The following is a 54,666-nucleotide window of genomic DNA, read 5'->3' as shown; positions in this document are numbered from 1 at the left end:
TGACGATGGATGACCCGGTCCACTCGCTGATCGACCCATGACAACGTCGACGCAAACGAAAAGGCCAGTCTCCCGACTGGCCTTTTTCATTCACCGCCTACTCAGGAGTTGTTGCTCGGGAAGGCGAATTGCGCGGCTTCGTGGCTGGCGCGTTGTGGCCAGCGCTGGGTGATGGATTTGCGCCGGGTGTAGAAGCGCACGCCGTCCGGGCCATAGGCGTGGAGGTCGCCGAACAGCGAGCGCTTCCAGCCGCCGAAGCTGTGGTAGGCCACCGGGACCGGCAGCGGTACGTTGACGCCAACCATGCCGACTTCGATCTCGTCGCAGAACAGCCGCGCCGCTTCGCCGTCGCGGGTGAAGATGCAGGTGCCGTTACCGTATTCGTGGTCGTTGATCAGTTGCATGGCGTCTTCCAGGCTGTCGACGCGGACGATGCACAGCACCGGGCCGAAGATCTCTTCCTTGTAGATGCGCATCTGCGGGGTCACGCGGTCGAACAGCGTACCGCCGACGAAATAGCCGTCCTCGTTGCCGGCGACGCGGTAGCCGCGGCCGTCCACCACCAGCTCGGCGCCGGCGGCGACGCCGTCGTCGATGTAGCCGACCACCTTGTCACGCGCGGCGGCGGTAACCAGCGGGCCCATGTCCAGGCCGCAGTTGGTGCCGGCACCGATCTTCAGGCCCTTGATCTGCGGGACGATCTTCTCGACCAGCGCATCGGCGATCTGGTCGCCGACGCAGACGGCGACGGAGATCGCCATGCAGCGTTCGCCGCAGGAGCCGTAGGCGGCGCCCATCAGCGCGCTGACGGCGTTGTCGAGGTCGGCGTCGGGCATCAGCACCGCATGGTTCTTCGCGCCGCCGAGGGCCTGTACGCGTTTGCCGCGCTTGGCGCCTTCGCTGTAGATGTACTCGGCGATCGGCGTGGAGCCGACGAAGCTGATGGCCTTTACCTCCGGCGCTTCGATCAGCGCGTCCACCGCTTCCTTGTCGCCGTGCACGACGTTGAGCACGCCCTTGGGCAGGCCGGCGCGCTGCAGCAGCTCGGCGATCAGCAGGGTGGAGCTGGGATCGCGCTCGGAAGGCTTGAGAATGAAGCAGTTGCCGCAGGCGATGGCCAGCGGGTACATCCACAGCGGGACCATCGCCGGGAAGTTGAACGGGGTGATGCCGGCGACCACGCCGAGCGGCTGGAAGTCGCTCCAGGCGTCGATGTTCGGGCCGGCGTTGCGGCTGTACTCGCCCTTGAGGATTTCCGGGGCGGCGCTGGCGTATTCGACGTTCTCGATGCCGCGCTTGAGTTCGCCGGCGGCGTCCTCGAGGGTCTTGCCGTGCTCCTGGCTGATCAGCTCGGCGATCTTCGCCTCGTTCTGCTCCAGCAGTTGCTTGAAGCGGAACATCACCTGGGCGCGCTTGGCCGCCGGGGTGTTGCGCCAGGCCGGAAAGGCGGCCTTGGCGGCGTCGATGGCCTGCTGCACGGTGGCGCGGCTGGCGAGCGGCACCTTGTGGATGGCTTCGCCGGTGGACGGGTTGAAGACGTTGGCGGTGCGGCCGGTGTCGGTGACGAACTCACCGTTGATCAGGTGCTGGATGTGGCTCATGTCCGGTTCTCTTGTTAAGGCGTGTAAGGCGCGGGGCTCGTGCCGCCGCGTCGCTCCGCAAGGGCGTTCACGCGTTTGCGAGGAGTTGGATTGCGGGGCGATCTGGTCGCCCCGCCCTGGGAATCAGGCGACGCTGTTCAGCGCGTCACCGACGGCGCTCATCAAGCGGTCGAGGTCTTCCGGCTTGGCGTTGAAGGTCGGCCCGAACTGCAGGGTGTCGCCGCCGAAGCGCACGTAAAAGCCCTCAGCCCAGAGCTTCAGGCCGATCTCGAAGGGACGCACGATGGCGTCGCCGTCACGCGGGGCGATCTGGATCGCGCCGGCCAGGCCGCAGTTGCGGATGTCTACCACGTGGCTGGCGCCTTTCACTCCGTGCAGCGCCTTCTCGAAGTGCGGCGCCAGTTCCAGCGACTGCTGGACCAGGTTTTCCTTGGCCAGCAGTTCCAGCGAGGCGAGGCCGGCGGCGCAGGCTACCGGGTGCGCGGAGTAGGTGTAGCCGTGGCCGAATTCCACCGCGTAGTCGGGCGTGGCCTGCCCCATGAAGGTCTGGTAGATCTCGCGACTGGCGATCACCGCGCCGAGCGGAATCGCGCCGTTGGTGATCTGTTTGGCGACGTTCATGATGTCCGGGGTAACGCCGAAATACTCGGCGCCGGTGGCCTTGCCCATGCGCCCGAAACCGGTGATCACTTCGTCGAAGATCAGCAGGATGTTGTGGGCGTCGCAGATTTCGCGCAGGCGCTGCAGGTAGCCGGTGGGCGGCACGATGACGCCGGCCGAGCCGGACATCGGTTCGACGATCACCGCGGCGATGTTCGAGGCGTCGTGCAGTTCGATCAGCTTGAGCAGCTCGTTGGCCAGCTCCACGCCGCCGGTCTGCGCCATGCCGCGGGTGAACGCCATGCCCGGCTGCAGGGTATGCGGCAGGTGGTCGGCATCCATCAACTGGCCGAACATCTTGCGGTTGCCGCCGATGCCGCCGAGCGCGGTGCCGGCGATGTTCACCCCGTGGTAGCCACGGGCGCGGCCGATCAGCTTGGTCTTCGCCGGCTGGCCCTTCAGGCGCCAGTATGCGCGCGCCATCTTCACCGCGGTGTCGGCGCACTCGGAACCGGAGTTGGTATAGAAGACGTGGTTGAGTTCGCCCGGCGTCAGCTCGGCGATCTTCTCGGCCAGCTGGAACGACAGCGGGTGGCCGTGCTGGAAGCCCGGCGAGTAGTCGAGCGTGCCGAGCTGTTTGGCCACCGCTTCCTGGATTTCCTTGCGCGTGTGCCCGGCACCGCAGGTCCACAGGCCGGAGAGGCTGTCGTAGATCTTGCGGCCCTTGTCGTCGAACAGGTAGCTGCCTTCGGCGCCGACGATGATCCGCGGGTCCTTCTGGAATGCGCGGTTGGCGGTGAACGGCATCCAGTGGGCGTAGAGCTTGAGCTGGCTGGCCAGGGGTGGAGTGGCGGTCTGCGGCATGTTCATCGGCGAATCCTCGCGAAGGCGGACAGGGAGTCGTAGCAGCGGCGGCTGGCTCGCCTCTACGGAATAGCACTTGCCGGCGACAGTGACACGCGCATAGATTCTCTAAAATCCGATTATTCCTATCTTCGGTTTACCAACCGCTAAACAATTGCAGCCCCCTGCAAAAGCCTCGGTGCGCGCGGCGCACCCTACGCAAGAGAGCCTCGCATGAGTATCCGCCGCCCCGACCCGCTGGCCCAGGTCAGCGACTTCGATATCCGTCTGCTCAGGCTGTTTCGCAGCGTGGTGGAATGCGGCGGCTTTTCCGCCGCCGAGGGCGCGCTGGGCATCGGCCGTTCGGCGATCAGCCAGCAGATGAGCGATCTGGAACAGCGCCTCGGCCTGCGTCTGTGCCAGCGCGGCCGTGCCGGCTTCGCCCTGACCGAAGAGGGCCGCGAGGTCTACCAGGCGTCGCAGCAGGTGCTCAGCGCGCTGGAAACCTTCCGCACCGAGGTCAACGGGCTGCACCGCCACCTGCGCGGCGAGCTGAACATCGGCCTCACCGACAACCTGGTCACGGTGCCGCAGATGCGCATCACCCACGCCCTCGCCCGGCTCAAGGAGCGCGGCCCGGACGTGCGCATCCAGATCCGCATGATCCCGCCCAGCGAAGTCGAGCAGGGCGTGCTCGGCGGCAGCCTGCACGTCGGCGTGGTGCCGCAGGCCGGCGCCCTGCCCGGCCTGGAATACCTGCCACTGTACAGCGAACGTTCGCAGCTCTATTGCGCGGTGGGCCACCCGCTGTTCTACGTCGACGACGATGCGCTGGAAGACCGCCGCCTGAACGACCAGGACGCCATCGCGCCGACCTTCCGCCTGCCCACCGAAATCCAGGCGCACTACGGCGCGCTGAACTGCAGCGCCAGCGCCTCGGACCGCGAGGGCATGGCCTTCCTGATCCTCACCGGGCGCTACATCGGCTATCTGCCCGATCACTACGCGAGGCAGTGGGTGCAGCAAGGCCGCCTGCGGGCGCTGAAACCGGGGACGCGCTTCTACGACCTGAGCCTGGCATCGGTGACGCGCAAGGGCCGGCGCCCTCACCTGGTGCTGGAGAGCTTCCTGGAGGCCCTGGCGGCGACTGGCTGAGGAAACAGTTACGCAAAGCGCTGCCACCGCTCCACCCACGGCGCACACATCTCGCAACATTCTGGTGCGTAGCGCGCCTATGCGTGGCTGGGGGAAAAATTCTTATCAATCTCTTCTCAACGTTTATCCATTTGATTAACAAGGATAAAATAGCAATGAGCGAGAGCTCAGAGTCCTAAAAGCTGGTCACATGGTCAGCTTTTTGCTTAGTGCGGAGGCCCACGACGGCCCCACTCAGCCAACACGAGTACCGCATGAACGCCGAATCCGAAAACGCACCCGATCTGATCTACGGACTGGAAGACCGCCCGGCCCCCGTCGCCGCCGTGTTCGCCGCACTGCAACACGTGCTGGCCAGCTTCGTCGGCATCATCACCCCGCCACTGGTGATCGGCTCGGTGCTCGGGCTCGGCGCACACCTGCCGTACCTGATCAGCATGGCGCTGATGGTCTCCGGGGTCGGCACCTTCATCCAGGCGCGCCGCCCGTTCGGCATCGGCGCCGGGATGATCTGCCTGCAGGGCACCAGCTTCGCCTTCCTCGGCGCGGTGCTTTCCGCCGGTTTCATCGTCAAGAGCCGTGGCGGCAGCCCGGAAGACATCCTCGCGATGATCTTCGGCGTGTGCTTCTTCGGCGCCTTCGTGCAGATCGTCCTCAGCCGCTTCATCGGCCGACTGCAGCGCCTGGTCACCCCACTGGTGACCGGCATCGTCATCACCCTGATCGGCGTAAGCCTGATCAAGGTCGGCGTCACCGACCTCGGCGGCGGCTTCAACGCACCGGACTTCGGTGCCCCACGCAACCTCGCCCTCGGCGCGCTGGTGCTGGTCACCATCATCCTGCTGAACCGTTCCAACCGCCCCTGGGTGCGCCTGTCGGCGATCATCATCGGGCTGGCGATCGGCAGCCTGGCCGCCTGGTTCAGCGGCAAGCTGGTGCCGCAGCCGCTGCCCGACCTGCCGCTGATCAGCCTGCCGATCCCGTTCCGCTTCGGTTTCGCCTTCGACTGGACGGCGTTCCTTCCGGTCGCGCTGATCTACGTGATCAGCACCATCGAAACGGTCGGCGACCTGACCGCCAACTGCATGCTCTCGCGCAAGCCCATCGAAGGCCCGAGCTACGTGCAGCGGCTCAAGGGCGGCGTGCTCGGCGACGGCGTCAGCTGCCTGCTGGCGGCCACCTTCAGCGCCTTCCCCAACACCACCTTCGCGCAGAACAACGGGGTCATCCAGATGACCGGCGTGGCCAGCCGCCATGTCGGCCTCTACATCGGCGCGATCCTCTTCGCCCTGGGTCTGTTTCCGCTGCTGGGCGCGGTACTGCAGCAGATTCCCAAGCCGGTGCTCGGCGGCGCCACCCTGGTGATGTTCGGCAGCGTGGCTGCCGCCGGCATCCGCATCCTTGCCCGCGCGCCGCTTGACCGCCGCAGCATGCTGATCATCGCCGCCTCGTTCGGCGTTGGCCTGGGCATCGCCGCGCAGCCGACGCTGCTGCACGAGTTGCCGAAGATCGTGCAGAACCTGTTCGACTCGGCGATCACCTGCGGCGGCCTGACCGCGATCATCCTCAACCTGGTGCTGCCCCTGGAGCGGACGAGCACACCGGTCCGGGCGATCGAGCCCGGCGCGGAAACCCCCGAATCGCCCTGAGCGTGACCTTCTCCTTTTTGGTTGACCTGACCGCCCCTTCTCGCGAGGGGCTTTTTTTCACCTGGCAAGACGCTCGATACGCGCCCGCGAACGCCCCGGAAAAAGGCAAGCACGACGCCGCCACGCACCGTGATCGGGCAGGCCTCGGCAATTTTCAGGATTATCGTTTCGCAGGCTTGTCTCGCGCCGATCTGTGGAGTATCTGTTCTCCCGCCCAAGCTGACTCACCGGATAGGTAATGACCGCCGATACCCCCGCCGTGACCGCACCGTCCAACGGAAAGCCCGCCGGTCGCATCCGCCAGAAGAACGAGGAAACCATCCTCACGGCCGCCACAGAAGAATTCGCCCGGCACGGTTTCAAGGGCACCAGCATGAACACCATCGCCCTGCGTGCGGGGCTGCCCAAGGCCAACCTGCATTACTACTTCAGCAACAAGCTGGGGCTGTACATCGAGGTGATGCGCAACATCCTCGAACTCTGGGACGGCACCTTCAGCCACCTGCGCGCCGAGGACGACCCGAGCACCGCGCTGGCCAACTACATCCGCGCCAAGATGGAATATTCGCGACGCGAACCGCTGGCCTCGAAGATCTTCGCCATGGAAGTGATCAGCGGCGGAGCCTGCCTGTCCGAGCACTTCAGCCAGGACTACCGCGACTGGGTACGCGGCCGCGCCGCGGTGTTCGAGGCGTGGATCGCGCAGGGCAAGATGGACCCGGTCGACCCGATCCACCTGATCTTCCTGCTGTGGGGCAGCACCCAGCACTACGCCGACTTCTCCAGCCAGATCTGCAGCCTGATGGGCCGCAAGAAGCTCACCCGCGACGACTTCGCCGTCGCCACCGAGAACCTCATCCACATCATCCTCAAGGGCTGCGGCCTGACGCCGCCGAGCGCCTGATCCGGCCGCGCAACCGCCCACAGAATCTGTGCACAAAAATGTGCATAACACGGGGACAGGCGCACCGATCCCGCGCCTCGCGGGGCTTCGCCGGCGCTGCTCAAAAAATCGCCAACGGCTTGGGGTGCGACAGTACAACCCACTGACTTTATTGGTTTTTCCTGCTTGACAGCGGCGCCATGCGGGTTTTTCGCAGCTGCCGTGGCAGGGTGCCGCAGAGGCGATCCCCGTCAGCCGCGAACCTGTGGATAAGTCTGCGGACAACCGCCTGGAAAGCAGGCCCGGCAAGGACTGCAGCACCCCACCCTTCACCCCGTTTTCCGGAGTTGCCATGAGTCGTCCGCTGCGTATCCATTCCCCCGCCGTGTACTACTTCGACATGGTCTGCCGCTCGCGCTCGATCCGCGAGGCGGCGCGCCAGCTGAACGTTGCCTCCTCGGCGGTCAACCGGCAGATCCTCAAGCTCGAACACGAGCTCGGCGTGCCGCTGTTCGACCGGCTGCCCGGCGGCCTGCAACTGACCAGCGCCGGCGAAACCCTGGCCCGCCACGTCAAGCTGGTGCTGCAGGACGCCGAGCGTGCGCGCTCCGAACTCGACGCCATGCAGGGGCTGCGCACCGGACACGTGGAGATCGCCACGGTGGAAGGGCCCACCGTCGACCTGCTGCCGAACCTGCTGATGCGCCTGCGCGAGCGCTACCCACGGGTCACCGTCGGCGTCACCACGCTCGGCTCCACGGCGATTCCCGAGGCGGTGATCAGTGGCGCGGCGGACATCGGCCTGGCCTTCGCCCTGCCGCGCACCACCGACCTCAACCAGATGGCGGTGGGCCATTTCCGCCTCGGCGCGCTGGTGGATGCCGCGCACCCGCTGGCCGGACGCAAGGACGTCAGCTTCGCCACCTGCGCCGAGCACACGCTGATCCTGGCCAAGAGCGAGCTGTCGATCCATCACCTGCTCAAACCGATCCTCGCCCGCCACGCCCAGCGCCTGCGCCCGGTGATCGAGTCGAACTCGGTCGAACTGTCGCGGCAGCTGGTGCGGCGCGGCATGGGCGTGGCGTTCCAGACCCGCATCGGCGTCGAGGCCGACCGCCACAGCGGCCTGCTCCAGCACCTGCCGCTGAACGACAACGGCGGCGTGTTCAGCGACCTCGGCGTCTACGTGCGCAGCGGCCGCTACCTGCCGGTGGCGGTGGACGCCTTCGTCCGCGCCCTGGGCGAGGAAATCGCCCAGCTCGAACGGGCCGAGGCGCTGGAAGTCGAGGCGCAACGCGGATGACTTCTTCATCCACCGAAGCACCGCCCGGTGGATCGGTGGAGCGTGATCCACCCTACGAAATGCGCCCGTGCAGGGGCTAACCCCGTGCATGCAGCACGTAGGGTGGATGACCTTTTTTGATCCAGCGAAACACCGCCCGGTAGATCAGTGCAGCGTGATACACCCTACAGAACGTTCCAGTGCTGGGGTGCAGATGGCCGATGCCGTTTTGGCATCGGGGCAGGCGTAATTCTCTTCTTGGGAGCATCAGCGGGCGCGCCGTATGCTCGGGCCAACCTTGGAGATAGCGCATGCCCACCTCACTCAACGCCCGCGACCTGCCCGCCACCAGCCTACCCATCATCGACCTCTCCGGCGCCGAATCCGGCGACCCGCGGCGCCTGGCCGAAATCGCCGCCGATATCGGCAGCGCGTGCCGCGACAAGGGCTTCTTCTATGTCGTCGGACACGGCATCGACCCGGCGTTGCAGGCGGCGATGTTCGAGCAGTCGCGGCAGTTCTTCGCCCTACCGGAGGCGGACAAGCTGGCGCTGCACAAGGCCAACTCCAGCGCCAACCGCGGCTACGAGCCCTTGCGCGGGCAGGTGCTGGAAGCGGGCACGCCGCCGGACCTGAAGGAAGGTTTCTACATGGGCCCGGAGCTGGGCGCTGAGCATCCCGCCGTGCAGGCCGGGCGCTTCAACCACGGACCCAACCAGTGGCCGCAGGCGCTGCCGGAATTCCGCGAGGTGAACCTTCGCTACCTCGAGGCGGTGAGCGACCTGGCGCAACGGCTGATGGGCCTGATGGCGCTGTCGCTGGGGTTGCCGCACACGCATTTCGACGACTACTGCCGCGACCCGCTGACCACCCTGCGCCTGCTGCACTACCCGCCACAGCCGGCCAACGCCGCGCCCGGCGAGAAGGGCTGTGGCGCGCACAGCGACTTCGGCGGGCTGACCCTGCTTCTGCAGGACGGCAGCGGCGGCTTGCAGGTCTGGGACCAGGTCAACGGCGAGTGGCTGTCCGGTACGCCGGTGCCAGGTGCCTACGTGATCAACCTGGGCGACATGATCGCGCGCTGGACCAACGACCGTTACCACTCGACGCTGCACCGGGTGATCAACACCAGCGGCGGCGAGCGCTACTCGATCCCGTTCTTCTACAGCGGCAACCCCGACCACCTGGTGGAGTGCCTGCCCGGCTCCGACGAGCCGCCGCGCTACCCGGCGGTGACCGTCGAGGAACACCTCCGCGAGATGTACCGGCGCACCTATGCCTGAGTGCGCTCACGTCGTCCTGATCCACGGCGCCTGGGCCGGCGGCTGGGTCTGGGACGGCCTGCTGCCGACCCTTCGCGACGCCGGCTACCGGCCGCATGCGCCGGACCTGATCGGCAACGGCAGCGATGCCGTGGCGCCCGGCGAGGTCACCCTGGAAGGCTATCGCGAACAGATCCTCGCGCTGATCGCCGCGCTGGACGGCAAGGTGCACCTGGTCGCGCATTCCGGCGGCGGGCTGACCGCCACCGCGGTGGGCGAAGCGGCGCCGGAGCGCATCGCCAGCGTCAGCTACGTCGCCGGGATGATGCTGCCCAGCGGCCTGGGCTTCACCGAACTCTGCGCGCAGCTGAGTGCGGAGGGCGAGGACGTCTCCGGCATAGGCCCCTACCTGCAGCCGGTCGACGGCGGCTGCCGCGTGCCGCCGCAGGCCGCGCGGGACATCTTCTTCCACGACGCGCCGGCCGAAGCCGCCCGGCGCGCCGCCGAGCGCCTGGTGATGCAGCCCGACGGCGGTCGCCAGGTCAGTGTGCAGTGGAGCGCGGAACGCTTCGGCCGGCTGCCGCGTCTGTACATCGAAGCGCGCGCCGACCGCTCGGTGACGCTCGCCGCGCAACGGCGCATGCAGCAGCAGGTGCCCGGCGCCCAGGTGGTCAGCCTGGCCTGCGGGCACGTCCCGCAGCTGGCGGCGCCGGACCACCTGGCCAGCGCGCTGCTGGGCTTCTTCGCGCAAACCGATTCGTTTCTTGCATGACCTACCGTTCTTCCTCCAGGAGTTCACCCCCATGACGCTCTCCCCGCTCAAAGCCGCGCTGCTCGCCGCCGGCCTGTTCGCCTTCGCCGGCACCTCGCAGGCCGCCGACAAGGTGCGCTGGTTGAACGACTGGCTGCCGGCCGGCGACAAGGCCGCGATCTACCTCGGCGTGCAGAAGGGCCTGTTCGCCGCCGAAGGCCTCGAGGTGGAAATCGGCAGCGCCCGTGGCGGCAGCGACGTGGTCACCAAGCTGGCCACCGGCAGCGCCGACTTCGGCTCCGCCAGCCTGCCGGCCCTGCTGCAGGCGCGCGCCCAGGGCGAAGTGCCGGTGGTGGCGCTGGCGCCGATCTACACGCGCCAGCCGGATGCGGTATTCACCACCGAGGACAGCGGCATCGCCAGTATCAAGGACCTGGTTGGCAAGCAGGTCGCCACGACGACCTTCTCCGCGTCCAACGTGACCTGGCCGCTGGTGCTCTCCAACAACGGCATCGCCGCCGACGCCATCCCGCTGCTCAAGGTCGACCCGGGCGCGATGACCGCCATGCTCGCCACCGGCAAGGTGCAGGCCACGCTGAACTGGGTGACCGTGGCGCCCGGCTTCGAGAAGGCCCTCGCCGAAACCGGCAAGAAGCTGCGCGTGCTGCCCTGGTCGGACTACGGCTTCGACGGCTACGGCCTGTCGCTGATGGGCTCCAAGCGCTTCGTCGACGCCCACCCGGATGTCGCCGAGCGCTTCGTCCGGGCCTATCAAAAGGCCGAGGACATGGCCGTCGCCGACCCGGCCGCCGCCGCGGCCGCGCTCAAGGCCATGGTTCCGGAAATCGACGAGGCGCAGGCCGAAGCCCAGTACCGCGCGTCGCTGCCGCTGATCGACAACCCGGTCAGCGAGAAGCTCGGCAAGAAGACCTTCGACAGCACGCTGCTCAACACCACCTGGGAGTGGGTGGCCAAGTCACAGAACCTGCCGCTGGATACCCTCGACCCGGCCAGCGCCATCGACGGGCGCTTCTCCCAGTGAGCGAAACGCCCGCAGGCGCTACGGAAACCCGGCCGAGCCTGCGCTTCGAGCACGTCGCCCAGGTCTTCCCGGCCTCCGACGGCAGCCGGGTGGTGGCGCTGGAGGATGTCGACTTCAGCATCGGCCGGCACGAGTTCGTCGCCGTGATCGGCCCGTCCGGGTGCGGCAAGAGCACGCTGCTGCGGGTGCTCGCCGGGCTGGTCAGGCCGACCTCCGGGCAAGTGCAGATCTACGGCCTGCCGGTGAACGGCCCGCGCGAGGAGATCGGCATCGTGTTCCAGAAGCCGACGCTGCTGCCCTGGCTGAGCATCGCCGACAACGTCACCTTCCCGATGAAGCACAAGTACGGCCGGGTGACGCCGCAGGAGCGCCAGCGTGCCGGCGAACTGCTGCAGATGGTCGGCCTCGCCGAGTTCGCCGACAAACGCCCGGACGAGCTGTCCGGTGGCATGCAGCAGCGCGCGGCGATCGCCCGGGCGCTGCTGCACGATCCGGAAATCCTGCTGATGGACGAGCCGTTCTCGGCACTCGACGCGCTGACTCGCGACGAGATGAGCCTGGAGCTGCTGAACATCTGGACGCAGCGGCCGAAGACCGTGCTGTTCATCACCCACTCGATTCCCGAGGCGCTGCTGCTGGCCGACCGCATCCTGGTGATGTCGGCGCGACCGGGGCGAGTGCGCGAGATCATCGAGGTCGACCTGCCGCGCCCGCGGTCCCTGGAAACCCTGACGGAGCCGCGCTTCCATGAGCTCGCCAACCACATCCGCCGACAGGTCTTCTCGCGTGTCGTCGGGCTCTAGGATGAGCGCACGCTGGAAGGACGGGCTCGCCCCGCTGTGCGCCTTCATCGCCCTGCTCGCGCTCTGGGAAGCCGCCTGCCGGCTGTTCGCCATTCCCGGCTTCGTGCTGCCCTCGCCCAGCGCCATCGCCGCTGCCGCCGGCAAGGTCGCGCCGGGCACCTGGGCCGGGCACATCGGCGCCACGCTGAAGGTCAGCCTGCTCGGCTACGGGCTGTCGATCCTGGTCGGGATTCCGCTGGCGATCGCGCTGTCAGCGTCGAAGGCGCTGTCGCGCACGCTCTATCCGCTGCTGGTGGTGGTGCAGTCCACGCCTATCGTGGCGGTGGCGCCGATCATCGTCGTGGTGCTCGGTGCCGGCGACCTGCCACGGGTGTTCATCACCTTCCTGATCGCCTTCTTCCCGATCGTGGTGTCCACCGTCACCGGCCTGCAGGCGACACCGGCCGAGCTCATCGAACTGTCGCAGTCGCTCGGCGCCAGCCGCCTGCGCGAATACCGCAACATCCGCCTGCCCTACGCCATTCCGCACATCTTCGCCGCCCTGCGCATCTCCATCACCCTGGCGGTGATCGGTGCGGTGGTCGCCGAATTCGTCGCCGCGGAGAACGGCCTGGGCTACTTCATCAACTTCTCCACCTCGTTGTTCCAGGTCCCGCAGGCGTTCGCCGCGCTGATGATGCTGGTGCTGATCAGCCTGATCCTGTTCCAGCTGGTCGGCCTCGCGCAGCGCCTGCTGTTCGCCTGGAGCCTGCCCAAGAAGAGCCCATGACATGACCGATCACGAAACCCTGCTGCGCAAAAGCTTCGACGTCGCCCGTCGCGCCCATGAGAACGGCACCCACCCCTTCGGCGCGATCCTGGTCGACGCCGACGGCAAGGTGCTGATGGAACAGGGCAACGCCTACCTGCCCGACCACGACATGACCGGCCACGCCGAACGCGTGCTGATGACCCGCGCGAGCACCACCTACAGTCCGGAATTCCTCGCCAACTGCAGCATGTACACCTCCGCAGAACCCTGCGCGATGTGCGCCGGCGCGGCCTACTGGGCGGGCCTGGGACGCGTGGTCTACGGCCTCTCCGAAGCGCGCCTGAAACGCATCACCGGCAACCACCCGGAAAATCCGACGCTGGACCTGCCCTGCCGCGTGGTGTTCGACGCCGGCCAGCGCAAGGTCGAGGTGATCGGCCCGCTGCTCGAGGAAGAGGGCGCGGAGCTGCACGACGGCGTGTGGTGATCGGCCGCACCGAAAGACGACGTCTCGCTCCGCAATGGTGCGACGACTTATCATGTGGCCGACCTTTGCGTCGGCCTTCTTATTGCACTGAAAAGCCGCCTGGCTTCCCGGCCAGGCTTGCCGGACGCCGCAGAAGCGTGCGCCGAGCACCGTTCTGCTGGCCTTTTGACAAAACTTGACCCACTGGCCAGGTTTTTGCTTTCGACAAGCCCATCCCGCTTCCCATTGGATACGCCATGTCCTTCGACACCGCTTCCACCCCGCGCCTGCAGATGCGTGGCATCACCAAACGCTACCCCGGCACCCTGGCCAACGACCGCGTCGAGCTGAGCATCCAGCCCGGCGAGATCCGCGCGTTGCTGGGCGAGAACGGTGCCGGCAAGAGCACGCTGATGAAGATCATCTACGGCGTCACCCAGCCGGACGAAGGCGAGATCATCTGGCATGGCGAGCCGCTGAAGATGCGCGATCCGGCGCAGGCGCGCGGGCTCGGCATCGGCATGGTGTTCCAGCATTTCTCGCTGTTCGAGACGCTCAGCGTGGCGGAGAACATCGCCCTGGCGATGGGCGCCGCGGCCGGCACGCCGAAGCAGCTGGAGCCGCGCATCCGCGAGGTGTCGCAGCGCTACGGCATGGCCCTGGAGCCGCACCGCCTGGTGCACAGCCTGTCGATCGGCGAGCGCCAGCGGGTGGAAATCGTTCGCTGCCTGATGCAGGACATCAAGCTGCTGATCCTCGACGAGCCGACCTCGGTGCTCACCCCGCAGGAAGCCGACGAGCTGTTCGTCACCCTGCGCCACCTGGCGGCGGAGGGCTGCAGCATCCTCTTCATCAGCCACAAGCTCGGCGAGGTGCGCGCGCTCTGCCAGAGCGCCACCGTGCTGCGCGGCGGCAAGGTGTCCGGCCACTGCGTACCGACGGAGTGCTCGGACATGGACCTGGCGCGACTGATGGTCGGCGCGGCGGAAGGCCTGGAAGCGAGCTACCCGAAAGTCCACGGCGGCCTCACCCGCCTGCGCGTCGACGACCTCAACTGGCACAACGCCGACCCGTTCGGCACTTCCCTGGCGCAATGCCGCCTGGAAGTGCGCAGCGGCGAGATCGTCGGCATCGCCGGGGTCGCCGGCAACGGCCAGGACGAACTGCTGGCGCTGCTCTCCGGCGAGGTACGCCTGCCCTCCACCGAACGCGAGCGCATCACCCTGGACAACCAGCCGGTGGCCAACCTCTACCCCGACGCGCGCCGCCAGCTCGGCCTGACCTTCGTCCCCGCCGAACGCCTCGGCCACGGCGCGGTGCCGGACATGAGCCTGGCCGACAACGCCCTGCTCACCGGCTTCCAGATGGGCCTGACCCGCGCCGGGATGATCAACCACGGCAAGGTGATGGCCTTCGCCGACAAGATCATCGCCGACTACGCGGTGAAGACCCCGGACGCCCACACCACGGCGCGCAGCCTGTCCGGCGGCAACCTGCAGAAGTTCATCCTCGGCCGGGAAATCCTCCAGCAGCCGAAGCTGCTAGTGGCGGCGCACCCGACCTGGGGCGTCGACGTCGGCGCCGCAGCGGCGATCCACCGCGCGCTGATCGCCCTGCGCGATGCCGGCGCGGCGATCCTGGTGATCTCCGAAGACCTCGACGAACTGTTCCAGATCAGCGACCGCATCGGGGCGCTGTGCAGCGGTCGCCTGTCGCCGCTGGCAGAAACCGCGCAGACCACGCCGGTGGAAGTCGGCCGCTGGATGGCCGGCGAATTCGAACCCGTAACCCACGCCTGACGAGACCGACCCATGTTGCTATCCCTAGAACCTCGCGGTCGCCAGTCCCGCGCCATGCTCTGGCTGTCGCCGCTGCTCGCCGGCGTGCTGACCCTGGCCAGCGGCACCCTGCTGTTCGCCATCCTCGGCCATCCGCCGCTGGAAACCTTCAAGGTGCTGCTGATCGACCCGGTCTCCGACTTCTACGGGGTCTCCGAGCTGCTGGTGAAGGCGCTGCCGATCCTGCTCTGCGCGCTCGGCCTGGCGGTGGCCTACCAGGCGCGCATCTGGAACATCGGCGCCGAAGGCCAACTGTTGATCGGCGCCCTCGCCGGCAGCGCGCTGGCGGTGCACATCATCGACTGGGAGAGCCGCTGGGCGCTGACCCTGGTACTCGCCGCCGGCACGCTCGCCGGCGCGGCCTGGGGCGGCCTGGCGGCTTGGCTGCGGACGCGCTTCAACGCCAACGAAATCCTCACCACCATCATGCTCAACTACATCGCCCTGAACCTGCTGCTGTTCTTCGTGCACGGGCCGCTGAAGGACCCGGCCGGCTTCAACTTCCCGGAATCCGCGACCTTCGGCGATGCCAGCCGGCTGCCGGCGGTGTTCGAGGACGGCCGCGTCCACGCCGGCCTCTACTTCGCCCTGCTGGCGCTGGTGGCGGTCTGGGTGCTGCTGCAGAAGAGCTTCGTCGGCTTCCAGATCAAGGTGCTCGGCCTGGACAAGCGCGCGGCCGGCTTCGTCGGTTTCCGCGAGCGCCGGCTGGTCTGGCTGGCGCTGCTGATCAGCGGCGGCCTGGCCGGCCTGGCCGGGGTCGGCGAGGTCACCGGGCCGATCGGCCAACTGGTGCCGCAGGTGTCGCCAGGCTACGGCTACGCGGCGATCACCGTGGCCTTCCTCGGCCGCCTGAACCCGATCGGCATCCTCTTCGCCGGCCTGCTGATGGCCCTGCTCTACCTCGGCGGCGAGAACGCGCAGATGGCCGCCAACCTGCCGCAATCGATCACCCAGCTGTTCCAGGGCATGGTGCTGTTCTTCCTGCTCGCCTGCGACGTGCTGATCCTCTACCGCCCGCGGCTGAAGCTGAAATGGGCCAAGCGCGCGGCGCTGCAGAAGGCGGCCGCGTGATGCGCCTGCCCGTCGCCCCCTACGAACTCGCGGAGTAACCATGGACATCGACCTGCTGACCAATATCTTCTACGCCATGGTGCGCACCGGAACGCCGCTGCTGCTGGTCGCCCTCGGCGAGCTGGTGTGCGAGAAGAGCGGCGTACTCAACCTCGGCCAGGAAGGCATGATGCTGTTCGGCGCGGTGATCGGCTTCATCGTCGCCTTCTCCAGCGGCAGCCTCTGGCTCGGCGTGCTGTGCGCCTGCCTGGCGGGTGTGCTGCTCTCGCTGCTGTTCGCCTTCGTCGCCCTCGGCCTGTCGTCGAACCAGGTCGCCACAGGCCTGGCGCTGACCATCTTCGGCGTCGGCCTGTCGTCGTTCATCGGTGCCGCCTGGGTCGGCAAGCCGCTGGCCGGCTTCGAGCCGGTGGCCATTCCGCTGCTCAGCGAAATCCCGCTGATCGGGCGCATGCTGTTCGGCCAGGACCTGCTGGTCTATCTGTCCTTCGCGCTGTTCGCGCTGGTCGCCTGGGTGATCCTCAAGAGTCGTGCCGGCCTGATCATCCAGGCGGTCGGCGAGAACCCCAACGCGGCCAGCGCCATGGGCCTGCCGGTGCTGCGCGTGCGCACCCTGGCGGTGATGTTCGGCGGCGCCATGGCCGGCCTCGCCGGCGGCTACATGTCCCTCGCCTACACGCCGATGTGGGCGGAGAACATGACCGCCGGACGCGGCTGGATCGCCTTGGCGCTGGTGGTGTTCGCCAGTTGGCGGGTGTTCCGCGTGGTGCTCGGCGCCTGGCTGTTCGGCCTCGCCAGCATCCTCCACCTGGTGGCCCAGGGCATTGGCCTGGCGATCCCCGGCAACCTGCTGGCGATGCTGCCCTACGTGGCGACCATCGTGGTGCTGGTGGTGCTCTCCCGCGATGCGATCAAGACCCGCCTGTACGCGCCGGTTTCCCTCGGCCAGCCGTGGAAAGCCGGGCACTGACCGCGTCGCCCACTCCACCTTCCGCGCTCTGCCGGTGCGCGCGGCGCACCCTACGGATTTTCGCCCGACGCAAATGTGGGTGGGGTCGATTGCCGGTCTCGATGGGATGGTCGCTGCGCTCCTCGAGTCCACACCCCACGGGGCTTGCCGTCGTAGGGTGCGCCATGCGCACCTTCCGCGGTCTGCCGCACGGCGCCCCTACGGCTTCGATGTGCGCAGCGGCAGCAGCTGCGCCACGCCCCAGGCGATCTCCGCGAGCAGGAACGGCAGCAGGATCAGGCTCGCGCCCTGGCTCAGGGCGTAGGCCTGCCAGAGGGCGAACAGCACCCGCCCGGCGGCGTCGTAGCGGCCCAGGCGCACCTGCGGATCGCGGATGCGCAGCACCGCCCAGACGCAGACGATCGAGCCCATCAGGTTGGCCATCAGCAGCTGCACAGGCCCGAATTCGCCCAGCTCGCCGGGAATCCCGAAACGCGCGGCGATGGCCGCCAGAACGCCGTGCAGCAGGACGAAGGTCCAGGGCGTGGCGAAGGCGGCGCTGACGATCAGGTCGTACCAGGCGCTGGCGCGAACCAGCTGGCGATAGTGTTGCGTGCTCCACATGGGCGAATCCTCGGATGAAAGAGCGCGCAGCCTGGAGCCTGGAGTAAGCTCCAGGGTCAAGCCCTCTTCCGGAGTCCCGCCATGCGCATCGGCGAACTGGCGCAAAGCACCGCGGTGAGCCGCGACAGCCTGCGTTTCTACGAACGCCTCGGGCTGATCGGTTCGCGCCGCAGCGCCAACGGCTATCGCGACTACCCGCTGCAGGCCCGCGAGCTGGTGCTCTACATCAAGACCGCGCAACGCCTGGGTTTCAGCCTGGCCGAGATCGGCAGCAACCTGGCCGGCGTGCAGAGCGCCAGCGACCCGGACGCCGCCGTGCGCGTCCTGCTCGGCGACAAGCTGGCGCGGGTCGACCAGCAGATCGATGAGCTGCAGCAACTGCGCGCGGAATTGCAGACACGCCTGGGCAACGACTGCCCGCTGGGCCGCGACGAAGGGCCGGGCTGAATGCGCCCGATCGCCAAACAACCCGCTCCCACAGTCGAGGCCAACGACGGCCAGACGCAGACGAGGGCACTACCCTGGAAAGCCTGATCAAGCTGTTCCCCTGGCTGCGCGCGGTAAACCGCAGCAGCTGGAGCCCGGACCTCGGCGCCGGCCTGCTCGGCGCGGTGCTGGCGCTGCCGCAGGGCGTCGCCTTCGCCACCCTGGCCGGGCTGCCGCCGCAGTACGGCGTGTACGGCGCGGTGCTGCCGTGCATCATCGCGGCGCTGTTCGGCTCCAGCCGGCACGTGGTGACAGGACCGAACAACGCCAACTCGCTCGCCCTGTTCGCGGCGCTGTCGCCGCTGGCGGCGGCCGGCTCGCCGCAGTACATCGACCTGGCCCTGGCGGTGACGGTGATGGTCGGCCTGCTGCAACTGCTGGTGGGCGCCTTCCGCCTCGGCGCGCTGGCCAATTTCATCTCGCCCTCCGTGCTGCTGGGGTTCATGTCCGGCGCGGCGGTGCTGATCGGCCTGTACTCGCTCAAGGATTTCTTCGGCATCGTGCTGCCGCGCGACGGCTCGCCGTACTTCCTGCTGCAGTACATCCTCCAGCACCCGACCGCCATTCACTGGCCGACGCTGGGCATCGGTCTGCTCTCGCTCGGCGCGACCCTGCTGCTGCGCCGGCTGCGGCCGCGCTGGCCGTACATGCTGGCGGGCCTGCTGGCGGGCTGCCTCGCGGCGTTCGTCATCGACTGGCTGAAGCCCGGCCTGCACGCCGGCATCAGCACGGTGGGCGCGATGCCCTCGGCGCTGCCGCCGTTCCATTTGCCGGACGTCAGCTTCACCGACCTGGCCAACCTGTCGTCGATCGCCGTCGCGCTGACCCTGGTCGCGCTGGGCCAGTCGCTGTCGATCAGCAAGGCACTGGCGCAGCGTTCCGGGCAGCGCATCGACGTCAACCGCGAGTTCATCGGCCAGGGCCTGGCCAACGGCATCGGCGGCTTCTTCTCCTCCTACGTGTCCTGCGGCTCGCTGAACCGCTCGCTGCCCAGCTACGAGGCCGGCGCGCGCACGCCGCTGGCGGCGGTGTTCTCGGCACTGCTGCTGGTGCTGCTGGTGAGTTTCGGCGGCACCCTGATCGCGCAGATTCCGCTGGCGGCGATCGCCGCGATGCTGCTGCTGGTGGCCTGGAACCTGGTCGATGGCGCGCGCTGGCGGCACGTCCTGCGCACCAGCCGCAGCGAGGCGCTGGTGGCCGCGGTGACCTTCATGGCGACCCTGACCATCCCGCTGGACCGCGCGGTGCTGCTCGGCACGCTGGTCTCGCTGATGGTCTACCTGTATCGCTCGGCGCATCCGGCGGTGCGCGTGCTGCTGCCCGACCCGAACGATCCGGGCCGCCGCTTCACGCCGCTGGAAGACCTGCAACCGGTGCCGGAGGAGTGCCCGCAGCTCAAGCTGGTGCGCATCGAAGGTTCGATCTTCTTCGGCGCCGCCGCGCACGTCGGCGACTACCTGCAGCAGTTCCGCGACCGGCACCCGCAGCAGAAGCACGCGCTGTTCATGACCAAGAGCATGAATTTCATCGACCTTGCCGGCAACGACCTCTGGGAACACGAACTGAAGCAGCGCCGCAGCATGGGCGGCGACCTGTACTTCCACCGCCCGCGCGCGCCGGTGCTGGAGCTGTTCGCCCGCAGCGGGCTGCTCGGCCGCCTCGGCCGCGACCATGTGTTCGCCTCCAAGGACCAGGCGCTGAAGGCGATCTACCCGCACCTGGACTCGGCGATCTGCCGCACCTGCAACGCGCGCGCCTTCACCGAATGCGCGCAGCGCGCCGCGCAGGCCCCGGACACGGGCGCGCCGCTGATCGCCCGCGAGTGAAAGGCCGCCGCCAAGGGATGACAACGCACGGCGAAGCCCTTATCTTCGCCGCGCCCTCCATCAAGAAGGCACCTGGATCAGCAGACAGGAAAACTGAGCTGGCTAACCTGAACCCACACGTCAGAGGAGCCGGCCCATGGCTGCTACCCGCATCTGGATCAAGAACCCCCTCGCCCTGTTCACCGCCACGACCTCCACCGCCGCCGGCGGCCTGGTGATCGAGGACGGCGTCATCGTGCAACTGCTGGCCGCCGGGGAAGCGCCCGCCGCGCCCTGCGGGCAGGTCTTCGACGCCCGCGAGCACGTCGTGCTGCCGGGGCTGATCAACACCCACCATCACTTCTACCAGACGCTCACCCGCGCCTGGGCGCCGGTGGTCAACCAGCCGCTGTTCCCCTGGCTGAAGACGCTCTACCCGGTGTGGGCGCGGCTGACGCCGGAAAAGCTCGCCGTGGCCAGCAGCGTGGCGCTGACCGAGCTGCTGCTCTCCGGCTGCACCACCGCGGCGGACCATCACTACCTGTTCCCCGACGGCCTGGAAGAGGCCATCGACGTGCAGGTCGAGGCGGTCCGCGCGCTGGGCATGCGCGCCGTGCTCACCCGTGGCTCGATGAGCCTCGGCGAGAAGGACGGCGGCCTGCCGCCGCAGCAGACGGTGCAGCAGGGCCAGGTGATCCTCGACGACAGCCTGCGGCTGATCCGCCGCTACCACGAGCGCGGCGACGGCGCCCGGGTGCAGATCGCCCTGGCGCCCTGCTCGCCGTTCTCGGTGACCACCGAGATCATGAGCGCCAGCGCCGCGCTGGCGGAGGCCGAGGACGTGCGCCTGCACACCCACCTCGCCGAGACGCTGGACGAGGAGGACTTCTGCCTGCAGCGCTTCGGCCTGCGCACCGTGGACTATCTGGACAGCGTCGGCTGGCTCGGCCCGCGCACCTGGCTGGCCCACGGCATCCACTTCAACCCGGACGAGATCGCCCGCCTGGGCGCCGCCGGCACCGGCATCTGCCATTGCCCGAGCTCGAACATGCGCCTGGCCTCGGGCATCTGCCCGACCCTGGAGCTGGAAGCGGCCGGCGCGCCGATCGGCCTGGGCGTCGACGGCTCGGCCTCCAACGACGCCTCCAACATGATCCTCGAGGCCAAGCAAGCGCTGTACCTGCAGCGCCTGCGCTACGGCGCCGAGCGGATAACCCCGGAACGGGCGCTGGGCTGGGCCACGCGCGGTTCGGCGAAGCTGCTCGGACGCCACGACATCGGTGAGCTGGCAGTCGGCAAGCAGGCCGACCTGGCGCTGTTCAGGCTCGACGAACTGCGCTTCTCCGGCAGCCACGACCCGCTCTCGGCGTTGCTGCTGTGCGGCGCCGACCGCGCCGACCGGGTGATGGTTGGCGGCCAGTGGCGGGTGATCGACGGCCAGGTCGAAGGCCTCGACCTGCCGCAGCTGATCGCCCGCCACCGCAAAGCCGCCGGAGCACTGATCGCCGGCTGAAGCGGCCGCCCGATGGCGGGGCAGCCCCTGGTCCAGGCGCCGTAGGGGGATGACGCCGTTTTCATCCACCGTTACGGCGCCCGGTGGATCGATGAAGCGCGATCCACCCTACAAAGCACCAACCCGCTTGCGTAGGGTGGATGACGCTCTTTTCATCCACCGCCACACCGCCTGGTGGATCGATGAAGCGCGATCCACCCTACGGTTGGTCGCGCCTTACCCGCTGCCCAGCAGCAACCCCGCCAGCGCGCCGGCGGCCAGCAGCCACAGCGGGTGGACGCGGGTGAAGACGTCGAACAGCGCCACCATCAGCGCGATGGCGAACAGCAGCCAGCTGGTCGCCGTGGCCTGCACCAGCAGCAGCGCACTGGCGGCGACCAGGCCGATGGTCACCGGCAGCAGGCCGGCCTGTACGTGGCGGCGCCAGGGGTGATCCCTGAAGCGCTGCCACAGGTGCAGGACGAACAGGATCAGCAGCGACGAGGGGATGAACTTGGCCAGCGAGGCCACCAGCATTCCGCTCCAGCCGGCGACATGCCAGCCGATCAGCGGCACCACCATCATGTTCGGTCCCGGCGCCGCGCGGGCCAGGGCGAACAGCGCACCGAAGTCGGCGGCGGACATCCAGTGATGCACGTCCACCACCTGCCGCTGCATCTCCGGCAGCACCGTGTTGCCGCCACCGAAGGCCAGCAGCGAGAGCTGGGTGAAGATGATCGCCAGGGCAAGCAGCGTCTCGCTCACCGGCCGCGCCCCGCGGCAATCAGCACGCTCAACGGCGTCAGCACCAGCATCACCCCCAGCAGCGGCAACTGCAGCACGCCGAGCGCGACGAAGGCCAGCAACGCGACGCCGATGGCCACCGGCTGGCCGCGCAGCGGCCTGGCCATCTTCACCGCCATCGACACCATCAGCCCGGCCGCGGCCGCGGCGAGCCCGGCGAACAGGTGGCGGATGTGCGGGTCGTCGTGGAAGCGCTCGTAGATCACGCCGAGGCCGATGACGATGGCCGTAGGCCCGGCCACCAGCCCGAGCAGCGCAGCCAGCGCCCCGGCGACGCCCTGGAAGCGCGCGCCCACGGCCACCGAGAGGTTGATGATGTTGCCGCCGGGCAGGAACTGGCAGAGCCCGAGCAGCTCGGTGAACGCCTCCTCGCCGAGCCAGCGCCGGCGCTCCACCAGGGCGCGGCGCGCCAGCGGCAGGGCACCGCCGAAGGAGGTCAGGCCGAGGCCGAGAAAACCGAGGAACAGCGCGGTGCAACTCGGCCGCTGCGTTGCCGTGGTGGGTTCAGGTTCGCTCAAGCGATGTCTCCGCAATAAAGGTCGGGCCGCCTGCCGCTCACGCCGCCGCGGCCTTGTGGTCGGTGCGCCAGTTGCGCCACTGGTAGATCAGCGTGCCGAGCAGCGCGTAGCCCGCGGCCATCGCCAGCAGCACCAGGATGTGCGGGCCTACGGCGCCCAGCGGCAGGTCCATCTGGTTCATTTCCGCCACCGCGCGGATGGTCCAGGTCGACGGAATCGCGTTGGCCAGCAGCAGCACCCAGTCGGGCATCGCCTGCGGCGGCCAGGTGTAGCCGGCGAGGTAGAACAGCGGCAGGGTGACGAAAGTGAGCGTCAGGTACACCGCCTCCTCCGAGGGCAGCAGTTCGGCGAGGAACTCGCTGAACGCCAGCACCGCCAGCAGGAATGGCAGGACGATGCCCAGCAGCGCCCAGAACGGCGAGGTCTGGCGGAAGCCGAAGATGTACGGCCAGATCACGTAGAGCAGCATCGCCAGGACGATCCAGATCAGCAACTGCGCCGCGTAGCGTCCCAGCCGGGTGGACAGCGGCTGACGCAGCGAGCGTGGCGTACCGCCACGCAGGTTGAGGCTGACCCGCGTGCTCGACAGCAGTAGGCCGTGCTGCAGGATCAGCGTGACCAGCCCCGGCAGGACGATGGCGGCGAAGCTGGCGCCGGGGTTGTACAGATCGACCAGGCGCGCCACCAGCGGATCGAGCAGGGTCTGCGTCTGCACCGCGGAAAAACCGCTGCGCGCGAGCAGCTCGCCGTTGTGGTCGCGCAGCAGTTGGTTGTAGGTGGCGCTGATGTCCTGCTGAATCTGCCCGTTGGCGATGCGGTTGGTGGCGTCGCCGAACACCGGGACCACCAGCTGTTCGCCGCGCAGCAGGCGCTTCTCGAAATCCACCGGGATGACGATCACCGCGAAGAGCTGGCGCCAGGCCAGGTCGGCCTGCGCCGCGGGCAGGTCGGCATAGGCGCGCACGCCGATCTTCGGCGCCGCGTCGAGCATCCGCGCCAGTTCGCGGCTGGCGCTGCTGTGGTCCATGTCGATCACCGCCACCGGCAGGTCGTCGATGGTGCGCCCCAGGTAGGGCGTGGAGGCGAAGCACACGGTGAGCACCAGCAGCAGCCAGAGCGGCTTGCCCAGCATGTTCTTCAGACTCTGCCGCAGGACGTTCCAGAAGTTTTCCATGGGCTCCTCGCTACGCCGGACTGAAATCGAGGCGCTTGCGCAGCCGCTGCTTGGCGATCATGTAGGTGACCAGCGGATACAGCGACAGCTTGAGGCAGGCGTAGGCGCCCGAGTTGGCCGGCGCCTCGCGGAGGAACTGGTCGAACAGCCCGTTCAGGCAGTGGGTCAGCGGCTCGAGGTAGCTGATCGCCTGGGCCGGCAGCGGCATCGCCAGGGTCGGGATGAGCACGCCCGAATAGGTCTGCGCGATGCCGATCAGCATGCCCACCAGCGAGTAGGCGGAAAAGCGGTTGGCGGTGAAGATGAACAGCAGCAGCCCGATCGCCTGCGCGGCGACGACGTAGCAGAGGGTGATCGCCAGCATCCAGCCGACGCTGCCCTTGATCACCGCGCCGTTGAGCACCACCAGCAGGAACAGCTCGACCATCAGCAGCGTCGAGAACAGCAGCGTGTAGGGCGCCAGCTTGCCCAGCAGGCGCACGCCGAGCGCCTTGGCACGCAGAATGTGCGGCGAGCTGGCGCGCAGCTCGGGCGCCTCGCGGGCGAGCACATGGATGGTGGCGATGATCACGAACAACTGCAGCAGGTGCACGATGGCGGCGAACTGCTGGTAGTAGATGTAGTTGCCGCTGGCGTTGTAGAGGCTCTCGAAGCTCACGCTGACGCTGGCCAGGCTCGGCACCGGCTTGCCCATGCCGGCGGCGAGCACCGGGCGCACCTGCTGGTCGAGCAGCGCGGCGAGGCCACCGAAGTCCTGCGTCGAGTAGAAGCCGGCGGCGTAGAACAGCGAGTTGTAATAGAACTGCACGCTCGGGCGGCGCCCGGCGAGCACGTCCTTCTCGAAATCACGCGGGACGTAGAGCAGGCCGTACTGATCGGCTGCCTGCATGTGCCGCAGCGCCTCCGGCAGCCCGGCGGTCTGGGTCACCAGCTGCGCATGGGGGCCGGCGTCGAGCTGGCGCAACAGCTGCCGCGACAGGCTGCTGTGGTCCTCGTCGACCACCGACACGGGCATGTCCTGCAGGGTGCCGGCCTTGTAGATGCCGCTGATCACCACGAACAGCAGCAGCGGCCAGATCCACCCGAGCCAGTGGATGGTCCAGCTGCGCGTCGCCAGCCGGGTCTCGGTGTTGAACGCCTGGACGAAGCGCCAGGCGTCGCGCTTCAGTTGGTCGACCAGTGCCACAGCGCGCTCATCCCCGGGCGCAGCCCTTCGACCGGTTGTTCGGGGTACAGCCGCACTTCGAAGGTCTTGAGGTCGAAGTCGCCGGTGGCGCGGGTCGCGCGCTTGGTGGCGAAGTCGCCCAGGGGCGCGATGTAGCCGACCTTGGCCTGCACCTCGCGGTCGCCCAGCGCCGGCACCCGCAGGGCGACGAGGTCGCCCTTGCGCACCCCGGCGAGGATGTCCTCGCGCAGGTTGAAGACGAAGTAGCTCTGCGACAGGCGCACCAGGGTCAGCAACGGGCTGTAGGCATTCACCAGGGTGCCCTGCTCGGCGGGGATCGAACCGACCTCGCCGTCCACCGGGGCGCGCACCTGCAGGTCGTCGGCCTGCGCCTGAAGCTGCTGCAGCTGTGCCTCGGCGCCGGCCAGCGCGGCGGACAGCGCCTCGCGGCGCTCGTCGCGATCGCCGCTTTCGCCCTTGGCGAGGTTGGCGCGGGCGCTGTTGACCTGCTCGCGGGCGACGTCGCGCTGGCGCCGCGCGTCGTCCAGCTGGCTGGCCGGGTAGAACCCCTTCGACGCGAGTTCGGAGAGCCGCTGGAAGTCGCGCTCGGCGTTGCGCAGCGTGGTTTCCGCCTCCGAAACCCCGGCGCGCAGCACCCGCAGGTCTTCCTCGCGGGTGCCGTTGTCGGACTCCTGGACCTGCGCCTGGGCCTCGGCGCGCGCCGCCTCCAGGCCGGCGACCTGGGCCTCGATCTCAGGGCTGGAAATGCTCACCAGCAGGTCGCCCTGCTTCACGTCGTCGCCGCGCTGCACGTGGAGGGTGGCGACGCGGCCGTGGGCCTTGGAGGACACCACGACGCTGATGGCGTCGGCTTCGCCCTGCAGCAGCAGCGGCTCGCGGTGCAAGCGCAGGTAAAGGGTGATGCCGACGATGCAGAGCAACAGCAGCGGCGCGAAGAGTTTCCATCCTTTCATTGAGCGGATTCCTTGAGCCTGCGGACGAGGGGTAGGCATGTTGCCTGCAAGACCACGATAGCCAAAGCGGCGGCAGGCGGGTGGCACTGACGAGCAAGCTGGCGGCGCCGATGGCGACCAGCCGGCACCCGGTCAGACGGGCGTCATGGGCCAGCCCGACCGCGATGCATCCAAACTCACGGTTCCTCGAAACACGCTCATCGAGCGCCAAACTACCCCAACCCGCCACTGCGGTCATCTGTCGCATCTTGTGAGGCCGGCTCCTAGAAGTGGACGTCGCGCGCCTCGCCCCTGTACAGCGCCGGCATCCGCGCCCAGCACCGCCGGCGCAGCTCGCGCGGGCTGTGTCCGAAGTGCTCGCGGACCATCCGGGAAAAGTGGCAGGGACTCTTGAAGCCGCACTGATAGGCGATGTCGGCCATGCTGCGGGTCGACTGGATCAGCAGTTCCTCGGCGCTGTTCAGGCGTACCTGCCAGAGGTACTGCATCGGCGGCATGCCCAGTTGCTCGTTGAACAGCCGGCTCAGGTGCTGGGCACTGAGGCAGGCGTAGGCGGCGATCTCGTCGAGGTTGCAGGGCGCCGCGTAGTGCCGCTCGATGTAGCTCTTCGCCCGTGCCACCGAGCGGTGCAGCGCGCCGGCGCGCTCCGGCAGCAGGCCGAGCTGGCGGAAACACTCGTAGAACACGCCCTTCGCCAGCACGTCGCGCAGCGCCTCGGCCTGGCCCGGCTGCTCCTTCTCCAGCTCCAGGCCCATGCCCAGCAGCGATTTCAGCCGCGCACTGGCGTCGAAGGCGCCGAAGCTGCGTTGCAGCAGGCGCTGGTTGTCCGGGGTGTCGAGGAATTCGCCGGTCTCGCACCAGCTCGCATGGCAGTGCAGATCGCCGGGAAAGCGCTGCAGCACCTTCTCGCGGCAATACACCAGGCAGGCCTGGCCGGCGTTCAGCTCGACGCACCGGCCGTCGATGTCCAGGCGGCTGCGCCCGGCGTCGATCATCGCCAGCCACAGATAGGGGCCGCGCAACGGGCCGTAACTGCCGCCGCGCTCGTAGGTGGTTTCGCCGAAACGAAACAGCTGGTCTTCGGTGAACAATTTCATCGCACGCATGGCCTCGTCGGCTTTTTGCCGATCAGCCGATCAAGTTGCGTGCCAGTAACGGAAATTGACTGGTATGAACACGCTCTTGGCTGCAGCCGGGCAATCGGCCTGCGACGGATTGTCCGTTCCCCGGGCACTTCCTAGTGTCGGGCCACCTTGATCGACGTGCCCGGTGCCCCATGAAAAACAGAAGAATCAGAACCGCCCTCGCCCTCCTCCCCCTGCTGCTGGCGGGCCACGCCCTGGCCGAGAGCGCGGCGCCGCTGAAGATGGATTTCGTCTACAGCGGCCTGGCAAGCAATCCGGTGGGCTGGGTGCACGGCCATGAACTCGCCCGGCAGACGCTGCAGCGGGAAATACCCACGCTGAAGACCGGCTATGTGGAAAAGGTCAGCGGCAACAGCGACGCGCAGAGCGTGCTGCGCCAATTGGCACGCCAGGGCAGCCAGGTGATCGTCGGTGCCTCGTTCAACTTCATGAACCCGCTGATGCAGGCGGCCAAGCAGAATCCCGACGTGATCTACCTCTGCGCCTCCTGCTACAAGCAGGCGCCCAACGTCGGCAACTACCTGGCCGCCACCTACCAGGGCCGCTTCATCGCCGGCATCCTCGCCGGCCACATGAGCAAGACCGGTATCGCCGCCTACGTCGGCAGCTACCCGTTGCCGGAGGTGATCCGCGAGGTCAACGCCTTCCTCCTCGGTATGCGCACGGTCAACCCGCAGGCGACCCTGCGCGTGGTCTGGGTCAACACCTGGGACGACCCGCAGAAGGAGATGGAGGCGGCGCAGCTGCTGATCGGCCAGGGTGCCGACGTGCTCACCGCGCACAACGACAGTGCGTCAGTGGTGATGGCCGCGGAGCGCGCCGGGGTCTACAGCGTCGGCTACGGCTCGGACATGAGCAGCTTCGGCCCGAAGGGGCAGCTCACCGCCATCGTGCAAAACTGGGCGCCGTACTTTCGTCAGCAGGTCCGGGCGATCGCCGCCGGAACCTTCAAGAGCGGCGACTACTGGGGCGACGTGGCCGATGACGTGGTAACCCTTTCGCCGTTCAACGCCGCGATCCCGCAGGCCGCGCAGGACGATGCCAACGCCATGCTCGAACAGCTGCGCGAACGCCGCCGCGACGTCTTCGTCGGCCCGCTCCGCGATCAGGGCGGCAAGGAGGTGGTCGCCGCCGGCGTCACCCTCGGTCACGCCGAACTGGCCAGGATGAACTACTTCGTCGAAGGCGTGACCGGGAGCCTGCAATGAGCGCACGCGCGGACAATGCCTTCGACCAGTGGTACATGCTGGCCATAAGTGACGAGCTGGCCCCACAGCAGGCGCGCCGCTATCAGTTGCTCGGCCTGCCGGTCGTGCTCTGGCGTGGCGAGCACGAGGCGCGCGCCTGGCTCGACCAGTGCCCGCACCGCGGCGCCGCGCTGTCGCTCGGCGCGGTAAGCGGCGAGAGCCTGGCCTGCCCGTACCACGGCTGGCAGTTCGACGCCGCCGGCCGCTGTCGCCACTACCCCGCGCACCCCGGCCGCGAACCGTCGGAGCAGGCCCGGGTACGCAGCTTCCACTGCCTCGAGCAGGACGGCTGCCTGTGGGTCTGCCCGGGCACGCCGCGGCGACCGCCGCCGCGCCTGCCGGAGGTCGGCGATCCGGCCTACCGCAGCCTGCTGGTCTGCGAAACCACGGTGGCGGCGAATGCCTACCGAGTGATCGAGAACTTCCTCGACATGGCGCACTTCGGCTTCGTCCACCCCGGCACCCTGGGCGCCGGCGACGACGGGGAAATCGCCGCGTACCGCCTCGAAACCCATGACGACGGCTTCATCGCCCGCGACTGCCGGGTGATCCAGCGCCAGGGCAACCTGCAGGCGCAAGGTCCGTCGGAGGTGCTCTACGACTACGAGCTGATCGCCCTGACCAGCGCGGTGCTGCACAAGAAGGGCGCGGACGGCGCCCGCGCCTCCGACGTGATCCGCCTGTTCGTGGTGCCGCTGGACGAGGAGCGCAGCCAGTTGCGCATGCACCTGAGCTACGACTACGTCGAGGCGGTGAGCGAGGCGGACGTGATCGCCTTCAACCGGAGCATCCTGCAGGAAGACGTGCCGATCCTCGAGTCGCAGCGGCCGGTGCGGTTGCCGCTGCATACCACGCTGGAAGTCAGCCAGCCGGCGGACCTCAGCAGCATCCAGTACCGGCGGCACCTGAAGCGCCTGCAGATCGGCTATGGCGTCTGCTGACGACCGCCGCACGCGGCCCGAGCGTTCAAAGCCCCAGCAGCGACAGCATGATGAAGGTGGCGAACAGCACGAAGTGGGTCATGCCCTCGATGGCGTTGGTCTCGCCATCGTTGAGGTTGATCGCCGCGACGATCAGGGTGATGAGCACCATCACCGTCTGCACCGGCGTCATCGCCATCTCGAACGGCTGGCCGGTGTACAGCGCCATGGCCTCCATCACCGGCACGGTGAGGATCACCGTCGACAACGAGGCGCCGAGGGCGATGTTGACCACCGACTGCATGCGGTTGGCCAGCGCGGCGCGCAGGGCCGTGAGAATTTCCGGGCTGGCGGAGATCGCCGCCACCAGGATCGCGGCGATCACCGGCGGCGCGCCGCTGCCCTCCAGGCCGGTGCTCAGCGCCTTGGACATCACCTCGGCGAGGGCGCCGATCACCACGACGCCCACGCAGAGCATCGCGATCGACAGGCTGCGGCTGCCACCGGCGGGGTGTTCGGCGGCGCCGCCCTTGCGCACCTTCTTCTCCGGGTAGCTGTAGCTGAAGAAGTAGCTGTGCGCGCCGACCTGCATGCGCAGGAACACGCCGTAGAGCACCAGCATCGCGCCGATGGTGAAGATCGAGTAGAGGTGCCACTTCTCGCTGGGAATGAACTCCGGCACCACCATGGAGATGCCCATGGCGGTGAGGATCATCACGCTGTAGGTACGCGCGGAATCGTCGTTGTACGGTTGCTCGCCGTGCTTGAAGCCGCCGAGCAGCGCGGCCAGACCGAGGATGCCGTTGAGGTCGAGCATCACCGCCGCGTAGATGGTGTCGCGCACCAGCGTCGGCGACGGCTCGTGGCTCATCAGGATGGCCAGGATCACCACCTCGACGAGCACCGCGGAGAGCGTCAGGATCATCGTGCCGTAGGGATCGCCGACCTTTTCCGCGAGCACTTCGGCGTGGTGGGCGACGCGCATCGAGGCGCAGACGATGGCGCCGATCAGCACGCCGGCGGTGATCAGCGCGCTGCTGCGACCGGCGTCCAGCAGCGTGCCTTCCAGGGCGTAGGCGGCAATCGTGGCGACGATCGCCAGCAGGGTCAGTTTCTCGTCTCGGAGCAGCGCAAGCATGGTGGCCGGAATCCTTGTTGATCGATGATCGCCACGCACCAGTGCATGGCGGCCTGTGCTTCCCATGCACCAGCCCGGCCCATCGCGCTTCGCGCGAGGCCGGGTTCGCGGGCGCGCTAACGGCGCCGCCGGGTTATTTGTCTAGTTGGTCAGCTTTTTGCAATCATCCGGCAGCCCCAGGGCCGACACGCAAAACATACGAACAAGGAGCCTCACCCATCATGCAGAAGAAGTCGAAGAAAACCATGCTGCGCGCACTCGTCGCCGCCCTCGGATTCAGCGCCACACTCGGGGCCTACGCCTCCGATCCGCTGAAGGTCGGCTTCGTCTACGTCGGCCCGGTTGGAGACCACGGCTGGACCTACCAACACGAACTGGGCCGCCGCGCGGTCGCCGAGAAATTCGGCGACAAGGTCGAGACCAGCTTCGTCGAGAACGTCGCCGAAGGCGCCGACGCCGAACGCGTCATCCGCAACATGGCCAAAGGCGGTTACGACCTGATCTTCACCACCTCGTTCGGCTACATGAACCCGACCGCCAAGGTTGCCAAGCAGTTCCCCAAAGTGGTGTTCGATCACGCCACCGGCTACAAGCAGGACAAGAACCTCGGCACCTACCTGTCGCGCTCCTATGAAGGCCGCTACGTCGGCGGTTTCCTCGCCGCCAAGATGACCAAGAGCAAGGTCGTCGGCTACGTCGCCTCGATGCCGATTCCGGAAGTCATCCGCGACATCAACTCGATCCAGCTGGCGTTGGACAAGTACAACCCCGGCACCGAAATCAAGGTCGTGTGGGTCAACTCCTGGTTCGATCCGGGCAAGGAAGCCGACGCCGCCAACGCCCTCATCGACCAGGGCGCCGACGTGATCTTCCAGCACACCGACAGCCCCGCGCCGATCCAGGCCGCCGAGCGTCGTGGCGTCTACTCCATCGGCTACGCGTCGGACATGGCCCACTTCGGCCCGAAAGCCGTGCTGACCTCCATCGTCAACAACTGGGCGCCCTACTACATCAAGGAAACCCAGGCGGTCATGGACGGCACCTGGAAATCCGAGGACTTCTGGGGCGGCCTGCATGACGACACCATCGAGCTGCCGATCAGCGACCTGGTGCCGGCCGACGTGAAAGCCGAAGCCGAAACCATCATCGCCAACATCAAGGACGGTTCCTTCCACCCGTTCACCGGTCCGATCAAGGACCAGGCCGGCACCGTGCGCATTCCCGCCGGCGTCACCGCCAGCAATGCCGACCTCGCCGGCATGAACTTCTACGTGCAAGGCATCAAGGCCGAGCTACCGAAGTAAGCCCCCGCCTGGCCGACCGGGGCGGCCAGGCACGATTACCGCGCGCGGCGCCACCCGGCGTTCCGCGCACCGTTCACGCTTCACGCTTCACGCTTCACGTCGAGGAAACGCCAGCCGCCACGCGCGGCGCGCGTCCGGGAAGGCCATGCCGCCGCCCGGCGCCTCGTCGGAATCGATTGATGCCTCGCGAATGACGAGGCCAAACTTGCGAAAATCGCCAGAAGTCGTGCCGTCCCTCCTCGTCGACGGGGAGAACCGCACACAGGGGCCGGACCATTCCGTCCGACCTCAAATCGCTGCCCGGTACGAGAAGACTCGCAGCACCCGCTTTTCGGAGCACACATGAACTCACTCCCGATCATCGACATCAGCCCCCTCTACGGTCCGGACGAAAGCGCCTGGGCCGACGTCGCCCAGCAGATCGACGCCGCCTGCCGCGACTTCGGATTCCTCTATATCAAGGGCCATCCGATCCCGGCCGAGCGCATCGAAGCGCTGCTCACCGCCGCCCGGACCTTCTTCGAGAGCCCGCTGGAAGAGAAGCTGAAGATCGACATCACGCAGACCAGCCACCACCGCGGCTACGGGGCCATCGCCACCGAGCAGCTCGACCCGGCACTGCCCAGCGACCTCAAGGAAACCTTCGACATGGGCCTCGACCTGCCCGCGTCGCATCCCGACGTGCTGGCCGGCAAACCGCTGCGCGGAACCAACCGTCACCCGCAGCAGGACGGCTGGCGCGAGCTGTTCGAGCAGCATTACAACGACATGCAGGACCTGGCCAAGACCCTGCTGCGCGCCATCGCCATGGCCCTGGACATCGAGCGCGACTTCTTCGACAAGCGCTTCGAGCAGCCGGTCAGCGCCTTCCGCGTGATCCACTACCCGCCGCGCCAGACCGCCACCAGCCCCGACCAGCAGGGCGCCGGCGCGCACACCGACTACGGCTGCGTGACGGTGCTCTATCAGGACCCGGCCGGCGGCCTGCAGGTGCAGAACGTCGACGGCGAATGGATCGACGCGCCCTACGTCGAGGGCACCTTCGTGATCAACATCGGCGACATGATGGCGCGCTGGAGCAACGACCGTTACAAGTCGACCCCGCACCGGGTGATCAGCCCGCTGGGCGTGCACCGCTACTCGATGCCGTTCTTCGCCGAGCCGCACCCGGACACGGTGGTCGCCTGCTTGCCGAACTGCTCCGACGCCAGCAACCCGCCGAAGTACCCGACGACTACCTGCGCCGAATGGCTGCTGTCGCGCTTCGCCGCGACCTACGCCTACCGTCGCGAGCTGGAAGCCGAAGCCGTCTGACGGCGATCTCCGGGAGCGTCGCCGCGCTCCCGGACCACCACGGCGCGGCCCTTTACCGCGCCTCGGTTGGTAAACTGGCAAAAACCGCCTGAGAGAGCCCCCCATGTACGACTGGCTGAACGCCCTGCCCAAGGCCGAACTGCACCTGCATCTTGAGGGTTCGCTGGAGCCCGAGCTGCTCTTCGCCCTGGCCGAGCGCAACAAGATCGCGCTGCCCTGGGGCGACGTGGAAAGCCTGCGTGGCGCCTACGCGTTCAACAACCTGCAGGAGTTCCTCGACCTCTACTACCAGGGCGCCAACGTGCTGCGCCATGAACAGGACTTCTACGACCTGACCTGGGCCTACCTGGAAAAGTGCAAGGCGCAGAACGTCATCCACACCGAACCCTTCTTCGACCCGCAGACCCACACCGACCGTGGCGTGCCCTTCGAGGTGGTGCTCGACGGCATCGCCGGCGCGCTCAAGGACGGTCGCGACAAGCTGGGCATCAGCAGCGGGCTGATCCTCAGCTTCCTGCGGCACCTGAGCGAGGACGAAGCCCAGGCCACCCTCGACCAGGCCCTGCCGTTCCGCGACGCCTTCGTCGCCGTCGGCCTGGACAGCTCCGAAGTCGGCCATCCGCCGAGCAAGTTCCGCCGCGTGTTCGACCGCGCCCGCGCCGAGGGCTTCCTCACCGTCGCTCATGCCGGAGAGGAAGGCCCGCCCGAATACATCTGGGAAGCGCTGGACCTGCTCAAGGTCAGCCGTATCGACCACGGCGTGCGCGCCGCGGAAGACCCGAAACTGATCGAGAGACTGATCGACGATCAGATTCCGCTCACCGTGTGCCCGCTGTCCAACACCAAGCTCTGCGTGTTCGACGACATGAGCCAACACAACATCCTCGAGTTGCTCGAGCGCGGCGTGAAGGTGACGGTGAATTCGGACGACCCGGCCTACTTCGGCGGCTACGTCACGGAGAACTTCCAGGCCCTGCACGAGAGCCTCGGCATGACCCAGGACCAGGCCAGGCGCCTGGCGCAGAACAGCCTGGACGCGCGCCTGGCGTAACCCCGCCAGCGGTGCGCGCGGCGCACCCTACAACACCCGTAGGGTGCGCCGTGCGCACCAAGGGCACCGAACGGCGCTGCGACTCAGTGCTTGTGCTCGCCGTCCATCTTCATCCCCGCCGCCGGCGCATCCGCCTGAACCGCCACCTCGACCTGCACGTCGCCGGCCTTTTCGAAGTGCAGCGTCAGCGGGAAGCGCTCGCCCAGCGCCGGATGCTTGTTCAGCTCGAAGAGCATCACGTGGTAGCCGCCGGGAGCGAAGCGGGCTTCGCCACCGACCGGCACGTCCACGGCCTGCACCTGCTGCATCTTCATCATCCCGTCCGCGCCGTGCACGTGCTCGTGCAGTTCGGCGCGGGCGGCGATCGGGGTGTCGGCGCCGAGCAGGCGGTCGGCGGTCTTGCCTTTGTTGTGCACCACGAAATAGGCGGCGATGGTCGGCGCCACCGGCGGCATCGCGCGCGACCACGGGTGGTCGATGTGCAACTGGCCGACCTCGTATTCATGGGCGGCGGCGTTCAGGGCGCAGGCACAGAGCGTGGCCAGCAGGAGAGCTTTCTTCAGCATGGTGAATCCTCGAAATCGGAAAACGGGCGCCTTGTGGCGCGGATCGCGGTCGCAGCGGCGCTGCGCGGTCAGCAGGTAATCAGCCGAGGAAGAGCGGGGAGGCGCGCGGATTGGCCGAGGGCCAGACATCGCGCGGCGCGGCCGACGTGCGCGGGGGGATGGCGGAGGACGTGACGTCCACAGCCGCGGGGGCGACCAGGCGCCAGAGGCTGCCCGACGCCGAAGGGCTGTCGCCGGCCGAGCAAAGTGGGCATTGCAGATCGGCGAGCAGGGGCGTCGAACGGTCGCCGCCTTCCTTCAGCGCTGCGCCGGAGTTACCCAGCGCCGAACAGAAGCCGCCACCGACGCCGGCGAGGTCGAAGCCGCTCATCTGCCCACGGTGCAGGCTGCTGGCGAATGCGCCGAGCAGAACGCTGAACAGCAGCGCCCCGAGCAGCGACGCGGAATGGCGGCGGGAGAAGGTCATGCCGGCGACTCTACCACCCGACCCGAAAGCGGCAAATGACCTGCCGCAGGCTCCGCACTCACGCCGCGAAGGGCGCGTTGGCCAGCAGCGCCTGGCAGTGCCGCGCCACGTGCTCGCGCAGCAGGTGCACCGCACGGTTGAGCTGGGCGCGGTGCGCGCAGATCAGGTTCAGCGGCGCCGCGTCGCCCGGCATGCCCGAAAGCAGCACACGCAGCCGGCCGGCCTGAACGTCGGCGGCGACATCCAGCCAGGACTTGTAGACCAGCCCGCGCCCGGCCAGCGCCCAGCGGCGCACCACGTCGGCATCGTCGCTGCTGCGGTCGCCGCTCACCGTCACGCCGCGTTCGCGGCGGCCATCGCTGAAGCTCCAGCGGTCGTGCAGCCGCCCGGCGATCATGTAGAGCAGGCAGTTGTGTGCGCCGAGGTCCTCCAGGCGACGCGGCTCGCCGTGCGCGGCCAGGTACTCGGGCGACGCGCAGAGCACCCGGCGGTTGCCCGGCGCCACCGGCAGCGCGACCAGACTGGAATCCTCCGGCGCGCCGTAGCGCAGGGCGATGTCCACCGGCTGGCGGAACAGGTCGGCATTGCGGTCGCCCAGCAGCAGGCGCAGTTGCAGCTGCGGATGCGCCCGCTGGAAGGTGTCGAGCCAGGGCAACAGCAGGTTGCGCCCGAGGTCGGAAGGCGCCGAGAGCTGCAGCAGGCCGCCGATCTCGGCGCGCCCGCTGAGCAACAGGTCACGCCCCTCGGCGAGGTTCTGCAGCGCGTTGCGGGCGAACACGAGGTACTGCTCGCCTTCCGCGGTCAGCCGCAGGCTGCGGGTGGAGCGGGTGAATAGCCGGCTGGCCAGCTCCTGCTCCAGGCGCTTGAGCGCGGCGCTGGCCACAGCCGGCGACAGATCGAGCAGCCGCGCGGCGGCGAACAAACTGCCCAGCTCGGCGGTACGGACGAACACCTGCAAGTCATCCAGACGAAGCATTTTCAATTCCACGTTGAAACAGACTTTATTCCTACCGGGTTTTTACAATCCCGAAAATAGGCGAGCATGCCTTCACTTCGAAAAACCTCACGGGAGAACCCTCATGAAAGCCATCGCCTACACCCAGTCGCTGCCCATCGACGATCCGCAATCGCTGCAGGACATCGAGCTGCCCGAGCCCACGCCCGGCCCGCGCGACCTGCTGGTGGAGGTGCGGGCGATCTCGGTGAACCCGGTGGATACCAAGATCCGCCGCAACGTGCAGCCCGAGGCGGGCCAGCCCAAGGTGCTCGGCTGGGATGCGGCCGGCGTGGTCAGGGCGGTCGGTGCCGAGGTCAGCCTGTTCAAGGTTGGCGACGAAGTGTTCTACGCCGGCGCGCTGGACCGCCCGGGCGCCAACAGCGAGCTGCACCGGGTCGACGAACGCCTGGTCGGGCACCGCCCGCGGTCGCTGGACTTCGCCCAGAGCGCGGCGCTGCCGCTGACCGCGATCACCGCCTGGGAACTGCTCTTCGAGCGTTTGCAGATCGCCGAGGGCGAGGCCTCGCGCGGGCAGAGCCTGTTGATCGTCGGTGCCAGCGGTGGCGTCGGTTCGATCCTCACCCAGCTGGCCGCCAGGCTTACCGGGCTGACGGTGATCGGCAGCGCCTCGCGGCCGCAAACCCAGGAATGGGTGAAGAGCCTCGGCGCGCACCACGTCATCGACCACAGCAAGCCGCTGGCCGAAGAGCTCCAGCGCATCGGCGTCGGCCAGGTCACCCACGTCGCCAGCCTGACCCACACCGACCAGCACCTGGCGCAGATCGTCGAAGCGCTCGCCCCGCAGGGCAAGCTGGCGCTGATCGACGACCCGGAATCGCTGGACATCCGCCAGCTCAAGCGCAAGAGCCTGTCGCTGCACTGGGAGTTCATGTACACCCGCTCGCTGTTCCAGACCGACGACATGATCGAGCAGCACAGGCTTCTCGAGCGGGTTTCCGGGCTGCTCGACTCGGGCGTGCTGCGCACCACCGTCGGCGAGCATTTCGGCCGCATCGACGCCGCCAACCTGCGCCGCGCCCATGCCCTGCTGGAGAGCAACAGGTCGGTGGGCAAGATCGTGCTGGAAGGCTTCTGAGGGCCACGGTGGAGAGCGGCGTTTCGTCGGCTGCTTGACTCAGGTCAGCGGCTGCCGGGGATTCGCGCCTAACCTGCAGATTCCACCTTTTCGGGAGGTTATGGCATGAAGATCTCGGTCCGCGACACCGGAACCCCCTCGAGGCGCTGGCAGGTGCAACTCGACGGCTTCGCCGTGCAGTTTCGCAACGAAGCGGAAGCCCGCCAGTTCGTCAGCACCCTGCAAACGCGCCTGAACGCCCCGCACCCGCTGCCGCACAGGCTGCTGCGCTCCGCCTGAGGGCGCATCCCCGAACGCCGCAGTCGCCCTCCGGACGGCTGCGGCGTTTTCGTGTCCGGACTATTCGTTCGACGGGTGCGCGAGGGTGGTCTCCAACTGCCCGCTGAACCAGGCCAGCACCGCCGCGATCAGCCCGCAGAGCGCGATGACCGACGCCATCGGAACCGCGCTGCCATCGTGCAGCGCGCCGATCAGCCAAGAGGCGCCAGCGGCCACGGCGAACTGCAGGCTGCCCATCAGCGCCGATGCGCTGCCGGCGTGCTGGCCCTGCTTGGCCATGGCGCAGGCGGACGCGTTGGGGATGATGCAACCCAGGCTGGCCATGCCGATGAACAGCGGCACCATCAGTACCCACAACTGGGCCGGGCGGAACAGCGCCAGCAGCAACAGCGCCGCGCCGGCGAAGAAGTACAACCACACCAGCCGGCGCAGCCAGAAACTCGGCCCACGCAGGCGCAGCAGCCGCGCGTTGATCTGCGCGGCGAGGATGAAGCCCGCCGCATTGCTGCCGAACAACCAGCCGTAATGCTCGGCCGGCACGTCGTAAAGCTCGATGAAGACGAACGGCGACCCGGCGATGTAGGCGAACATCCCGGCCATCGCCACGCCGCCCGAGAGGCCGAAGGCGAGAAACTCGGGGTCGCGCAACAGGCCGAGGTAGCGCCGCAGGGTGCCGCTCAGGGGCGGACGGGGATGATCCGCGGAGAGGGTTTCCGGCAACCACAGCGCCACACCGGCCCCGGCCAGGGCGCCGAACAGGGTCAGGCAGACGAAGATCGAGGCCCAGCCGAAGCTGTTCAGCAGGAAACCGCCCGCGAAGGGCGCCAGGATCGGCGCCAGGCCCATCACCAGCATCAGTTGCGAGAACACCTTGGCGCCGTTCACCGGGTCGCACATATCACGCACCACGGCGCGGGAAATCACCATCCCGGCGCAACCACCAAGCGCCTGGACGAAACGCGCGGCGATCAGCCACTCCAGGCTCGGCGCCAGGGCGCAGGCAATGGACGCGAGGGTGAACAGGCCGACGCCGAACAACAGCGGCCCACGCCGGCCGAAGCGATCGGCCATCGGCCCGTAGCCCAGCTGGCCGATGGCCAGACCGGCGAAATAGGCCGCCAGGGACAGTTGCACATGCTCCACGTCGGTGCCGAAGGCGACCGCCATGGCGGGGAAACTGGGCAGGTAGAAATCGATGGCCATCGGCCCGAAGGCACTCAGGGAGCCGAGGATCAACAGCAGGCGTAACGGCATGCGTAGGCATCTCCAGGGGATACGGGATGCCCGCCGCGCGCGGACGCGGCAGGCCGGCGTCTGACGCGCCCTGACCGACAAGGGTACCCAGACCACCGGCGAATTACACCTCGTTGCGCAGGCGCGGCGACTCCCGGTCCGCGGCTGCCGTCGCTGTCACACCGCGCCTGTTCAGGCGGCGTCGACCTGATAGCCCTCCTCGCGGATCGCCTCGATCAGCGCCTGCGCCTCGGCCTCGCTTTCCACCCGGACTTCCTTGGCCGCCAGATCGACCTCGACCTGCGCCTGCGGATCGACGCCCTGCAACGCTCCGGTCACCGCACGTACGCAATGGCCGCAGGTCATGCCTTGAACCTTGAATATCTGCATGGAATCAACTCCTCTAAGGAAAGTGATTGCAGTCTGGACCTTCACCTCATGGCAAGGTCAAGGCTGTCCCTGTCTCAGGAGTAACGCCGATGCGCCGTTCATTGATCGCCCTCACGCTCGCCTGCCTGGCCGGGTTGCCGCCGACCGTCAGCGCCCAGCAACCCGATGGCTACGCGGTGCTGATCGTCTCGCGCGATCGCCTCGAACTCGCCAGCCTGTGCGACATCGGCGTCTACCTGCAGGACGAACTGGCGGCGCGGCTGATGCCGGGACAGGAGGCGGCGTTCAACCTGCCGCCGGGCGCGCTATCGATTCGTGTCGACTCGATCAGCGGGCCGGGCCCGTGCAAACCGGGGATGCTCCGTCCGAGTCCCCAGCGCATCGACCTGCGGGCCGGGGAGATTCGTCACTACGACCTCGCGCTGGGCGTTGGCGGCTACTACCTGCAGGCCGGCAACCGCTGACTGCGCGGCAACATTCGGTACAAAAGCCTCGTGACCGGCGCTTGCGTATCCCCCTTCAAAACAGCAGGGTATATTTAGCCTGCTAATGATGAGGGAACACAGAATGGCCCGTTACTCGAACTCCCAGATCGCCCTGCACTGGCTCACCGCCGTGTTGATGGGGCTGATCATCGCCCTGCCCTACGGTCGCGATTTCTTCGGCGACTTCCTCGGCGGCACCGGCGGCGTATTCGTTTTGCACAAATCCCTCGGTCTCGCCGTGCTGGCGCTGACCGTGCTGCGCCTGCTGGTTCGCACGCGCCACGGCGCGCCGCAGATACTCCCGCCCGATGCCGTGTGGCAACAGCGCGCGGCCAAGGCCGGACACGCGCTGCTGTACCTGCTGCTGGTGCTGATGCCGCTCTCCGGCCTGCTGTTCGGCAAACGCCAGCTGGAGCTGTTCTGGCTGATCCCCCTCGAGCCGCTGCCGCTGTCCGACACCACCCGCGCGGCGGCCAAGTGGTTCCACGTCACCGCGCAGTGGCTGCTCTTCGCGATGATCCTCGGCCACGCACTGATGGCGCTGGTGCACCACTACGGCAAACGCGACGGCGTGCTCGCCGCGATGCTGCCGGCGGCGCGCGGCTGAGTCTTCGCGCTTCCGCTTGACCTTGCCCGGGGGGCAAGGTTGAGCATGGGGTCATCGGTCATTCAGGAGTCTCCCATGCCCAGCCCGCCCCTTCGCTACGACCTGCCCATCGCCGGCATGACCTGCGTGTCCTGCGCCGGTCGCGTCGAACGCGCGCTGGGCAAGGTGCCCGGCGTCAGCGTGGCCAGCGTTAATCTGGCGCTGGAGCGCGCGCATGTCGAAGCCGACGGCGTCGCCCTCGACGACCTGATCGGCGCGGTGCAAAAAGCCGGCTATGAGGTTCCTAGCCAGCGCCTGGAGCTGGCTATCGACGGCATGACCTGCGCCTCCTGCGTCGGCCGCGTCGAGCGCGCGCTGCTCAAACAGCCCGGCGTGCGCAGCGCCAGCGTCAACCTGGCCACCGAACGCGCGCATCTCGAACTGCTCGGCAGTGTCGAGCCGGCCGCGCTGATCAAGGCCGTCGAAGCCGCCGGCTACCACGCCCGGCCCATCGAGGAAGGCGCGCCGACCGTGGATGCCGCCGCGCGCCAGCTGCGCCGCGAGCGCCGGGCGCTGATCCTCGCCCTGGTGCTCGCCGCGCCCCTGGTGCTGCCGATGCTCGCCCAGCCGTTCGGCCTGCACCTGATGCTGCCGGCCTGGCTGCAGTTCCTTCTCGCCACGCCGGTGCAGTTCATTCTCGGCGCGCGTTTCTACGTCGCCGCCTTCAAGGCGGTGCGCGCCGGCGCCGGCAACATGGACCTGCTGGTCGCCCTCGGCACCAGCGCCGGCTACGGGCTGAGCCTCTACCAATGGTGGACGGCGCATCCCGGCCACACGCCGCACCTGTATTTCGAGGCTTCGGCGGTGGTCATCGCCCTGGTGCTGCTCGGCAAGTACCTGGAAAGCCGCGCCAAACGCCAGACCAGCGCGGCGATCCGCGCCCTCGAAGCGCTGCGCCCGGAACGTGCGGTGCGCCTGGTGGAGGGTCGTGAAGAGGAGGTGGGCATCGCCGAGCTGCGCCTGGACGATGTCCTGCGCGTGCTGCCCGGCGAACGCTTCCCGGTGGACGGCGAGGTGCTGGAAGGTGAAAGCCACGCCGACGAGGCGCTGATCAGCGGCGAGAGCCTGCCGGTGCCGAAACGCCCGGGCGACCGGGTCACCGGCGGCGCGATCAACGGCGAGGGCCGCCTGCTGATACGCACCACCGCGCTCGGTGGGGAAAGCGTGCTGGCGCGGATCATCCGCCTGGTAGAGGACGCCCAGGCAGCCAAGGCCCCGATCCAGAAGCTGGTGGACAGGGTCAGCCAGGTGTTCGTCCCGGCGGTGCTGGTGATCGCCGTAGTCACCCTGGCCGGCTGGCTGCTCGCTGGGGCCGGCATCGAAACCGCGCTGATCAACGCCGTCGCCGTGCTGGTCATCGCCTGCCCCTGCGCCCTCGGCCTGGCCACGCCGACCGCGATCATGGCCGGCACCGGCGTCGCCGCGCGCCACGGCATCCTGATCAAGGATGCCGAAGCGCTGGAGCTGGCCCACGCGATCACCGACGTGGCCTTCGACAAGACCGGCACGCTGACCTCCGGCGCGCCGCGCATCGTCCATCTGCACGCCTGCGACGGCGACGAGGCCGCCCTGCTGCTGCAGGCCGGCGCCCTGCAGCGTGGCAGCGAACACCCGCTGGCCAGGGCCATGCTCGCCGTCGCCGGCGAGCGTGGCCTGGTGCTGGCGGACGTGCAGGCCAGCCAGACCCTCGCCGGTCGCGGCATCGCCGGACGCCTCGACGGCCGCGAGCTGGCCCTCGGCAATCGCCGGCTGCTGGAGGAAAGCGGCCTGCAACCCGGCGCGCTCGCCGAACGTGCGCAGGCCTGGGAGGCCGAGGGCCGCACGCTGTCCTGGCTGATCGAACGCGCACCGCACGCGCGGGTGCTGGGCCTGTTCGCCTTCGGCGACAGCCTCAAGGACGGCGCCGCGCAGGCCATCGCCGCGCTGAACGCGCGCGGCATCCGCAGTCACCTGATCACCGGCGACAACCGCGGCAGCGCGCGGGTGGTCGCCGAGGCGCTGCAGATCGCCGACGTGCACGCCGAAGTGCTGCCGGCGGACAAGTCCGCGGTGGTCGCCGCGCTGCGCCAGGGCGGCGCGTGCGTGGCGATGGTCGGCGACGGCATCAACGACGCCCCGGCCCTGGCCGCCGCGGATGTCGGCATCGCCATGGGCGGCGGCACCGACGTGGCCATGCACGCGGCCGGCATCACCCTGATGCGCGGCGACCCGCGCCTGGTGCCGGCGGCGCTGGAGATCAGCCGGCGCACCTACGCGAAGATCCGCCAGAACCTGTTCTGGGCCTTCGTCTACAACCTGATCGGCATCCCGCTGGCGGCCTTCGGCCTGCTCAACCCGGTGGTCGCCGGCGCCGCGATGGCGCTGTCCAGCGTCAGCGTGGTGAGCAACGCGCTGCTGCTGCGCTACTGGAAACCCGATGCGTCCTAGGGTGCGCCTTGCGCACCGGGACAACCCAGGCGGTGCGCATCGCGCACCCCAGGCAACGACAACGAACCTCCCGCAGAACAGGAGAAGCCCATGAACATCGGCCAGGCCGCCCGCCACAGCGGGCTCTCGGCGAAGATGCTGCGCTATTACGAAAGTATCGGCCTGCTGCCCGCCGCCGCGCGTAGCGACAGCGGTTACCGGCACTATTCGACCGAGGACCTGCACCGCCTGGCGTTCATCAAGCGCTCGCGCGACCTGGGTTTTTCCCTGGCGGAAGTCGGCAAACTGCTGACCCTCTGGCAGGACCGCCAGCGCGCCAGCAGCGACGTCAAGGCGCTCGCCTGCGGCCACATCGACGAACTCAACCGCAAGATCGCCGAGCTCGCCGGCCTGCGCGACACCCTGCAGGAGCTGGTCGACCACTGCCAGGGCGACCATCGCCCGGACTGCCCGATCCTCAGGGACCTTGAATCCGGCGGCTGTTGCGCCTGAACACCGCGCACAAAAAAGCGAAGCCGAGGCTTCGCTTTTTTGATTCCGGCGCCGAAGCGCCGCCGCTCAGCTCATCCACGGCGGTGGCGGCGGTTCCTGCTCCTTGTCGTCGTCATCCTTCAGCGCGGCCTGCCGGCGCGCCTCGTCGGCCAGTGCGGCCTTGATCTCGCGCATCACCGCGTCGACGTCGGCTTCGTCCTCGGCCTCGACGAACTGGCCGGTCAACCGGGTCTCCGGCGTCAGCTTGCCCTCCTCGAACAGCGCCCACATCTCCTTGGCGTACTTGGTGTACCTGAGCTCCGGGGCGAAGCGGCCGAAATAGGCGGCCATGTTGCCGACGTCGCGCTCGAGCATGCTGAAGGCGTGGTTGTTGCCGGCGGCGTCCACCGCCTGCGGCAGGTCGATGATCACCGGGCCGTGGGCGTCGAGCAGCACGTTGAATTCCGAGAGGTCGCCGTGTACCAGCCCGGCGCAGAGCATCTTGACGATTTCGCCGATCATGAAGGCGTGGAATTCGCGGGCGTCTTCCGGCTCCAGGTCGACGTCGTTGAGACGCGGCGCGGCATCGCCGTAACCGTCGTCGATCATCTCCATCAGCAGCACGCCGTCGAGGAAATCGTAAGGCTTGGGCACCCGCACGCCCGCAGCGGCGAGGCGGAACAGCGCGCTGACCTCGGCGTTCTGCCAGGCCTCCTCGGCCTCCTTGCGACCGTGCTTGGTGCTCTTGGCCATGGCGCGGGCATCGCGGCTGTTACGGACCTTGCGCCCTTCCTGATACTCGGAGGCCTGGCGGAAGCTGCGCTTGTTGGCCTCCTTGTAGACCTTCGCGCAACGCAGTTCGGTGCCGCAGCGCACCACGTAAACCGCTGCTTCCTTGCCGCTGAGCAAGGGTCGCAGCACTTCGTCGATGAGGCCGTCCTCTAGCAACGATTCCAGTCGTTTGGGCGTTTTCATCGGTCTCCTTGGGACTCGTAAGGGTCAGCGAGGACTCTGTAAAATTTTCCGCAGCCTAGCATCGGCGCGACGGCATTTCGCCTCCCCTGAGGACCGATTGTCACAGAAGCCCGCCCGGCATGCGACCTTCCGGCGTGCATTGGCAACGCCCTCGGGGAATTGGCGGAAGAAGCCTGCGAGGTCCGCGTCAGCCCCTTCGTCAGCCTTCGACCACCCTCATCGCCCTGCGCTCCCACGACGCCGTTTGAAAGCGCGTTGCGGATTGGCTGCGCCGGCGCGGGCGGTGACAATCGAACTCCTTCAACCGAGCGATCCGTCCATGCCCGACTCCGCGCGCTACTGGCAAGCCGTCTGCGAACGCGATGCCGCCTTCGACGGGCGCTTCGTCTTTGCCGTGCGCTCCACCGGCATCTACTGCCGGCCGAGCTGCCCGGCGCGCCGGCCGCTGCGCACCAACGTCAGCTTCCACGCCGATGCGGCCGCCGCCGAAGCCGCCGGCTTTCGCGCCTGCCAGCGCTGCGTGCCCAATGGCCAGAGCCCGGCGCAGCAGCTGGACGCCCTGGTGGCCGCCGCCTGCCGCCTGCTGGAAAGCAGCGAAGCCACGCCGACGCTGGAGCAACTGGCCGCGCGCATCGGCCTGTCGCCCTCGCATCTGGCGCGGGCGTTCAAGGCGCGCACCGGGCTGACGCCGCGCGCCTGGGCCGCCGCGCAGCGCCGGCAGCGTCTGGAAGCCGCCCTGCCGGAGGCGGACTCGGTGCTCGAGGCGGCGCTGCAGGCCGGCTACTCGGGCACCCGCGCGCTGTACGAAACGCCCGCCGCGCTGAGCCCGGCGCAACGCCGCCAGCGCGCCGCCGGCGAACGCCTGCGCTATGCCTTCGCCGCCTGCCCGCTGGGCCTGCTGTTGCTCGCCGCCAGCGCACGGGGCGTTTGCGCGCTGCTGTTCGGCGACGACCGCGAAACGCTGCTCGCCGACCTGCGCCAGCGCTTCGCCGCCGCCGAACTGGAAGAAGACCCAAAGGGCCTCGGCGACTGGCTGGCGGCGACGCTGCGCCAGCTGGACGAGCCGGCACGCGCCGCGCATCTGCCGCTGGACCTGCGCGGTAGCGCCTTCCAGCAGCGCGTCTGGCAGGCCCTGCAGGCGATTCCCTCGGGGCAGACGCGCCGCTACGGCGAACTCGCCGAACAGCTCGGCAGCCACCCGCGCGCCATTGCCCGCGCCTGCGCCAGCAATCCGCTCGGTTTGCTGGTGCCCTGCCACCGCGTGGTCGGCGCCAGCGGCGCGCTCGGCGGCTACCGCTGGGGCGTGCCGCGCAAGGCCCTGCTGCTCGCCGCCGAAGCCGATGCCCGCGAGCGCAAGGGAAACTGAGCGCGTCGGCGTGGTCGGAAGACAAACCCGCACAGGATTCTCGCCATGCACGCACTCAAGCATTATCACGTCAGCTACCGCATCAACGGCCAGGACGCGTCCCTGGACATGCAGGAATTCGAGGAGCCGAGCCTGGACCAGGTACGCCTGCGGCTGATGCAGAAACACCAGGCCGAACCCCAGGTGACCACCGATGCGCCCTGGGAAGATCCGGTCTGCGACAGCGAATACAGCCGCATCGCCGAGCTGGGCATCAGCGACATCCGGGTCACGCCGAAACAGGCGTAGTTCCAGTGCGCCGCGCGCACCCCTACGAACCCAGGGCGCGCAGGGCGCCCGCCACCTAATGAGGAGATTGCCAATGAAAGCCATCGTCTTCGACGTGTTCGGCACCGTGGTCGACTGGCGTTCCAGCCTGATCGCGCAGTTCGCCGAGCTGGCGCGGGAAACCGGCCAGGCGATTCCCGGCGAGACCCTCGCCGATGAGTGGCGCGGGCACTACGCGCCTTCGATGGACCGAGTGCGCCGCGGCGAGCTTCCCTGGACGGTGCTCGACGGCCTGCACCGGCAGAGCCTGGATCGATTGCTGGAAGAGCACGGGCTGGACTTCGACGAGGCGCAGCGGCAGCGCATCAACCGCTTCTGGCATCGGCTGGAGCCCTGGCCAGACAGCGTCGCGGGGCTAACGGCGCTGCGCCGGCACTACACCGTCGGCAGCCTCACCAACGGCAACCTCAGCCTGATGCTGGACGTCGCGCGGCATGCCGGGCTGCCGTGGAACGTGCTGTTCTGCGCCGACCTGTTTCGCCACTACAAGCCCGACCGCGAGGTCTACCTCGGCGCCTGCGAGCTGCTCGGCCTGGCGCCCGAAGAGGTCATGCTCTGCGCCGCGCACAACTCGGACCTGAGCGCGGCCCAGGCGCTGGGCTTGAAGACCGCCTTCATCCCACGCCCCCACGAGTACGGCCCGCGGCAGACCCAGGACCTGCACGCCGAAGGCGACTGGGACTACGTCGCCAAGGACATCCTCGACCTGGCGATCCGCCTGCGCAGCGGCGATTCCGCGTAGGAAACGCCGGGCGCCGCCCGGGGGTTACGCGGCGCTTCGGTGAACGAACGTGGCTGAAGCCCAGCCTACGGAAATCGCACCGGTCCGTATGCTGGGTTAGGCGCCCCACCCGATTCATCGGCCGAACGACATCGCCGCGCGCGCCGTAACCCACCAGGCGAGCTCTCGCCGAGCGCCATCCGGTGGGTTAGGCGGCGCGAGCGTTTGGCGGCGTATCTGTCGATCGCGTGCTCGCCGCTAACCCACCCTACGGAAATCGCACCGGCCCGTAGGGTGGGTTAGGCGCCCCACCCGATTCCTCGGCCACACAATATCGTCACGCGCGCCGTAACCCACCAGGCGAACTCTCGCCGAGCGCCATCCGCTTCAACGCTCCAGAATCGCCGTAACGCCCTGCCCGCCGGCGGCGCAGATGGAGATCAGCCCGCGCCCGCTTTGCGCCGCGGCGAGCAGCTTCGCCAGGTTGGCGACGATGCGTCCGCCAGTGGCGGCGAACGGGTGCCCGGCGGCCAGCGAGCTGCCCTTGACGTTCAGCCGCGCGCGGTCGATGGCGCCCAGCGGCGCCTCCAGGCCAAGCCGGTCGCGGCAGTAGCCGGCGTCTTCCCAGGCCTTCAGCGTGCAGAGCACCTGCGCGGCGAAGGCTTCGTGAATCTCGTAGTAGTCGAAGTCCTGCAGCGTCAGCCCATTGCGCGCCAGCAGCCGCGGCACGGCGTAGACCGGCGCCATCAGCAGCCCTTCCCTGGCCTTGACGAAATCCACGGCCGCCGCCTCGCCGTCCCTGAAGTAGGCGAGGATCGGCAGGCCGCGCGCCCTGGCCCAGTCCTCGCTGGCCAGCAGCACCAGCGAGGCGCCGTCGGTGAGCGGCGTCGAATTGGCCGCCGTGAGGGTGCCGCGCGGGCCCTTCGCGAACACCGGTTTCAGCGTCGCCATCTTCTCCAGGCTGATGTCGGCGCGCAGGTTCTGGTCGCGGTTCAGGCCCAGGTAGGGCGTCAGCAGGTCGTCCTGCCAGCCCTCGGCGTAGGCGGCGGCGAGCTTGTGATGGCTGTCGTAGGCCAGTTGGTCCTGCTCGGCGCGGGGAATCGCCCACTCCTGCGCCATCAGCTCGCAGTGCTCGCCCATCGACAACCCGGTGCGCGGCTCGCCGTTGCGCGGCAGCGCCGGCTTGAGATGGCCGGGGCGAAGCTGCATGAACGGCATGAGCTTGTCGGCCGTGGATTTGCCGCGGTTGGCCTGCAGGAGGATCTTGCGCAGCCCTTCGTTGACCCCGATGGGCGCGTCCGAGGTGGTATCGACGCCGCCGGCGATGCCGCTGTCGATCTGCCCGAGGGCGATCTTGTTGGCCACCAGGATCACCGCTTCCAACCCGGTGCCACAGGCCTGCTGGATGTCGTAGGCCGGTGTTTCCGGCGCCAGGCGCGAGCCGAGCACGCATTCGCGGGTCAGGTTGAAGTCGCGCGAATGCTTGAGTACTGCGCCGGCGGCGACTTCGCCGAGGCGCAGGCCGTGCAGGTTGTAGCGCTCGATCAGGCCCTCCAGCGCGGCGGTTAGCATGTCCTGATTGCTCGCGGTGGCGTAAGCGGTGTTGGATCGGGCGAAGGGAATGCGGTTGCCGCCGACGATGGCGACCCGGCGCAACGAAGTCATGGCGAGGCTCCTGGTTGAGGCCGCGCCGCCGCGAACGAGTGGCGGCGCGACGTGGTCCACTTTGGAGATTCAATGCAGGAGTCCGTTCCATGAGCGACCGTTATTTCACCTTCGCCAATTCCGCTCTCGGGCAGAAGCTGGTGGCCTCCCTCGGCCTGCCCTCGCCGGTGCCGCTGGAACGCTGGAGTTCCGGGCGCGGGCGCCCGGTGGACGGCGCGCTGCTGCTCGGCGGCGATGGCGCGCTGGCCGCCGGCCTGCTGCCGAGCCTGGCGAGGCTGACCGACGCGGTGTACACGCCGAACGCGGTCGCCGGCCTGCCGAGCTGGACCGCCGAGCACGGCCCGCGGCTCAAGGCCCTGGTGTTCGATGCCAGCGCGATCGTCGACTGCGACCAACTCGTGGCCCTGCGCGACTTCTTCCAACCCGCGATGAAGAGCCTCGCCGGCAACCCCCACGTGGTGGTCCTCGGACGGCCGCCGGAAACCCTCATCGATCCCTTCGCCGCCAGCGCGCAGCGCGCCCTTGAAGGCTTCACCCGCTCGCTGGGCAAGGAAATCCGCCACGGCGGCACGGTGCAGTTGCTGTACGTCGGCGAAGGCGCCGAAGACCAGCTGGAGGGCGCGCTGCGCTTCTTCCTCTCGCCGAAGAGCGCCTACGTCTCCGGCCAGGTGATCCGCCTCGCGGCCAGCGAGCAGAAGGTGCAGGACTGGACACGGCCGCTGGCCGGCAAGCGCGCGCTGGTGACCGGCGCCTCCCGCGGCATCGGCGCGGCCATCGCCGAAACCCTCGCCCGCGACGGCGCGGAAGTGGTGCTGCTGGATGTGCCCAAAGCGCAGAAGGAGCTCGACGCCCTGGCCGCGCGCCTGGGCGGCAAGGCGCTGGGCCTGGACATCGGCGGCGAGGAGGCGCCGCAGCGGCTGGTCGAGGCGCTGCCGGACGGCGTCGACATCGTCGTGCACAACGCCGGCATCACCCGCGACAAGACCCTGGCGAAGATGACCGACGAGCTGTGGAACTCGGTCATCGCGGTCAACCTCAAGGCGCCGCAGCGGCTGACCCAGGCGCTGCTGGAGAACGGCACGCTGCGCGACGAAGGCCGCGTGCTGCTGGTGTCGTCCACCAGCGGCATCGCCGGCAACTTCGGCCAGACCAACTACGCCACCAGCAAGGCCGGGCTGATCGGCCTGCTGCAGGCCTGGGAGCTGGAGCTGGCCAAGCGCGGCATCACCATCAACGCGGTGGCGCCGGGGTTCATCGAGACGCAGATGACCGCGGCCATGCCGCTGACCATCCGCGAGGCCGGGCGGCGGATGAACTCGCTCGGCCAGGGCGGCCAGCCGCAGGACGTCGCCGAAACCGTCGCCTGGTTCGCCCAGCCCGCATCCGGTGGCGTTACCGGGCAGGTGCTGCGCGTGTGCGGACAAAGCCTGCTGGGCGCCTGAGGGGGTCGACATGAGCCAACCCTGGACCGAGTTGCACGCCCCACCCGCGCTGCCCGAGCTGTTCCTGCGCGCCGCCTTGAAGCGCAAGGTCAGCGGCCGCACGCTGCCCGAAGGCGGCCTGCGCTGCCCGGTCAGCGTGGAAGCGCGCCACCTCGCCGCCTACCGGCGCGTCTGCGCTTTCGCCGACGACGGCCGGCTGCCGCCGACCTACCCGCACGTGATGGCATTCGCCCTCCAGATGCGCCTGCTGACGGCCGACGATTTCCCCTTCCCGCTACTCGGCCTGGTGCACCTGGAAAACCGTATCCGCGTGTTGCGTCCGCTCGGCGGGCTGGGCCCGTTCCGCGTCGGCGTGCGCGTGGCCGACCTGCAGCCGCACGCGAAAGGCGCGCTGTTCAGCCTGCTGATCAGCGTCGACGACCAGCTCGGGCCGCTCTGGGAAGGCGAAAGCCGTTTTCTCAGTCGCGCCGCGAAGGTTCCGGGCGAACCGCGCGAGGCCGCGCCCCGCGAGGCGCTGGCGCTCGCCGAAGTCGACCACTGGAGGGCGCCGGCGGATATCGGCCGCGCCTATGCGCGGGTCGCCGGCGACTACAACCCGATCCACCTCAGCGCCCTCAGCGCGCGCCTGTTCGGCTTCCCCCGCGCCATCGCCCACGGCCTGTGGCTCGAGGCGCGCAGCCTGGCGGCGCTGGGCGATCGCCTGCCGGACGCCGGCTACGAGGTGCAGGTGCGCTTCAAGAAACCGCTGCTGCTGCCCGGCGAGCTGACCCTGCTGGCCAGCACGCCGGGGGCGAGCGGCCAACTGGCGCTGCGCGGCGCGGCCGACCTGCCGCACATGGACGGCGAGTGGTCAGCGCTGGCCTAGAGCACACGCCGAACCTTGCGCGGGCGGGCGCAACCCTCGAAGCTATGCGACTCCAAGGAGCCCCGCATGAACCTCGAACAGCTCACCGCCCGCATGCACGCGATCCGCGATGCCAACGACTGGCGGAAATTCCACAGCCCGAAGAACCTCGCCATGGCCGCCAGCGTGGAGATGGCCGAGCTGGTGGAAATCTTCCAGTGGCTCGACGAAGACCAGTCGCGCCAGCTGCCGCCCGAGCAGCTCGAACATGCCGGCCAGGAAGTCGCCGACGTGGTCCTCTACCTGCTGCTGATGTGCGCCGAACTGGGCATCGACATGGACCAGGCGGTGCGCGCCAAGCTCGCCGACAACGAGCGGCGCTTCACATGAGCGACCGCCACTTCGACGCCCTGGCGACGCGCTTCGCCGAGAAGATCTACGGCGGCGCCAAGGGCGCGATCCGCCTTGCCGTGCTGCAGGCCGACCTTGCCGAAACCCTGCCGCAACGCCCGTTGCGGGTGCTCGACATCGGCGCCGGGCTCGGCCACATGGCGCTCTGGCTGGCTGAACGCGGCCATCAGGTGACTCTCGCCGAGCCGGCCCAGCCGATGCTCGACGGCGCCCGCCAGCGCTTCGCCGAGGCCGGCCTTGGCGCCACCTTCATCCAGGCGCCCTGGCAGGAACTGCCCGAACGGCTGGAGGCGCCCTACGACCTGGTGGTCTGCCACGCGGTGCTCGAATGGCTGGCCGAACCGGCGGCGATCCTGCCGGCGCTGCGCCGGCTCACCGCCGACGATGGCTGGCTGTCGCTGGCGTTCTACAACAAGGACGCGCTGGTCTACCGCAACCTGCTCAAGGGGCATTTCCGCAAGCTGCGCAAATCCAGCTTCGCCGGCGAGGGCCAGAGCCTGACACCGCAGCGGCCGCTCGACCCGCGCGAGCTGGCCGCGCAACTGCACGCCGATTGGCGGGTCGAAAGCACCAGTGGCGTGCGCGTGTTCCACGACTACATGCCGGCGGAATTCCAGGCCAAGGCCGACCCCGCCGACCTGATCGAGATGGAGCTGGCGCACCGCCGGCATCCGGCGTTCGCCGGGCTGGGCCGTTATCTGCACTGGCTCTGCCAGCCACGCTGAGAGGGCGTTCATACGCCGCAGGAGATTGACCATGAAGCGTCGCTTCGCGTTTTCCGCCACCCTCGGCCTGCCCTTGGCGCTGCTGCTCGCCGGCTGCGCGAAGGACAACCCCTACACGGCCAGTTCCAACCCGCTGCCACCGGCCCCGCCACAGGCCACGGCGAATGCCTACGACGCCAGCGCCTATCCGGCCGCCCCGCGCGACTACGGCCGGTACCGCAACTGGAGCTGGGCGCAGGGCCGGATGCCGGCGGGCGCCAGCTGGGCGACGCCCGAGCAGATGGCCGAGGCCGTGGCCGCCGGCCTCGACCGCCGCGGCCTGCGCCCGGCCCGGGCCGGCAACCCGGCCGACCTGCAGGTCAGCGCCGACCTGCGCGTGGAGCGCCGAGTGCGCCGGGTCTACGATGACTATGGCTACGGCGGCGCCTACGGGCGTGGTCCCTATGGGCGCGACTACTATGGCGGTTACGCCAGCGCGCCGATCGTGCGCACCTATGAGGAACAGGTCCTGGTGGTGCGCATCGAGCTGCTCGACGGCGCCAGCCGCCAGCCGGTATGGAGCGGCAGCGCCGAGGCGCGCGCCGGTGGCGACAGCCCGTCGACGAACCGTGAGGCGCTGCGCGATGCGGTCAACCGCGCGCTGGAAAAATACCCGCCGTCCTGACCCGGCGCGCGGGGCGTATCCTCGAACGATCAGGTTTTTCCGGAGAATCGATGATGTTCAAAGCCCTGCTGTGGATACCCGCCCTGCTCCTGCTCGGCGCCTGCCAGTCGGTCCAGATCGACCGCGACTACGACGCCACGCGCGATTTCGCCGCCTACCGCAGCTGGGCCTGGCAGGCGCCGGTGGTGCAGTACCGACCCGACGATCCGCGGATCAAGAGCGACCTCACCGAACAGCGCATCCGCGAAGCGATCGGCACCCAGCTCGACCAGCGCGGCCTGCGCCCGGCGGCGGCTGGCTCTGCGGCGGACCTCAAGGTGCAGGCCTGGCTGATCGTCGACGAGCGCCGGGAGGAGGTCAGCACCAACTATGGCGGCTATTGGGGCGGTTACTGGGGCAACTACTGGGGCGGCCCGGCGATCAACCAGACGCGGACCATCGACTACAAGGTCGGCACCATCCAGATCGACCTGCTCGACGGCAAGGACGGCAAGCTGGTCTGGCGCGGCAGCGCCGAGCAGATCATGCGGCAGAATCCGCCCAGCCCGAACGAACGCGCCCAGGCGATCAACGACACCGTGGCCAAGGTGCTCAGCCAGTATCCACCGCGCTGAGCCGGCCCGCTCCGTTCGCCCCTAGGCCCAAGAACAGGCTCTGACAGGAGAAACGCCATGGCCGATAACCCGCGCCCCGTCACGCTCGATGGCCGCCTTCCCGCCGATGCCGAGGCCGTGGAATTCGTCGAGCCGCAGGCTGATGGCCCGCAGCGCTATGCCGAAGCGCTGGCGGAGATCGACGGCACGCTGCAACGCGAGGGCATCCTCGGCGTGCGCTTCGAGCACGTCGGCAGCAGCGCGGTGCCCGCTCTGGGCGGGCGACCGTCGATCGACATCCTCCTGGTGCCTCCGCACACCCTGGACGGCGCCGACCTGGTCGAGCTGCTGCTCGGGCTCGGCTACCGCCAGCGGGGCGACGAGCTGGTCAGGCGTGGGCAGCGCCTGCGGATTCTCGACTCGCAGCAGGCCAGCCAGGCCCTGCGGGTGCGCGACTGGCTGCGCCAGCACCCCGAGGACGTGGCGACCTTCAACGCGCTGAAACGCAAGCTGGTGGACAGCCCGATCGCCGATGCGCAGGCCTACGAGCGCGGCAAGCAGGCATTCTTCGCCACCCTCCTCGCCCTCGCCGATGCCGAGGCGTCCGCCGCGCATCCGCCGCGCTGAACGGGCGCTTCATCCGAACGCGATGTCGCAAGGCTGGGGCATAATCCCCGGCCCTCTTCCCGACCGGAGTCCTTATGCCTTTCGCCTGGTGGCTGCTCGCCCTGCCCTTCGTCGCCGGTTCGGTCCTGACCCTGCAAGCCGGCATCAACGGCCTGCTGGCCAGGCAGGTATCCAGCGTCGCCGCGGCAGCCTTGATTTCCTTCGCGGTCGGCACCGCGCTGCTGTTCTGCATCACCCTGGCCCAGCGCGAACTGCCCAGCCTGAACATGCTCAAGGGCCTGAGCTGGTGGCAGTGGTGCGGCGGCTTCCTCGGCGCCTTCTTCATCGTCACCGCGGCGTTCGCCGGTCCACGGGTCGGCGCGCTGCTGTTCATGGTGCTGGTGCTCGCCGGCCAGCTGAGCATGGCGGTGGTGCTCGACCATTTCGGCTGGGCCGGCTTTCGCGAAGCGCCGATCAGCCTCGGCAAGATCGCCGGGCTGGTGCTGATTCTCGGCGGCGTGTGGCTGATCCGCCGCGGCTGATCGACCAGCCCGGGCACCTCGGGCCGGAGGTCTCCTGGGTGAACCCGCAAGGGTCGGTCAGAGGCGGAAACGTCCCACCTGCATGCTCAGGTCGTCGGCCAGGCCGCGCAGCACCTGGCAATCGTCGCGGCAACTGGACACCTCGCTGGCGGTGGCCTGGGCCAGATCGGCGATGCCCTGCACGTTGCGGTTGATCTCCTCGGTCACGGACGACTGCTCCTCGGTCGCCGCGGCCACCTGATGGTTCATGTCGCTGATCCGTTCGACCTGGTCGCTGATGGCACTGAGCGATTGACCGGTGCGCTGACTGGATTCCACGCCCGTGCCGGTCGCGGCCTGGCCGGCGTGCATCGAGCCGACCGCGGTGTCGGCGCCCTGCTTGAGGCGCCCGATCATCTGCTGGATTTCGTCGGTGGAGGCCTGGGTGCGGCTGGCCAGCGTGCGCACCTCATCGGCGACCACGGCGAAACCGCGGCCCATCTCGCCAGCCCGCGCAGCCTCGATCGCCGCGTTCAGCGCCAGCAGATTGGTCTGCTCGGAAATCCCGCGGATCACCGCCAACACCTGGTCGATGGAACCGATCTGGGTCGCCAGCGCCTGCACGGCGCTGGCGGCGCTACCGATC

56 protein-coding genes are annotated in these 54,666 nt (G+C 68.6%); 38 read left to right on the top strand and 18 right to left on the bottom strand.

Annotated elements, in window-relative coordinates; genetic code table 11:
• Positions 1-101: 101 nt before the first annotated feature.
• Positions 102-1,601 carry a CoA-acylating methylmalonate-semialdehyde dehydrogenase gene (locus QMX85_RS11115; RefSeq protein ID WP_282340830.1) on the bottom strand — a complete coding sequence of 500 codons (1,500 nt, stop codon included), beginning with the start codon at positions 1,599-1,601 and terminating at the stop codon, positions 102-104.
• 123 nt (positions 1,602-1,724) lie between these two features.
• A complete protein-coding gene (locus QMX85_RS11110) occupies positions 1,725-3,071 on the bottom strand; it encodes an aspartate aminotransferase family protein (protein WP_282340828.1) in 1,347 nt (448 codons plus the stop codon).
• Between the two features lie 207 nt (positions 3,072-3,278).
• On the opposite strand from QMX85_RS11110, the gene QMX85_RS11105 reads away from it, so the two are divergent.
• The 13 genes from QMX85_RS11105 (at position 3,279) to QMX85_RS11045 (ending at position 16,964) form a co-directional block, all read left to right on the top strand.
• A complete protein-coding gene (locus tag QMX85_RS11105) occupies positions 3,279-4,199 on the top strand; it encodes a LysR family transcriptional regulator (RefSeq protein WP_282340826.1) in 921 nt (306 codons plus the stop codon).
• 254 nt (positions 4,200-4,453) lie between these two features.
• Complete coding sequence (locus QMX85_RS11100; RefSeq protein WP_282340825.1) at positions 4,454-5,848, top strand: nucleobase:cation symporter-2 family protein; 1,395 nt, start codon at positions 4,454-4,456, stop codon at positions 5,846-5,848.
• 238 nt (positions 5,849-6,086) lie between these two features.
• Complete coding sequence (locus tag QMX85_RS11095) at positions 6,087-6,752, top strand: TetR/AcrR family transcriptional regulator (protein ID WP_090225425.1); 666 nt, start codon at positions 6,087-6,089, stop codon at positions 6,750-6,752.
• A 331-nt stretch (positions 6,753-7,083) separates the two neighbouring features.
• Positions 7,084-8,034 carry a LysR family transcriptional regulator gene (locus QMX85_RS11090; RefSeq protein ID WP_282340823.1) on the top strand — a complete coding sequence of 317 codons (951 nt, stop codon included), beginning with the start codon at positions 7,084-7,086 and terminating at the stop codon, positions 8,032-8,034.
• A 290-nt stretch (positions 8,035-8,324) separates the two neighbouring features.
• On the top strand, positions 8,325-9,296 hold the full coding sequence (locus QMX85_RS11085) for a 2-oxoglutarate and iron-dependent oxygenase domain-containing protein (RefSeq protein ID WP_282340821.1): 972 nt from the start codon (positions 8,325-8,327) through the stop codon (positions 9,294-9,296).
• A complete protein-coding gene (locus QMX85_RS11080; RefSeq protein WP_282340819.1) occupies positions 9,289-10,047 on the top strand; it encodes an alpha/beta fold hydrolase in 759 nt (252 codons plus the stop codon). Before QMX85_RS11085 ends, QMX85_RS11080 begins: the two co-directional genes overlap by 8 nt.
• A 31-nt stretch (positions 10,048-10,078) precedes the next feature.
• Positions 10,079-11,068 (top strand): ABC transporter substrate-binding protein, encoded by a 990-nt coding sequence (locus QMX85_RS11075; protein WP_282340817.1) that lies wholly within the window; start codon positions 10,079-10,081, stop codon positions 11,066-11,068.
• Positions 11,065-11,871, top strand: a complete 807-nt coding sequence (locus QMX85_RS11070) for an ABC transporter ATP-binding protein (RefSeq protein WP_282340815.1) — start codon at positions 11,065-11,067, stop codon at positions 11,869-11,871. The genes QMX85_RS11075 and QMX85_RS11070 overlap by 4 nt, the downstream gene beginning before the upstream one ends.
• Position 11,872: 1 nt before the next feature.
• Positions 11,873-12,640, top strand: a complete 768-nt coding sequence (locus tag QMX85_RS11065) for an ABC transporter permease (protein WP_282340813.1) — start codon at positions 11,873-11,875, stop codon at positions 12,638-12,640.
• Position 12,641: 1 nt separating this feature from the next.
• On the top strand, positions 12,642-13,109 hold the full coding sequence (locus QMX85_RS11060) for a nucleoside deaminase (RefSeq protein ID WP_282340811.1): 468 nt from the start codon (positions 12,642-12,644) through the stop codon (positions 13,107-13,109).
• 236 nt (positions 13,110-13,345) lie between these two features.
• Complete coding sequence (locus QMX85_RS11055) at positions 13,346-14,887, top strand: ABC transporter ATP-binding protein (RefSeq protein WP_282340809.1); 1,542 nt, start codon at positions 13,346-13,348, stop codon at positions 14,885-14,887.
• A gap of 12 nt (positions 14,888-14,899) precedes the next feature.
• Positions 14,900-15,997 (top strand): ABC transporter permease, encoded by a 1,098-nt coding sequence (locus QMX85_RS11050; RefSeq protein WP_282340807.1) that lies wholly within the window; start codon positions 14,900-14,902, stop codon positions 15,995-15,997.
• 40 nt (positions 15,998-16,037) lie between these two features.
• Positions 16,038-16,964, top strand: a complete 927-nt coding sequence (locus QMX85_RS11045) for an ABC transporter permease (RefSeq protein ID WP_282340805.1) — start codon at positions 16,038-16,040, stop codon at positions 16,962-16,964.
• 198 nt (positions 16,965-17,162) lie between these two features.
• Here the strand turns inward: QMX85_RS11045 and QMX85_RS11040 are convergent, their stop codons facing one another.
• The gene (locus QMX85_RS11040) at positions 17,163-17,567 is read right to left on the bottom strand and encodes a hypothetical protein (protein WP_282340803.1); all 405 of its coding nucleotides are present in this window, start codon (positions 17,565-17,567) and stop codon (positions 17,163-17,165) included.
• Positions 17,568-17,648: 81 nt separating this feature from the next.
• On the opposite strand from QMX85_RS11040, the gene QMX85_RS11035 reads away from it, so the two are divergent.
• From QMX85_RS11035 to QMX85_RS11025, 3 genes are all read left to right on the top strand, one after another.
• Positions 17,649-18,014 (top strand): MerR family DNA-binding protein, encoded by a 366-nt coding sequence (locus QMX85_RS11035; protein WP_282340801.1) that lies wholly within the window; start codon positions 17,649-17,651, stop codon positions 18,012-18,014.
• A gap of 74 nt (positions 18,015-18,088) precedes the next feature.
• Positions 18,089-19,879: a SulP family inorganic anion transporter gene (locus QMX85_RS11030; RefSeq protein ID WP_282340854.1), complete on the top strand. Its 1,791-nt coding sequence runs from the start codon at positions 18,089-18,091 to the stop codon at positions 19,877-19,879.
• 136 nt (positions 19,880-20,015) lie between these two features.
• Positions 20,016-21,371 carry an 8-oxoguanine deaminase gene (locus QMX85_RS11025; protein ID WP_282340799.1) on the top strand — a complete coding sequence of 452 codons (1,356 nt, stop codon included), beginning with the start codon at positions 20,016-20,018 and terminating at the stop codon, positions 21,369-21,371.
• Positions 21,372-21,587: 216 nt separating this feature from the next.
• Here the strand turns inward: QMX85_RS11025 and QMX85_RS11020 are convergent, their stop codons facing one another.
• The 6 genes from QMX85_RS11020 to QMX85_RS10995 all read right to left on the bottom strand — a co-directional run bounded on the left by QMX85_RS11020 (position 21,588) and on the right by QMX85_RS10995 (position 27,082).
• Positions 21,588-22,115, bottom strand: coding sequence for a chromate transporter (locus tag QMX85_RS11020; protein ID WP_282340797.1), 528 nt, complete (start codon positions 22,113-22,115; stop codon positions 21,588-21,590).
• Positions 22,112-22,672, bottom strand: a complete 561-nt coding sequence (locus tag QMX85_RS11015) for a chromate transporter (RefSeq protein ID WP_282340795.1) — start codon at positions 22,670-22,672, stop codon at positions 22,112-22,114. Before QMX85_RS11015 ends, QMX85_RS11020 begins: the two co-directional genes overlap by 4 nt.
• Before the next feature lie 37 nt (positions 22,673-22,709).
• Entirely contained in the window at positions 22,710-23,846 is a 1,137-nt protein-coding gene (locus tag QMX85_RS11010; protein ID WP_090225397.1) for an ABC transporter permease, read from the bottom strand.
• 10 nt (positions 23,847-23,856) lie between these two features.
• The gene (locus QMX85_RS11005; protein WP_282340794.1) at positions 23,857-25,032 is read right to left on the bottom strand and encodes an ABC transporter permease; all 1,176 of its coding nucleotides are present in this window, start codon (positions 25,030-25,032) and stop codon (positions 23,857-23,859) included.
• Positions 25,011-25,985 carry an efflux RND transporter periplasmic adaptor subunit gene (locus QMX85_RS11000; RefSeq protein ID WP_282340792.1) on the bottom strand — a complete coding sequence of 325 codons (975 nt, stop codon included), beginning with the start codon at positions 25,983-25,985 and terminating at the stop codon, positions 25,011-25,013. Before QMX85_RS11000 ends, QMX85_RS11005 begins: the two co-directional genes overlap by 22 nt.
• Positions 25,986-26,248: 263 nt before the next feature.
• Complete coding sequence (locus QMX85_RS10995) at positions 26,249-27,082, bottom strand: helix-turn-helix domain-containing protein (RefSeq protein WP_282340791.1); 834 nt, start codon at positions 27,080-27,082, stop codon at positions 26,249-26,251.
• Positions 27,083-27,261: 179 nt separating this feature from the next.
• Between QMX85_RS10995 and QMX85_RS10990 the strand changes: the two genes are divergently transcribed.
• On the top strand, positions 27,262-28,338 hold the full coding sequence (locus QMX85_RS10990; RefSeq protein ID WP_282340790.1) for a BMP family ABC transporter substrate-binding protein: 1,077 nt from the start codon (positions 27,262-27,264) through the stop codon (positions 28,336-28,338).
• The gene (locus QMX85_RS10985; protein ID WP_282340788.1) at positions 28,335-29,318 is read left to right on the top strand and encodes an aromatic ring-hydroxylating dioxygenase subunit alpha; all 984 of its coding nucleotides are present in this window, start codon (positions 28,335-28,337) and stop codon (positions 29,316-29,318) included. The genes QMX85_RS10990 and QMX85_RS10985 overlap by 4 nt, the downstream gene beginning before the upstream one ends.
• A 25-nt stretch (positions 29,319-29,343) precedes the next feature.
• Here the strand turns inward: QMX85_RS10985 and QMX85_RS10980 are convergent, their stop codons facing one another.
• Positions 29,344-30,435: a calcium:proton antiporter gene (locus tag QMX85_RS10980; protein ID WP_090225389.1), complete on the bottom strand. Its 1,092-nt coding sequence runs from the start codon at positions 30,433-30,435 to the stop codon at positions 29,344-29,346.
• Positions 30,436-30,656: 221 nt separating this feature from the next.
• Here QMX85_RS10980 and QMX85_RS10975 point away from each other — a divergent pair, with 221 nt between their 5' ends.
• The 3 genes from QMX85_RS10975 (at position 30,657) to QMX85_RS10965 (ending at position 34,104) form a co-directional block, all read left to right on the top strand.
• Positions 30,657-31,739: a BMP family ABC transporter substrate-binding protein gene (locus QMX85_RS10975; protein ID WP_282340786.1), complete on the top strand. Its 1,083-nt coding sequence runs from the start codon at positions 30,657-30,659 to the stop codon at positions 31,737-31,739.
• Between the two features lie 342 nt (positions 31,740-32,081).
• Positions 32,082-33,053, top strand: coding sequence for a 2-oxoglutarate and iron-dependent oxygenase domain-containing protein (locus tag QMX85_RS10970; protein WP_282340785.1), 972 nt, complete (start codon positions 32,082-32,084; stop codon positions 33,051-33,053).
• A 103-nt stretch (positions 33,054-33,156) separates the two neighbouring features.
• Positions 33,157-34,104 (top strand): adenosine deaminase, encoded by a 948-nt coding sequence (locus QMX85_RS10965; protein WP_282340783.1) that lies wholly within the window; start codon positions 33,157-33,159, stop codon positions 34,102-34,104.
• An 83-nt stretch (positions 34,105-34,187) separates the two neighbouring features.
• On the opposite strand, the gene QMX85_RS10960 is transcribed toward QMX85_RS10965, so the two are convergent.
• The 3 genes from QMX85_RS10960 to QMX85_RS10950 all read right to left on the bottom strand — a co-directional run bounded on the left by QMX85_RS10960 (position 34,188) and on the right by QMX85_RS10950 (position 36,112).
• On the bottom strand, positions 34,188-34,670 hold the full coding sequence (locus tag QMX85_RS10960; protein ID WP_282340782.1) for a copper chaperone PCu(A)C: 483 nt from the start codon (positions 34,668-34,670) through the stop codon (positions 34,188-34,190).
• A gap of 79 nt (positions 34,671-34,749) precedes the next feature.
• Entirely contained in the window at positions 34,750-35,136 is a 387-nt protein-coding gene (locus tag QMX85_RS10955; RefSeq protein WP_282340780.1) for a DUF2946 family protein, read from the bottom strand.
• 58 nt (positions 35,137-35,194) lie between these two features.
• The gene (locus QMX85_RS10950; protein ID WP_282340778.1) at positions 35,195-36,112 is read right to left on the bottom strand and encodes a LysR family transcriptional regulator; all 918 of its coding nucleotides are present in this window, start codon (positions 36,110-36,112) and stop codon (positions 35,195-35,197) included.
• A gap of 103 nt (positions 36,113-36,215) precedes the next feature.
• Here QMX85_RS10950 and QMX85_RS10945 point away from each other — a divergent pair, with 103 nt between their 5' ends.
• Positions 36,216-37,229: a zinc-binding alcohol dehydrogenase family protein gene (locus QMX85_RS10945; protein ID WP_282340776.1), complete on the top strand. Its 1,014-nt coding sequence runs from the start codon at positions 36,216-36,218 to the stop codon at positions 37,227-37,229.
• A 105-nt stretch (positions 37,230-37,334) separates the two neighbouring features.
• The gene (locus tag QMX85_RS10940; RefSeq protein WP_282340774.1) at positions 37,335-37,508 is read left to right on the top strand and encodes a hypothetical protein; all 174 of its coding nucleotides are present in this window, start codon (positions 37,335-37,337) and stop codon (positions 37,506-37,508) included.
• A 60-nt stretch (positions 37,509-37,568) separates the two neighbouring features.
• On the opposite strand, the gene QMX85_RS10935 is transcribed toward QMX85_RS10940, so the two are convergent.
• Both QMX85_RS10935 and QMX85_RS10930 read right to left on the bottom strand, forming a co-directional pair.
• Entirely contained in the window at positions 37,569-38,762 is a 1,194-nt protein-coding gene (locus QMX85_RS10935; RefSeq protein ID WP_282340772.1) for a multidrug effflux MFS transporter, read from the bottom strand.
• Positions 38,763-38,933: 171 nt separating this feature from the next.
• Positions 38,934-39,131 (bottom strand): cation transporter, encoded by a 198-nt coding sequence (locus QMX85_RS10930; RefSeq protein WP_282340771.1) that lies wholly within the window; start codon positions 39,129-39,131, stop codon positions 38,934-38,936.
• A gap of 89 nt (positions 39,132-39,220) precedes the next feature.
• On the opposite strand from QMX85_RS10930, the gene QMX85_RS10925 reads away from it, so the two are divergent.
• The 4 genes from QMX85_RS10925 to cueR all read left to right on the top strand — a co-directional run bounded on the left by QMX85_RS10925 (position 39,221) and on the right by cueR (position 43,181).
• Positions 39,221-39,595 carry a hypothetical protein gene (locus QMX85_RS10925; protein WP_282340770.1) on the top strand — a complete coding sequence of 125 codons (375 nt, stop codon included), beginning with the start codon at positions 39,221-39,223 and terminating at the stop codon, positions 39,593-39,595.
• A 103-nt stretch (positions 39,596-39,698) separates the two neighbouring features.
• Entirely contained in the window at positions 39,699-40,223 is a 525-nt protein-coding gene (locus tag QMX85_RS10920) for a cytochrome b (RefSeq protein WP_282340769.1), read from the top strand.
• Positions 40,224-40,298: 75 nt separating this feature from the next.
• Complete coding sequence (locus QMX85_RS10915; protein WP_282340767.1) at positions 40,299-42,689, top strand: heavy metal translocating P-type ATPase; 2,391 nt, start codon at positions 40,299-40,301, stop codon at positions 42,687-42,689.
• 90 nt (positions 42,690-42,779) lie between these two features.
• Positions 42,780-43,181, top strand: coding sequence for a Cu(I)-responsive transcriptional regulator (gene cueR, locus QMX85_RS10910; RefSeq protein ID WP_090225370.1), 402 nt, complete (start codon positions 42,780-42,782; stop codon positions 43,179-43,181).
• 66 nt (positions 43,182-43,247) lie between these two features.
• On the opposite strand, the gene QMX85_RS10905 is transcribed toward cueR, so the two are convergent.
• Positions 43,248-44,135 carry a PA4780 family RIO1-like protein kinase gene (locus QMX85_RS10905; RefSeq protein WP_282340766.1) on the bottom strand — a complete coding sequence of 296 codons (888 nt, stop codon included), beginning with the start codon at positions 44,133-44,135 and terminating at the stop codon, positions 43,248-43,250.
• A gap of 319 nt (positions 44,136-44,454) precedes the next feature.
• Between QMX85_RS10905 and ada the strand changes: the two genes are divergently transcribed.
• The 3 genes from ada to QMX85_RS10890 all read left to right on the top strand — a co-directional run bounded on the left by ada (position 44,455) and on the right by QMX85_RS10890 (position 46,570).
• On the top strand, positions 44,455-45,501 hold the full coding sequence (gene ada, locus QMX85_RS10900; RefSeq protein ID WP_282340765.1) for a bifunctional DNA-binding transcriptional regulator/O6-methylguanine-DNA methyltransferase Ada: 1,047 nt from the start codon (positions 44,455-44,457) through the stop codon (positions 45,499-45,501).
• Between the two features lie 45 nt (positions 45,502-45,546).
• Positions 45,547-45,789, top strand: coding sequence for a hypothetical protein (locus tag QMX85_RS10895; RefSeq protein ID WP_282340764.1), 243 nt, complete (start codon positions 45,547-45,549; stop codon positions 45,787-45,789).
• A gap of 73 nt (positions 45,790-45,862) precedes the next feature.
• On the top strand, positions 45,863-46,570 hold the full coding sequence (locus QMX85_RS10890) for a haloacid dehalogenase type II (protein ID WP_282340762.1): 708 nt from the start codon (positions 45,863-45,865) through the stop codon (positions 46,568-46,570).
• Positions 46,571-46,936: 366 nt separating this feature from the next.
• On the opposite strand, the gene QMX85_RS10885 is transcribed toward QMX85_RS10890, so the two are convergent.
• Positions 46,937-48,214: an acetyl-CoA C-acetyltransferase gene (locus QMX85_RS10885; RefSeq protein ID WP_282340760.1), complete on the bottom strand. Its 1,278-nt coding sequence runs from the start codon at positions 48,212-48,214 to the stop codon at positions 46,937-46,939.
• 89 nt (positions 48,215-48,303) lie between these two features.
• Between QMX85_RS10885 and QMX85_RS10880 the strand changes: the two genes are divergently transcribed.
• The 8 genes from QMX85_RS10880 (at position 48,304) to QMX85_RS10845 (ending at position 54,041) form a co-directional block, all read left to right on the top strand.
• A complete protein-coding gene (locus QMX85_RS10880) occupies positions 48,304-49,656 on the top strand; it encodes a 3-oxoacyl-ACP reductase (protein ID WP_282340758.1) in 1,353 nt (450 codons plus the stop codon).
• 10 nt (positions 49,657-49,666) lie between these two features.
• Positions 49,667-50,521 (top strand): MaoC/PaaZ C-terminal domain-containing protein, encoded by an 855-nt coding sequence (locus tag QMX85_RS10875; RefSeq protein WP_282340756.1) that lies wholly within the window; start codon positions 49,667-49,669, stop codon positions 50,519-50,521.
• Between the two features lie 66 nt (positions 50,522-50,587).
• Positions 50,588-50,890, top strand: coding sequence for a nucleotide pyrophosphohydrolase (locus tag QMX85_RS10870; RefSeq protein ID WP_273230339.1), 303 nt, complete (start codon positions 50,588-50,590; stop codon positions 50,888-50,890).
• A complete protein-coding gene (locus QMX85_RS10865) occupies positions 50,887-51,636 on the top strand; it encodes a methyltransferase domain-containing protein (RefSeq protein ID WP_282340751.1) in 750 nt (249 codons plus the stop codon). The genes QMX85_RS10870 and QMX85_RS10865 overlap by 4 nt, the downstream gene beginning before the upstream one ends.
• Positions 51,637-51,667: 31 nt before the next feature.
• Positions 51,668-52,300 carry a DUF4136 domain-containing protein gene (locus QMX85_RS10860; RefSeq protein ID WP_282340749.1) on the top strand — a complete coding sequence of 211 codons (633 nt, stop codon included), beginning with the start codon at positions 51,668-51,670 and terminating at the stop codon, positions 52,298-52,300.
• Positions 52,301-52,353: 53 nt separating this feature from the next.
• Positions 52,354-52,914 (top strand): DUF4136 domain-containing protein, encoded by a 561-nt coding sequence (locus tag QMX85_RS10855; protein ID WP_282340852.1) that lies wholly within the window; start codon positions 52,354-52,356, stop codon positions 52,912-52,914.
• A 57-nt stretch (positions 52,915-52,971) separates the two neighbouring features.
• Positions 52,972-53,520 carry a GrpB family protein gene (locus QMX85_RS10850; protein WP_282340747.1) on the top strand — a complete coding sequence of 183 codons (549 nt, stop codon included), beginning with the start codon at positions 52,972-52,974 and terminating at the stop codon, positions 53,518-53,520.
• 74 nt (positions 53,521-53,594) lie between these two features.
• Entirely contained in the window at positions 53,595-54,041 is a 447-nt protein-coding gene (locus QMX85_RS10845; RefSeq protein WP_090225352.1) for a DMT family transporter, read from the top strand.
• Between the two features lie 57 nt (positions 54,042-54,098).
• Here QMX85_RS10845 and QMX85_RS10840 read toward each other — a convergent pair.
• Positions 54,099-54,666, bottom strand: a 568-nt coding sequence (locus QMX85_RS10840) for a methyl-accepting chemotaxis protein (RefSeq protein WP_282340743.1), incomplete at its 5' end; no start/stop codon positions are given.

The sequence above is a fragment of the Pseudomonas sp. PS02288 genome (genome assembly GCF_029959715.1).
GTDB classification, from domain to species: Bacteria; Pseudomonadota; Gammaproteobacteria; order Pseudomonadales; family Pseudomonadaceae; genus Pseudomonas_O; species Pseudomonas_O kuykendallii.
This window is presented reverse-complemented; position numbering and strand designations above follow the sequence as displayed.

What these genes read in the sequence shown, in the direction of transcription:
- QMX85_RS10850 (WP_282340747.1), top strand. Translation starts at nt 52,972, where the DNA reads ATGGCCGATAACCCGCGCCCCGTCACGCTCGATGGCCGCCTTCCCGCC.
- QMX85_RS10940 (WP_282340774.1), top strand. Translation starts at nt 37,335, where the DNA reads ATGAAGATCTCGGTCCGCGACACCGGAACCCCCTCGAGGCGCTGGCAG.
- QMX85_RS10890 (WP_282340762.1), top strand. Translation starts at nt 45,863, where the DNA reads ATGAAAGCCATCGTCTTCGACGTGTTCGGCACCGTGGTCGACTGGCGT.
- QMX85_RS10925 (WP_282340770.1), top strand. Translation starts at nt 39,221, where the DNA reads ATGCGCCGTTCATTGATCGCCCTCACGCTCGCCTGCCTGGCCGGGTTG.
- QMX85_RS11035 (WP_282340801.1), top strand. Translation starts at nt 17,649, where the DNA reads ATGCGCATCGGCGAACTGGCGCAAAGCACCGCGGTGAGCCGCGACAGC.
- QMX85_RS10880 (WP_282340758.1), top strand. Translation starts at nt 48,304, where the DNA reads ATGAGCGACCGTTATTTCACCTTCGCCAATTCCGCTCTCGGGCAGAAG.
- QMX85_RS11100 (WP_282340825.1), top strand. Translation starts at nt 4,454, where the DNA reads ATGAACGCCGAATCCGAAAACGCACCCGATCTGATCTACGGACTGGAA.
- QMX85_RS10985 (WP_282340788.1), top strand. Translation starts at nt 28,335, where the DNA reads ATGAGCGCACGCGCGGACAATGCCTTCGACCAGTGGTACATGCTGGCC.
- QMX85_RS10870 (WP_273230339.1), top strand. Translation starts at nt 50,588, where the DNA reads ATGAACCTCGAACAGCTCACCGCCCGCATGCACGCGATCCGCGATGCC.
- QMX85_RS11045 (WP_282340805.1), top strand. Translation starts at nt 16,038, where the DNA reads ATGGACATCGACCTGCTGACCAATATCTTCTACGCCATGGTGCGCACC.
- QMX85_RS11075 (WP_282340817.1), top strand. Translation starts at nt 10,079, where the DNA reads ATGACGCTCTCCCCGCTCAAAGCCGCGCTGCTCGCCGCCGGCCTGTTC.
- QMX85_RS10915 (WP_282340767.1), top strand. Translation starts at nt 40,299, where the DNA reads ATGCCCAGCCCGCCCCTTCGCTACGACCTGCCCATCGCCGGCATGACC.
- QMX85_RS10965 (WP_282340783.1), top strand. Translation starts at nt 33,157, where the DNA reads ATGTACGACTGGCTGAACGCCCTGCCCAAGGCCGAACTGCACCTGCAT.
- QMX85_RS10930 (WP_282340771.1), bottom strand. Translation starts at nt 39,131, where the DNA reads ATGCAGATATTCAAGGTTCAAGGCATGACCTGCGGCCATTGCGTACGT.
- QMX85_RS10860 (WP_282340749.1), top strand. Translation starts at nt 51,668, where the DNA reads ATGAAGCGTCGCTTCGCGTTTTCCGCCACCCTCGGCCTGCCCTTGGCG.
- QMX85_RS11055 (WP_282340809.1), top strand. Translation starts at nt 13,346, where the DNA reads ATGTCCTTCGACACCGCTTCCACCCCGCGCCTGCAGATGCGTGGCATC.
- QMX85_RS10905 (WP_282340766.1), bottom strand. Translation starts at nt 44,135, where the DNA reads ATGAAAACGCCCAAACGACTGGAATCGTTGCTAGAGGACGGCCTCATC.
- QMX85_RS10885 (WP_282340760.1), bottom strand. Translation starts at nt 48,214, where the DNA reads ATGACTTCGTTGCGCCGGGTCGCCATCGTCGGCGGCAACCGCATTCCC.
- QMX85_RS11065 (WP_282340813.1), top strand. Translation starts at nt 11,873, where the DNA reads ATGAGCGCACGCTGGAAGGACGGGCTCGCCCCGCTGTGCGCCTTCATC.
- QMX85_RS10845 (WP_090225352.1), top strand. Translation starts at nt 53,595, where the DNA reads ATGCCTTTCGCCTGGTGGCTGCTCGCCCTGCCCTTCGTCGCCGGTTCG.
- QMX85_RS11080 (WP_282340819.1), top strand. Translation starts at nt 9,289, where the DNA reads ATGCCTGAGTGCGCTCACGTCGTCCTGATCCACGGCGCCTGGGCCGGC.
- QMX85_RS10960 (WP_282340782.1), bottom strand. Translation starts at nt 34,670, where the DNA reads ATGCTGAAGAAAGCTCTCCTGCTGGCCACGCTCTGTGCCTGCGCCCTG.
- QMX85_RS11000 (WP_282340792.1), bottom strand. Translation starts at nt 25,985, where the DNA reads ATGAAAGGATGGAAACTCTTCGCGCCGCTGCTGTTGCTCTGCATCGTC.
- QMX85_RS10875 (WP_282340756.1), top strand. Translation starts at nt 49,667, where the DNA reads ATGAGCCAACCCTGGACCGAGTTGCACGCCCCACCCGCGCTGCCCGAG.
- ada (WP_282340765.1), top strand. Translation starts at nt 44,455, where the DNA reads ATGCCCGACTCCGCGCGCTACTGGCAAGCCGTCTGCGAACGCGATGCC.
- cueR (WP_090225370.1), top strand. Translation starts at nt 42,780, where the DNA reads ATGAACATCGGCCAGGCCGCCCGCCACAGCGGGCTCTCGGCGAAGATG.
- QMX85_RS11090 (WP_282340823.1), top strand. Translation starts at nt 7,084, where the DNA reads ATGAGTCGTCCGCTGCGTATCCATTCCCCCGCCGTGTACTACTTCGAC.
- QMX85_RS11025 (WP_282340799.1), top strand. Translation starts at nt 20,016, where the DNA reads ATGGCTGCTACCCGCATCTGGATCAAGAACCCCCTCGCCCTGTTCACC.
- QMX85_RS10865 (WP_282340751.1), top strand. Translation starts at nt 50,887, where the DNA reads ATGAGCGACCGCCACTTCGACGCCCTGGCGACGCGCTTCGCCGAGAAG.
- QMX85_RS11105 (WP_282340826.1), top strand. Translation starts at nt 3,279, where the DNA reads ATGAGTATCCGCCGCCCCGACCCGCTGGCCCAGGTCAGCGACTTCGAT.
- QMX85_RS10975 (WP_282340786.1), top strand. Translation starts at nt 30,657, where the DNA reads ATGCAGAAGAAGTCGAAGAAAACCATGCTGCGCGCACTCGTCGCCGCC.
- QMX85_RS11085 (WP_282340821.1), top strand. Translation starts at nt 8,325, where the DNA reads ATGCCCACCTCACTCAACGCCCGCGACCTGCCCGCCACCAGCCTACCC.
- QMX85_RS10955 (WP_282340780.1), bottom strand. Translation starts at nt 35,136, where the DNA reads ATGACCTTCTCCCGCCGCCATTCCGCGTCGCTGCTCGGGGCGCTGCTG.
- QMX85_RS10995 (WP_282340791.1), bottom strand. Translation starts at nt 27,082, where the DNA reads ATGAAATTGTTCACCGAAGACCAGCTGTTTCGTTTCGGCGAAACCACC.
- QMX85_RS10855 (WP_282340852.1), top strand. Translation starts at nt 52,354, where the DNA reads ATGTTCAAAGCCCTGCTGTGGATACCCGCCCTGCTCCTGCTCGGCGCC.
- QMX85_RS10935 (WP_282340772.1), bottom strand. Translation starts at nt 38,762, where the DNA reads ATGCCGTTACGCCTGCTGTTGATCCTCGGCTCCCTGAGTGCCTTCGGG.
- QMX85_RS10920 (WP_282340769.1), top strand. Translation starts at nt 39,699, where the DNA reads ATGGCCCGTTACTCGAACTCCCAGATCGCCCTGCACTGGCTCACCGCC.
- QMX85_RS11050 (WP_282340807.1), top strand. Translation starts at nt 14,900, where the DNA reads ATGTTGCTATCCCTAGAACCTCGCGGTCGCCAGTCCCGCGCCATGCTC.
- QMX85_RS11060 (WP_282340811.1), top strand. Translation starts at nt 12,642, where the DNA reads ATGACCGATCACGAAACCCTGCTGCGCAAAAGCTTCGACGTCGCCCGT.
- QMX85_RS10945 (WP_282340776.1), top strand. Translation starts at nt 36,216, where the DNA reads ATGAAAGCCATCGCCTACACCCAGTCGCTGCCCATCGACGATCCGCAA.
- QMX85_RS11095 (WP_090225425.1), top strand. Translation starts at nt 6,087, where the DNA reads ATGACCGCCGATACCCCCGCCGTGACCGCACCGTCCAACGGAAAGCCC.
- QMX85_RS11115 (WP_282340830.1), bottom strand. Translation starts at nt 1,601, where the DNA reads ATGAGCCACATCCAGCACCTGATCAACGGTGAGTTCGTCACCGACACC.
- QMX85_RS10980 (WP_090225389.1), bottom strand. Translation starts at nt 30,435, where the DNA reads ATGCTTGCGCTGCTCCGAGACGAGAAACTGACCCTGCTGGCGATCGTC.
- QMX85_RS10895 (WP_282340764.1), top strand. Translation starts at nt 45,547, where the DNA reads ATGCACGCACTCAAGCATTATCACGTCAGCTACCGCATCAACGGCCAG.
- QMX85_RS10990 (WP_282340790.1), top strand. Translation starts at nt 27,262, where the DNA reads ATGAAAAACAGAAGAATCAGAACCGCCCTCGCCCTCCTCCCCCTGCTG.
- QMX85_RS10970 (WP_282340785.1), top strand. Translation starts at nt 32,082, where the DNA reads ATGAACTCACTCCCGATCATCGACATCAGCCCCCTCTACGGTCCGGAC.
- QMX85_RS11040 (WP_282340803.1), bottom strand. Translation starts at nt 17,567, where the DNA reads ATGTGGAGCACGCAACACTATCGCCAGCTGGTTCGCGCCAGCGCCTGG.
- QMX85_RS11010 (WP_090225397.1), bottom strand. Translation starts at nt 23,846, where the DNA reads ATGGAAAACTTCTGGAACGTCCTGCGGCAGAGTCTGAAGAACATGCTG.
- QMX85_RS10950 (WP_282340778.1), bottom strand. Translation starts at nt 36,112, where the DNA reads ATGCTTCGTCTGGATGACTTGCAGGTGTTCGTCCGTACCGCCGAGCTG.
- QMX85_RS11110 (WP_282340828.1), bottom strand. Translation starts at nt 3,071, where the DNA reads ATGAACATGCCGCAGACCGCCACTCCACCCCTGGCCAGCCAGCTCAAG.